Source organism: Curtobacterium sp. 22159, assembly GCF_052045775.1.
GTDB lineage: Bacteria > Actinomycetota > Actinomycetes > Actinomycetales > Microbacteriaceae > Curtobacterium.
On the sequence record NZ_JBQEPN010000005.1, the window covers coordinates 84902 to 136055 of the forward strand.

The window sequence follows — 51154 nt, forward strand, 5'->3', positions numbered from 1 at the left end:
ATTGCTTGTGGTAAACTGGGTGTCTCGGAACGGAGCCTGATACATGCAATTCGAGGTCGGCGAGACCGTCGTCTACCCCCACCACGGGGCGGCAACCATCTCTGAAGTCAAGACGCGCGTCATCAAGGGTGAGGAAAAGGTCTACCTGAAGCTGCGGGTCACCCAGGGGGACCTGACGATCGAGGTGCCGGCGGACAACGTCGACCTGGTCGGTGTCCGCGACGTGATCGGCAAGGAAGGCCTCGACAAGGTGTTCGAGGTCCTGCGTGCCCCGTTCACCGAGGAGCCCACGAACTGGTCGCGCCGGTACAAGGCGAACCTCGAGAAGCTCGCTTCCGGTGACGTCATCAAGGTGTCCGAGGTCGTCCGTGACCTCTGGCGTCGCGACCAGGACCGCGGCCTGTCCGCCGGAGAGAAGCGGATGCTCGCCAAGGCGCGGCAGATCCTCATCTCCGAGCTGGCACTGGCCGAGAAGACCGACGAGGACCAGGCATCGACCGTCCTCGACGAGGTCCTCGCCTCCTGACCGCGTCGAACCACTGAGCGCGACAGCACCGCACGACACGACGACCGCACGGTTCCCCTCCGGGGTGGACCGTGCGGTCGTCGTCGTCGCGGCCGGTTCCGGCACCCGGCTCGGCCTCGGCACGGCGAAGGCGTTCGTGCCCGTCGCGGGGTCGCTCATGCTCGAACGCGCACTCGCGCCGCTCTTCACACTGCCCGCGCCGGTGCTCGTCGTGGTGGTGGCGCCCGCGTCACACCTCGACGCGTGCCGCTCGCTGGTCGCCTCGGTCGCGGGCGCTGCGGTCGCGTACACCGCCGTCGTCCCGGGAGGCGCGGATCGCCACGCCTCGGTCGAGGCCGGCCTGGCCGTGCTGCCGGACTCCGTCACCACGGTGCTGGTCCACGACGCAGCGCGGTGTCTGACCCCCGCGTCGCAGTTCTCGCTCGTCGCGGACACGGTCGAGGCGACGGGGGCCGGTGTCGTCCCCGCGCTGCCGGTCACCGACACGGTGAAGCGGGTGGACGGTGACGTCGTCGTCGAGACCGTCGACCGTGCGGCGCTCGTCGGGGTGCAGACGCCGCAGGGCTTCCCGCTCGCCGCGCTCCGGCAGGCGTACGCCGTGTCCGAGCGGGCCGAGACCGACGACGCGGGGGTGTTCCAGGCAGCGGGCGGCACGGTGCGCTCGGTCCCCGGTGACGCCGACGCGTTCAAGATCACCACCGCGTGGGACCTCCGCCGGGCGGAGTCCATCGTCCGCGCCGACGCCCCCGCGCCGACCGCGGTCCGCGTCGGTCTCGGGGTGGACGTCCACGCGTTCGACCAGGACGCCCCGTGCCGGGTGGGGCTGCTGGACTTCCCGGGCGAACCCGGCCTCTCCGGTCACAGCGACGGCGACGCGGTCGCGCACGCGGTCTGCGACGCCCTGCTCTCGGCAGGAGCGCTCGGCGACATCGGGGGACGGTTCGGCACCTCGGACCCCGCGTACGCCGGTGCCGCGGGCGACGTCTTCATCCGCGGCGCGGTCGCGGCGCTCGCCGCGGTCGGTCTCGTGCCGGTGTCCGTGACCGTCCAGGTCGTCGGCAACCGCCCGCGAATCGGTGCCCGGCGGGACGAGATGCAGGACGCCCTGGCGGCGGCGGTCGGGGCACCGGTCGCCGTGTCGGGCACGACCACCGACGGACTCGGGTTCACCGGACGCGGCGAGGGGCTCACCGCGATCGCGACCGCCCTCGTCACCGGTGCCGGTCCGTCCGGGCCGGCCCGCGCCTCCTGAACCGTCCGGCCGACCCGCGCCTCCCGAAACGGCACGCCCCCGCCGATTAGGGTTGCACCGTGACCGTTCGCCTGTACGACTCCCGCGCCGCAGCCGTCGTCGACCTCGTCCCGCTGGTCGACGGGCAGGTGAGCATCTACGTGTGCGGTCCGACCGTGCAGTCCTCGCCGCACATCGGACACCTGCGGTCGGCGCTGGTGTACGACATCTGGCGCCGCTGGCTGACGTACCGCGGCCTCCGTGTGACGCTGGTGCGGAACGTCACCGACATCGACGACAAGGTGCTCGACCTCGCCGCCGCCACCGACGAACCGTGGTTCGCACGCGCCTACCGCGTGGAGCTCGAGTTCACGGCCGCCTACAACGCCCTCGGGATCCTGCCGCCGACGTACGAACCGCGGGCGACCGCGAGCGTCCCGCAGATGCACGAGATCATCGCCCGACTGATCGACCGCGGCCACGCGTACGTGGCGGCGGACGGCTCGGGCGACGTCTACTTCGACACCGGCAGCTGGGAGTCGTACGGCGCGCTCACCCGTCAGCGGCGCGAGGACATGGTCGAGGCCGCCGACGCGGACCCCCGCGGCAAGCGCGACCCGCGTGACTTCGCGCTCTGGAAGGGGGCGAAGCCGGACGAGCCGCCGACCGCGAACTGGGAGTCGCCCTGGGGTCCGGGGCGTCCGGGCTGGCACATCGAGTGCTCGGCGATGTCACGGCGCTACCTCGGCCCGGCGTTCGACATCCACGGCGGCGGGCTCGACCTCCGCTTCCCGCACCACGAGAACGAACTCGCGCAGTCGACGGCGGCGGGGGACCCGTTCGCCTCGTACTGGCTGCACAACGGCCTCGTGACGGTCGAGGGCCAGAAGATGTCGAAGTCGCTCGGCAACTCGATCTTCGCCGCGGACTTCCTCGCGTCGGCGCGACCGGCGGTGGTCCGCTACTTCCTCGGCGCCGCGCACTACCGATCGTCGATCGACCACCACGAGGGCTCCCTGGCCGAGGCGGAGGCCGCGTACGACCGCATCGCCGGGTTCCTCGAACGCGCCGAACCGCGACTCGAGGGCGTGCACCTCGCCGACGCCCCGTCCGTGCCCGAGGCGTTCGCGGCGGCCATGGACGACGACCTCGCGGTGCCCCAGGCGCTCGCCGTGCTGCACGAGACGGTGCGCGCGGGGAACGCCGCCCTGGACGCCGACGATGCGGAAGCGCTCGGAACCGCGTACCATCAGGTGGCCGCGATGGTGGAGGTGCTCGGCATCGACCCGCGGGCCGCCCACTGGTCCGGCGGTGGCCACGACGCGTCGGCCGCACCGCTCGCAGCCCTCGTCGAACGCCTCGTCCAGGAACGCGCCGACGCCAGGGCGGCGCGCGACTTCGCCACGGCCGACCGCGTGCGGGACGACCTCGCAGCCGCGGGCATCACGATCGAAGACACCGCAGCAGGTACACGCTGGAGCATCGCCTGACAACGGCAGTGCCGGACAGGAGAGAGCAATGAAGAACGTCTCGGGGAGCAAGAAGGGTCGGCCGGGCGCCGTCCGCTCCGGCCGCAAGGGCAACAAGCAGGTCGGCTCGGGCGGCCAGGGCGCGCAGGCGCTCGAGGGCCGCAAGCCGACCCCGAAGGCCGAGGACCGTCCGTACCACCCGGCCGGGAAGCGCAAGGCCGCGAAGGAGCGCCTCGAGGCAGCCCGCGGCCGTCACGGTGCGTCGAGCGCGCCGCAGCAGCGCACCCGCCGGCCGCCGCAGCGGAAGTCCGACGACTCCGAGCTGGTCACCGGACGCAACTCCGTGCTCGAGGCCCTCCGCACGAAGACCCCGTCGACGACGCTGTACGTCGCCGCCCGCATCGAGGTCGACGACCGTGTCAAGGAGATCCTCGCGCTCGCCAACCACCGCGGCGTGCCGATCATGGAGATCATGCGGCCGGAGCTGGACCGCATCACCGGCCACGACAGCGTGCATCAGGGTGTCGCGCTCAAGGTGCCGGCCTACGAGTACGCCGTCGCCGAGGACATCGTCGAGCGTGCCTTCGCGAAGGACGAGGTCCCGTTGGTCGTCGCCCTCGACGGCATCACCGACCCGCGCAACCTCGGTGCGATCATCCGTTCGACCGCTGCGTTCGGCGGCCACGGCGTCATCGTGCCGCAGCGCCGTTCCGTCGGGGTGACCGCCAGCGCCTGGAAGACGTCGGCCGGTGCCGCCGCCCGGACGCCCGTCGCGATGGCACCCAACCTCACGCAGACGCTGAAGTCGCTCAAGTCGATGGGACTCTTCGTCCTCGGGCTCGCCGGTGACGGCGACGTGCAGCTCGACCAGCTGGAGCTCGCCGACCGCCCGATCGTGATCGTCGTCGGGTCGGAGGGCAAGGGCCTGTCGCGTCTGGTCACCGAGACGTGCGACGCCGTCGTGTCGATCCCGATCTCGAGCGCGACCGAGTCCCTCAACGCGGGCATCGCGGCGAGCGTCACCCTGTGGGAGGTCGCCCGGCGCCGTCGCGCAGCGTAGGTCGCTCGCACAGGAGGCGCGAATGGGCACGACGCGCCGTGCGTCGGTCGCCGAGGGGGCGGAAACCGCCGCCGGGCGTCAGACGCCGGCGCGCCAGTCGTCGACGTCGGCGTCCTCGTCCTCCGCGTCCGCTCCGTCCTCGGAGGACACCGTCGGGATCGGCAGCGTCATCGACGACGTCGGCGGGTTGATGAGCAGCCGCTCGTCGCGACGGTGCCGGAGCACGTCGTTGATGTACGCGGTCGTGGCCTCCGGCAGGGAGACGGCCCGCTCCTCTTCCTGGGACATGAACCAGCGGTGCTCGAGCAGCTCGTGGAACACCTCGGCCGGTTCGAGTCGCCCGCGGAGCTCGCGCGGGATCGATCGGATCACCGGCTCGAACACCTTCGAGACCCACTCGTGCGCGACCATCTCCTCGTCGAGCTGGTCGCGGCCGTTGCGCGCCCGGTACGAGTCGAGGTCGTTGAGGAGCCGCCGTGCCTGGTTCTCCCCGGCGTCGAGCCCGGTCAGGCGGAGCAGTCGCCGCTGGTGGTGTCCGGCGTCCACGACCTTCGGCTGGATCCGCACCTGCGAACCACCCTCGGTCGTGTGGATGGAGAGCTCCTCGATGTCGAACCCGAGCGCGTTGAGCCGTTCGACGCGGTCGTTGATGCGCCAGCGCTCCTTGACGTCGAACTGCTCGGTGCCGGTGAGCTCCTTCCACAGCGTGCGGTACTGCGCGACGATCCGGTTCGACACGTCGACCGGGTCCGCGTTCTCGTCGAGCCGACCGCCTGCCTCGAGGTCGAGGAGCTCGCCGGCGATGTTCACGCGGGCGACCTCGAGGTCGTTCTCGCGCTGCCCGTTCGACAGACCGCCGGGGTAGAGCTTCCCGGTCTCGGCGTCGACGAGGTAGGCGGCGAACGCCCCGGCGTCGCGGCGGAACAGCGTGTTCGAGAGCGACACGTCGCCCCAGTAGAACCCGATGATGTGCAGCCGCACGAGCAGGAGGGCCAGGGCGTCGACCAGTCGCGTCGCCGTCTCGGGCCGCAGGGTCTGCGAGTACAGCGCGCGGTACGGCAGCGAGAAGCGCAGGTGCCGGGTGACGAGGACGGGGTGCAGCTGCTCGCCGTCGGCGCTCACCCGGTTCGTGATCACGGCGACGGGGTCGACGCACGGCACGTCCATGCGCTGCAGGGTGCGGAGCATCTCGTACTCGGCGCGCGCCACCTCCTCGCCGGTCTCCTTCACGGCGACGACGTACCCGCCGAGCTGCACGAAGCGCACGAGGTGCCGTGAGATGCCCTTCGGGAGCGCGACGATCGTGCTGTCCGGCCAGTCGGCGAGGGGGAGGTCCCACGGCAGGTCGAGCAGACCGGGGTCGACGGTGGCGGCGGTGATGGACATCGAGTCGGGCACGGTGGGTTCCTTCGGTGCGCGGACGGGCCGGGTGCGTGCGTGGGGCGGACAGACGGGAGGCGCGGTGNCAGCGGGCACCGCGCCTCCAGTATCCGTGCTGTCGCGTTACGCGCTGACGACGGCCTTGTCGTCGAGGCGGTCGCCCGACTCGGTGTCGAAGGCGTGCACGTGGCCCTGCTTCGGCGTGACGACGATCGTGTCACCGATCGACGGGTGCTGACGGCCGTCGACGCGGGCGACGATGTCGACGCGCGAGCCGTTGACGTCGGCGTGACCGTAGAGGTAGCCGTCGGCGCCGAGCTCCTCGACGACGTCGACCGTGACGGGCAGGCCCTCGCCCGACTGGGCGACGATGACGTCCTCGGGGCGGATGCCGACCGTGATCTGCCCGGCGCGCGCGTTGGAGAGCGTGTCGCGGTCGATCGGGTGGTTGAGCGAGCCGAACTTGATGCCGCCCTCGACCACGTCGGCCGGGAGCAGGTTCATCGCCGGCGAACCGATGAAGCCCGCGACGAACACGTTGTTCGGCTTCTCGTACAGGTCGCGCGGCGAGCCGACCTGCTGCAGGATGCCGTCCTTGAGCACGGCGATGCGGTCGCCCATGGTGAGCGCTTCGGTCTGGTCGTGCGTGACGTAGACCGTGGTGACCCCGAGACGACGCTGCAGCGAGGCGATCTGGGTGCGGGTCTGGACGCGGAGCTTGGCGTCGAGGTTCGACAGCGGCTCGTCCATGAGGAACACCTGCGGCTGACGGACGATCGCGCGGCCCATCGCGACACGCTGACGCTGACCACCGGAGAGCGCCTTCGGCTTGCGGCCGAGGTACTGCTCGAGGTCGAGGAGCTTGGCGGCTTCCTGCACGCGGGTGGCGCGCTCTTCCTTGCCGACGCCGGCGATCTTGAGCGCGAAGCCCATGTTCTCGGCGACGGTCATGTGCGGGTACAGCGCGTAGTTCTGGAACACCATCGCGATGTCGCGGTCCTTCGGCGGGACGTCGGTGACGTCGCGGTCGCCGATGCGGATCGCGCCCGAGTTGACCTCTTCGAGGCCGGCGAGCATGCGCAGCGAGGTCGACTTGCCGCAACCCGAGGGGCCGACGAGGACGAGGAACTCGCCGTCGGCGACGTCCAGGTCGAGGGAGTCGACCGCGGGGCGGGTGCCTCCGGGGTAGAGACGGGTTGCCTTGTCATAGGTGACGGACGCCATGAGCGTTCGATCCTTCCTTCACCGGCAGGTACGTGCCGGACGATCCGAGTGAAGCGGTTGCCCGTTGGGGCCCCGGATGGTCGCCGTCGACCATCGGGTTCATACAACACGATCTGCGTCGGGTCCGCCAGTCCTCACACCTGGTTGGGTGGTTCCCGGAGGGGCCTACTACAATCGCCGGGTCCGTCCGCCGTGCGGGGGAGGCCGTGCGGACGACGACCGAGTGAGGACCAACGACGCATGACCAACCGCCCCGAGGGTGACGCCCGCGCCGCGCGGAACGAACGACGCGAAGCAGCACGACAGCGCGCACAGCGTGCCCGTGCCCAGCAGAAGCGACGCCAGCGCGGCGTCCGGCTCGGCCTGCAGATCGGTCTCGGCGTCGTGCTGTTGGCGGTGGCGACGATCGTGACGCTCGTCCTCGTCGACTCCGTGCAGCCCGCCGGCCCGGGCCCGTCGAACATGTCGCAGGGCGGCATCACGATCGGTCAGGGCCTCAAGGCGGAGACGGCTGCCTCCGCGAAGCCCGAGCCGACCGCGACCGACGCGTCCGGTGCCGTGCGCATCACGATGTACGTCGACTACCTCTGCCCGGTGTGCGGCCAGTTCGAGGCGGCGAACGGCGAGTACATCGAGAGCCTCGTCGACTCCGGGGCCGCCACGGTGGACATCCACCCGGTCGCGATCCTGTCGAACCGGTCGCAGGGCACGAAGTACTCGCTCCGTGCGGCGAACGCGGCGGCGTGCGTCGCGGACAACTCCCCGGACCAGTTCTTCGCCGTGAACCAGGCGCTGTTCGCGAAGCAGCCGGACGAGAACACCGCCGGCCTCACCGACGCCCAGCTGATCAAGGTCGTCACGGGTGTGGACGGGCTGCGGAAGCGGTCGACGATCGCGAAGTGCATCGAGGACCAGACCTACGCCAAGTGGGTCGACGAGCGGACCTCGGCGGTGTCCGGCGGGGACATCCCCGGCTCCACCCTCACGACCTTCCCGGGGACCCCGCTCGTGCTCGTCAACGGCCAGCACTACGAGCTGACGTCGCCGATCACGAACGACGACTTCCGCACCTTCGTGGTGACGGCGGCCGGCGCGACCGCGGGCACGCCGACCCCGAGCGCGACCCCGGGGCGCACGTCCACGCCGAGCGCGACCCCGTCGGACTGACCGGGCGGCCCCGTCAGACCGATCGGGCGGGACCGTCCTGCCGGTCCCTCCTACAGGGACGACCCCGGGACGCTGAACGTGTCGCACCCGGTCGCACCCCGCTGGTAGCCGCGCAGGAACCAGTCCTGCCGTTGCCGGCTCGTGCCGTGCGTGAACGAGTCCGGGTCGACGTGTCCGCTCGACCGTTGCTGGATGCTGTCGTCGCCGACCGCGCTCGCCGCGGACAGCGCGTCGTCGATCTCCGCGCGGGTGATCGGCTCGAGGAACGTCTTCCCGTTCGCGTCGCGGGTGTTCGCCGCGTCGCCGACCCACGCCCCCGCGTAGCAGTCGGCCTGCAGCTCGACGCGGACGCTGCCGGACGCGGCGCCGGTGCCCGACCGGTCGGTCCCGGCGAACGTGCCCTGGAGCTGCTGCACGTGGTGCCCCCACTCGTGCGCGACGACGTACATCTGCGCGAGGGGGCCGCCCGAGGACCCGTAGCGGGACCGCAGGTCGTCGTAGAAGGCCGTGTCGAGGTACACGGCACGGTCGGGCGGGCAGTAGAACGGCCCCGTCGACGCCGAGGCGGTCCCGCACGAGGTGTCCGTCGTCCCGTCGAACAGGGAGAAGTCCGGCGAGGTGTACGCGATCCCGAGCTTCCGGGACTCGGCGCTCCAGTAGCCGTCGAGCGACTCGGCCGCCCCCTCCATCCGACACTCCACCTTCAGGTTGGCGTCCCGACCGGTCCGGCACTCCGAGGCCGGGTCGACCGTCTCGCCCTGCTGCTGGATCTGCGTCGTCCCGCCGCCGCCGAGCAGCGCACCGAGGTCGAGGTCGCCGCCGGTCAGCACGGTGAGCAGCAGGACGACGATCGCACCGACGCCGACGACGCCCCCGCCGGCCACCGCGGCCGTCCGACCCCGTCGCTTGACCTTCCCGCCCGTGAGCTGTGAGTCCTCGTTGAACGTCATGCCTCGAACGTACGGGTGGCGGGAGCACCATGGTGCACATGGTCGCCCTCGATGAACAGCACCCCCTCTTCCTCTTCGCGATGGACCAGCGCTCGTCGCTCCTCGAGCACACGTACGACGAGTCGGGCGGTGAGCCGATCGACGAGTCCGAGGCGGAGCGGGTCCGCGCCGGCAAGCGACTCGTCTACCGGGGCGTCCTCACCGCCCTGGCCGCCGGGGCGTCCCGGGAGCGCACCGGCGTCCTCGTCGACGAGCGCTACGGCGCCGACGTCGCCCGGCTCGTCAAGGACGCCGGGCTCCAGCTCGCGATGCCCGTCGAACGGTCGGGACGCGAGTGGTTCGAGCTCGAGTACGGCGACCACTGGATGGCACACGTCGACGCGTTCGATCCGGACTGGGTGAAGGTCCTCGTGCGCGACAACCCGGACTTCGACGCAGCACGCCGTGCGCAGCAGGCGTCCGACCTGGCGGAGGTGGCCTCCGCGCTGCACGACGCCGGGCGGCCCTTCCTCGTCGAACTGCTCGTCCCCGCGACCGACGAACAGCGGGCCCGCGTCGAGGACTACGACCGCGACCTCCGCCCGGCGCTCGTCGTCGAGGTGATCGAGTACCTGCAGGACCACGGCGTCGAGGCGGACGTGTGGAAGCTCGAGGGCCTCGACGAGCGGGCGGACGCCGAGCGGGTCGTCGCCGCGGTCCGTCGTGGCGGCCGGGACACCGTGCGGTGCATCGTCCTCGGCCGTGACGCCCCGCAGGAGCAACTCGACCACTGGCTCCGCACCGCGGCACCGGTCGACGGGTTCGTCGGGTTCGCGATCGGCCGGAGCAACTGGGAGGAACCGCTCGAGGACGTCGTGCGCGAACACCTCGACACCGAGTCGGCCGAGGGACTCATCGCGGCGAACTACCGCCACTTCGTGGACACCTGGCTCGAGGCGCGCGGCGACGTCGAGCACGGGGTGGACGCCGGCGCGGTCTGACCGTCGGGCGGGCTCAGGTGCGGACCAGCGGCTCCATCGCCGCGAGGTCCGCGCCGATCCCGACGTCGACCAGCTCGATCCGGCCGGCGAGCGTCGCGGCCGGTCCGGTCAGCAAGCCGGCCTTCACCCCGCCGAAGGTGACCGTGACGTCCGCGTGCAGCACGTGCTCGTCCGCCACGCCGCCGGTGTCCACGTCGATACCGCTCGGGACGTCGACCGCGACGACGAACGGGGCGCGCTGGTCGCGGGCGAGCTCCCGGATCGCGTCCACGACCTCGCGGGCCGGGGAACGGAGGGCAGCCGGGCCCCGCACGCCGATGCCGAGGATCCCGTCGAGCACCAGGTCCGCCTCGAGCGCGGCCTCCGTGGCGACGGACGCCCACCGGGAGCCGTCGTCGGGCAGCGCAGCCTGCAGGATGTCAGCGGCCCCCGCGGCACCCGCGGCGTCGGCGTCCGATCCGGCGTCCCTCGGGCTGTCCAGGAGGCGCACCCCGGCAGCCAGCGCCGCTGCCATGCCCGCCTCGTGCACACGGGAGCCGACGCGCAGCACCGTGACGCGCCTCCCGTCCGCCGCCAGGCGTGCCCCGGCGAACAGCGCGTCCCCACCGTTGTCGCCGCTGCCCGCCAGCACTAGGACCGACCCCGGTCCGTCCCCCGGCCGCACCGCCGGGTCGTCGAGCAGTCCTCCGACGATCGCCGCCAAGCCGTCCGCCGCACGCTGCATGAGGGGTTCGCCCGCCTCGAGGTGGGGCCGTTCCGCCGCCCGGATCTGATCGCCGCCGTAGCCGTCCATGTCGGCCACCCTGCCCGGATACCCTGGAGGGGACATGTCACTCGTCCCCGAAGCGCCCCGACCCCGTGCCGTGATGTCCCCCGACGGCATGAAGATCGCCACCTACGACTTCGGCGATCCCGAGGCACCGGCCGTCGTCGCCGTGCACGGGTTCGCCTCCGGAGCGCTCCTCAACTGGCACGCCTCCGGGTGGACGAGGGACCTCGTGCGTGCCGGCTACCGCGTCGTCGCGCTCGACCAGCGCGGACACGGGGCGAGCTCGAAGCCGCACGAGCCCGCCGCGTACTCGATGGACCTGCTCGTGGCCGACGTCACGGCGGTGATCGACACGTACCTGCTCGACGACGTCGCGTACCTCGGGTACTCGCTCGGCGCCCGGGTGGGGTGGCACACCGCCGAGCGGCTGCCCGACCGGATCACGCGCGCGGTCTTCGGCGGCATCCCCGACGCCGACCCGATGCGCCGCGTCCGCGTCGACGAGGCGAAGGCGTACCTCGCCGACGGCACCCCGATCGAGGACCGCGTGACGAACGGGTACCTCACGATGGCGGGGAACGTCGAGGGGAACGACCTCGCCGCGCTCGTGGCCATGGTCGAGGGGATGCGGGACAGCATCGAGCCGACGCCCGACAACGCGCCCGCGCAGCCGATCCTCATGGCGGCGGGGAGCGAGGACGGCATCAAGGACAGCGCCGTCCGGCTGGCGGCGGCGGCTCCGGACGCGTCCTTCTTCGAGATCCCCGGCCGGAACCACTTCAACGCGCCGACGTCGCGGGCGTTCCGGGACGCCGCGATCGCCTTCCTGTCCAGCGCGCGCTGAGGGGTACTCGCAGGTCCTCGCTGTCCCGGACCGCCGCGCGTACCGTCCCGGCCATGGACTACAGACTCCTCGGCAACAGCGGGACATCGGTGTCGACGCTGACCCTCGGCACCATGACGTTCGGCAGCGAAGCCGACGAACCCACCTCCCACGCCATCCTCGACGCCTTCGTGGCCGCCGGCGGCACGCTCGTCGACACCGCCGACGTGTACTCCGGCAACGAGTCGGAGCGGATCATCGGCCGCTGGCTCGCCGCCCACCCGACCGAGGCCGCACAGGTCGTCATCGCGACGAAGGGACGGTTCCCGCAGGGCGACGGCCCGAACGACCTCGGGCTCTCCCGCCGACACCTCCGGGTGGCCCTCGACGCCTCGCTCGAACGGCTCGGCGTCGACCACATCGACCTGTACCAGATGCACGCGTGGGACGCCCTCACCCCGATCGAGGAGACCCTGCGCTTCCTCGACGACGCCGTGTCCGCGGGGAAGATCGGCTCGTACGGCTTCTCGAACTACCTCGGCTACCAGATCACGAAGGCCGTGTACGAGGCGAAGGCGCACCACTGGGCGCCGCCGGTCACGCTCCAGCCGCAGTACAACCTGCTCGTCCGCGACATCGAGCACGAGATCGTCCCCGCGTGCCTCGACGCCGGGATCGGTCTGCTGCCCTGGTCGCCCCTCGCCGGCGGGTGGCTGTCCGGCAAGTACCAGCGCGACGAAGCGCCCACCGGTGCCACCCGCCTCGGGGAGAACCCGCAGCGCGGCATGGAGGCCTGGGAGGCCCGGAACAACGACGAGCGGACCTGGGCCGTGCTCGACGCCGTGTCCGGCATCGCCGACGCCCACGGCGCCTCGCGGTCGCAGGTCGCCCTCGCCTGGCTCCTCGCGCGGCCGGCCGTCACGAGTGTCATCCTCGGCGTCCGGACGCTGTCGCAGCTCGAGGACAACCTCGGCGCGGCGGACCTGGTGCTGACCGACGACGAGCTGCAGACCCTGACCGACGTCAGCGCACCGCGCATCGACGACTACCCGTACGGCACCGCCGGTGTCGCACAGCGGGAGCGCCGGATCACCGGCGGTCGCTGAGGGTCCGCTGTCCGGCTTCTGCGGCTTTCCGCGAGGTTCCGCGGGAGCCTGGACAGCGCGTGGGTGAAGTGTCACCATCACTGCACGACCGGCTGGTTACCGAGTCGAGCGCTGGGAACGCCCCTGATCCGTGTTCCGTGCGCCGAAGGCCCCGGGCGATCGCTCGCCCGGGGCCTTCGCATCGGGGCCGGCAGCGGGACTCGAACCCGCAACCCCCGTTCACGGGCTATACGATCACGGGTGAGTTGCCACTTAGCAATATCCCCGGTTGTTGATCAAATGGAACGGTCCTATGAGCGCCGAGCCGCACCAGCACGCGGAACGGTTTCCGAGGCAAATCGGTGAGTATCCGTTCCCTGTCGGCGGTGGCAGTGATCATCGACCCATGTCCGAGCACAAGTGGGCGCCACCCGAGCACCAGGACGTCCCGATCTACGCCGCAGAGTCCCTGCCCCTCGACCAGATCGGCACCCCGGCGCCCGTCGACCCGCCCCAGCCAGTCACCGTGCACCGGCTCCGCTTCGACCAGATCGGCGTCCTCGACACTGTGAAGGCGTTCGCCGTCGCCCGGTCCGACATCGCCGTGTACGTCGAGATCGCCTGGCAGGGGCGGTTGCAGCGCGCGTGGGTACCGCGAGATGCCGTGACGATCCGCAAGCTCGCTCCACGCAAGGACTGACGTCTGACCGGGTGTCCGCATTGTGCGGCCTGAGCCGGTGTGGACCGAACACAGGGCTACCGTCTTCGGGAAGCCGCGCAACCACGGCAACGCGATCAGGGAAACACAATGAAGCACATCGTCTACGGACTCGCATCGATCATCGCCAGCGACGACGTGGCGGAAGCGGTGATCGAGTACGCCGCCGCGCTCGCCCAGTCCCGAGACAGCGACGTCGTCACCGTGCCGACCTACGACTTCAGCGGATCCACCACGCAGGTACAGGTGATGCTTGGCGCCGGAATCCCGGTACTCATCCAGGACGCTCCAGAGGACGAACTCGAGACCCCGAACCCCGGGTTCGTCGCCGAGCTGCACGCCCGCGCCGCCGGCCGACGCGGGGACGCGTAGCTGCGTGGCCGCGACCCGCAGCCGACCAGCTACGCGGTTGTCGGCCCTCGCCGGTACCTTCGCGCCGTGGGACGGAGACGACGCGACCGCTGGACGCTCGGACCCGCCTACTCGCTCCCCGAGGCGGCGCGTGGCGGCGTCGAGGTTGACCTGCACGCACCGGATCCGGTCCTCGCCTGGGTGCAGTTCCCCGACCGCATCCTCGAGGTCGAGGCACGGGCGATCGCGTACACGGAACGCGCCGTACTCGTCGAGTGGGGGTTCGGGCAGGCATCGGATTGCGCTTGGCTGTGGCGCGACGCCGTTCGCTACTCGAAGGACCCAAGTGACCCCATTTGTAGGGTTCCTGCATAGGTTTGCCTAGCCCTTGTCCGTATGATGACGGGACCGGCTGTGGATAACACGCCGCCAACTGTGGGTAAGTTGTGGACACACAGTGGAGAACCAAGGCTAGGAGGTGTCGAGATGACGAACGTACTGACAGTGGCGAGCTACATCGAGGACACGCTCAAGCTTCCTCGGTACGACTCCAAGAAGCTGCAGAAGCTGGTCTACTTCGCTCAGGCATGGTCCATCGCCTGGACAGGGAAGAAGATCTTCACGGATGACTTCGAGGCGTGGCCTGATGGTCCGGTTGTTCGCGAACTGTTCCGGATTCAGAAGCACTACGATCTGCCGGCCTACGACGGGTCTCTGCCGCAACACGAGCGGGAGATCGTCGACTCCGTGCTTGCGTACTACGGGCGCCTCGGGCATCAGGACTTGATCGACCTTACGCACGAGCATCTGCCGTGGGTCGAGGCGCGCGCGGGGCTTCCTCCTACCGCGCCGTCGCGGAACCACCTTCGTGACGAGACGCTTCGCAACTTCTACACGGAGCGTGCAATCAGCGACACGGATGGCCCCACCCGACAGACGTCTCTGTTCGTCTTGACGGACGAGAGCGCAGAGGCGATCGGCGACGTCGTTAGTTCCGAGTGGGAAGAGACCCTGTCTCTTCTCGCAAAGGCTTGACGGTCTTCCTCACGGTCGCTCAGGTCATCCGGTACCACGATCGTGAGAGCGGCGCCGCGCTCAATGATCGGGGCAAGCTCGAAGGTGCCGTAGGTCGGCCGATGTCTGGCTTCGGGGGGCACCTCGTGCACGCAACGCTTTGGACGCAGGCTGGTGCCCTGTTGCACGCGATCGACAGGGCTCAGGCCTTCGAGGACGGGAACAAGCGGACGGCCTGGTTCTCGACGATCGCGTTCCTGCGGGCCAACGGCTTCCGCATCGTGGTCGCCCAGGCCGAGGCCGCCGAGTTTTCGAAGTCCGTCGGGCGAGGAGAGAGGGACGTGCCAAGCATCGCGATGTGGCTCTTCTCTCACTCCGAGCAGCTGCCATAGCGACGTACCCGGAGAACGACAGACGACCCCCACCAAGCTCCCGTGAAGGAACCCGGTGGGGGTCTTCTGGTTGCCGCCCACGAACAGGGGTACCCCGAACGTCCCCCGGCGGCCGTAGAGTGATGCTCACAATGACCGACGAAGCCCGCCTCGAAGCCTCACCCCGCCCGCACCGCAAGATCTCGAAGCAGGCGATCATCCTGGCTGCCCTCGTCGTCGTCGTGGTCATCGCAGCAGTGGTGGCCTCGGTGCTTTGGATCAACCGGACCCCTGCACCCATCTCCGAGAGCGAGTACCTCGGAAGGGTTGGGGACATGCCGATCACCTCCCTCGTGAGCAACTCCGAGATTGACTCCCTCGGCAAGAGCATCTGTGGGCGGATGGATCGAGACCCGAAGGGCGGGTGGCAGGACATCGTCAAGATCATGACGGACGGCGACGACTCGACCGCGTCGTTCTCAAGCAAGAACGCTGTCGGATTCGTCAACGCCTCGATCGCCCGTTTCTGCCCAGAGCACCTCAAGGATGTGAAGTAGATGGGTCTCCGCTGGCACATTCCACTGCCCGGGCCGTTCTCGCTCGGTGGTCGCATCGGGGGCCGCAGCACGGTGTGGAAGCACCCGGGCTGCAACATGCGACACCGCACGAAGCACGCCGCAGACACGTGCCCCAACCGTGCACGTCTGGCCCGGAAGGGCCGGTAGAACGACGAAACGGCCCCGGCTTCTCACTCGCGTGAGGGCCGGGGCCGTTGTCTATGGTGCTGGTGTTCCCGTCGGTTCGGGATCGGGAGTGCAGGTGCCGTCGACGTCCTGGGTGGAACCGTCGGTGAGCGTGAACCGGAACGCGGTGCCGGCGTCGTTGATGACGCACGACACCGATGCGACGCCGGTGCCGTCCTTGCCGTCGGCTCCGTCCGCTCCCGCTGGTCCGGGCGCTCCGGCGGGGCCTGCGGGTCCAGCAGCGCCGGCCGGGCCGGTGACGGACACCCCGTCGGCGCCGTCCTTCCCCGGTGCGCCCGCGGCGCCGGCGCTTCCCGTCGCGCCCGTCTTGCCGGTCGCTCCCGTGCAGTCGCCGCCAGCGTTCTCGGTCTCACCGTCGGTGTAGGTGATCGCCCAGCCGGTCGCCGTGCACAGCGTGAATGCGACCCCGCGGCCGTCGTGACCGTTCGACCCGGCCGGTCCGGCGGCACCCTCGGTGGGCGCTGCGACCGTGGGCAGGCCGTTGGCCTGCAGCTTTCCGTTCGCCTGCGCGATCGCGTCGGACAGGTCCCCGTTCTGCTGCAGCAGCGTCGAGATCCGCTCCCGCTGGACGTGGATCGTGTCGTCCTTGTCTGCCATCGCTGCGGTGTTCGACCCGTAGAACGCGATCGCCACCGCGACGAGGCAGGCGACGGCGACCGCGATGATGATGTTCGACTGTGTGAACCACTTCCTGAACCGGGTCATGCGGCACCCCCTCGCAGCGCCTGCCACACCACCAGCAGTGACGGGATGACGATGCCGGCGACGGCGAGCCACGTCGTGACCCGCGACTTCGCGTTCGCCTCGAGCTCGGCCACCCGAGCGACGAGCGCGTCGTGCTGGTCCTTCGTGACGAACCCGGTCTTGATCTCCTTCAGCTCGTCTTTGACGTCCTTCCGGAAGTCCTTGAGGTTGCGGTTCACCTCGCCGAGCGTCACGTCGGTGTCGGGGCGCTCGTCGAGCGTCATCGTGGCCCCTTCCATGGGGTTGTGGTGGTCAGGACGCTGCGAGGTGCTTCGGGCCGTCGTCCGCCGATTCGGTCGGACCGGTGTCGGGCACGGTGCCCGACTGTTCGATCTCGTCTGTGCCGATCGGCACGGCGGCGGTCGCGGCCGTGGTGCCGTTCACGAGACCGTCGTCCGAGGTGGCGTCCGTCGCAGCGGGAGCAGCCGATGCCGCGATCGGCTCGAGCGTGGTGATCGAAGGCACGGTGTCCGGGGTGTCGGAGCGTGCATCGATCAGATTCGACGTGCGCAGGGCCACGCCGAACTCAGCGGCGAGGGCCTTGACCACGGCGACGGCGATGAGGAGCGCGTTCGCCCAGGTCAGGGTGTGGTCGATCGCGAACGGGAGCACGGCGGTGATGACGACGCCGACGATCTCCGCGCCGGTCTTCCACACGCCCTGCCACCGCGAGTCGACGAGCGGGAGGACCGTCGTGGTGACAGTCGTGACGACGAGGGTGCCGAACTGCAGCAGCTCGACGACGCCGTGCCCTGTGGTGACGAGGACTTGCAGGCCACCGAACAGGACGACAGCGGCCGAGAGGAGCGCGGGCGCCCACTTCTTCGCGAGGGTGGTGTTCATGGGGTTCCTACTTTCCGAGAGCGGTGCGGAGGGAGCCGACGGCGGACCAGGTGTGCCCGTCCGCGCCGCTGCCCTTGTCGGCGTTCTTGACGATCCAGTTCGGGTCGACGGCGGCCGCGGGGATGCCGTGGGCGACGAGGATCTGCGCGAGGGTCGCTTCGTCGGTGTGCTGCGCCTTGTTGCCCGGCGTCGCCTTCACGATGAGGTCGAACTGCCGCTGCGAGGGGCAGTGCCGGACGATGCCGACGCCGATGCCGAGCAGCGCCCCGTTCTTGTCGTTGCGGATCGCGAGCATGGTGTCCTCCTGATGTGCTGATGTGGATGCCGCGGGGAGCGGGGTGGTGGAGCCTGCGGCTGCGGACGTCGCGCCGGACACGAGGACGGCGCCGCCGTACGACGACAGCCAGCCGAGAACCGGGCGCCGACCGGTCTGCACGTACCGGGTCGCCCCGGTGACGCGGGAGATCACACCGACCCCGGACGCGTCCGTCGCGGACATGCCCCAGTCCTGCCAGTCGCCGGAGCCGTACCCGGAGCCATCGAGGACGGTGACGTCGCCGTACGGGTAGTTCTCGTCGCCGGCCCAGCGCGGGCCCGAGGTGGGGCCGAACACGAGCACCGCGCCCGCGAACGGCTTCTCCGTCAACGGGTGTCGGTGCTCGGCCGGGGCGTTGTGCCACGCGGCCACAGCGGACGGGAGAGGGGTGCTGTTCTGGAAGCCCTGCCCGTCCTTCCCCAGCGCGAGCCACGTCCACCGGGTGCACTTCCCGGGCTGGTTGCGGCCTGCGGCGTACCGGACGCCGTTGTCGCCGACTCCCGAGAGGGTGCGGAACCGGGCCGCGGCGTCCGAGACGTCGAGCGTGAGCGTCATGAGGGTCCTCCTGGAACGACGAACGCCGCCCCGATCGGGACGGCGTGATGATGCGGTGCTGGTGCTACTGCTCGGCGATGAACGGTCCGAGACCGCTGAAGTTGATCGCGCCGGAGCCGCCGGACTGGCGGAAGATCACGAGGCCGGTGCTGGCCTGCACCTCGATCTTCGCGGCGGGGCCCGTTGTGGTGCCGCGCTCACACCACCAGGTGCCGGTGTTCGCGGGGCGGAACCCGGCGTTGAGCCGGAACATGCCCTGCGAGTCGGCGGTCGGCGTCCACGTGCCCTGGAAGAACACCAGCCCGTTGCGGCGCCGGTACTGGGCGCTGCCGGCGGTACCAGCGAGCGCGGGCGGGGTGATCCAGCCGGTGTCGTCGAAGGTGAGGACCCAGCCGCCGGACTTGTACGTGTAGGTGAACCCGTCGGTGAGGTCGTACCAGGTGAGCCCCTCCCACGCGTCCTTCGTGCCGATCACCGCGTTCCGCTGGTCGACGGTGCCGACCTTCCGGTTCCCGACCAGCGCCGCGTAGGCGGCGACGGTCGTCAGGTCGGCGGCGTCCTGCGGCACGCCCGCCCCGGCGAACTGGGGCTCGTTCTTGTTGCCGTAGCTGTCTGCGGCCATGAGGCTCCTTGCGTGCAGACGCCCGCGCGGCGGCGAGCGTGTCAGTAGGTGGAGGTGATGCGGAGCGCGCCGGACAGGCCGTCCGCGGCGAGGGAGTTGAAGATGTTCTTCCCGCCGTGGTTCACGCCGACGCCGAACGACCCGCCACCGGAACGGAGCGCGTTGCCCCACGCGGTGGGGAGTGTGTTCCAACCCGGCCGGGGCGCGAAGGCGACGGCGGCTCCGTAGGCCGGCTGCCCGGCCGGCTTCGACTGGTACGTGTGCAGCGCGAAGTTCGGCTGACTGCCGAACAGCGACGCGATCGACAGGTAGATCTCGACCGACGAGATCACCGCGCCGGCGGGGAGGGTGTCGGCAATCTTCGACCCGTAGAACCAGGCGCCGTAGTAGGAGTCCGACGCCCACACCTGCGCCTGCTGCCAGCCGTACCGGTTCCACGAACCAGCGTCGAGCGCCTGGAAGGTGTTCACGTGACGCGAGGTCGACGACGAGGGCGGGTCCGGCGGGGTCGGCAGCGGGGGAGACGTCGACAGCACACCCTCGGCGAGAGGGCCGCCGTGCCAGCGGAGGGCCATGAGCTGCCCGGCCGTGGGCGTCGAACCGAGGTAGGGAGCGACGACGGGGCCGTAGTCCGTGGAGAGGGTGACCAGGCCCGCGGCGACGGACTGAACGGTGCCGCGGTACGGCTTCGTCAACGAGGGACCCATGACGAACGCGGTGCCGTCGTCGAACGTCCACACCGTGACCTGCTCGTTGATCTCCGGCAGGTACCCGGACCCGAAGCGGGCCGGGATGCGGCCGCCGCCGACGTCGACGGTGCAGCCGGTGGCGGTCGCACCGACGAACGTGCCGACGAGCGACTTGAGCGTCGTCTTCTCCCCGATGAGCTTGAGGAGGACGTCCGTCTGCCCGTCGCTCACGCCTGGCCCACCTTCACGATCGTCTGCTGAGTGCCGGAATCTGTGCGGCGGATGCCCGAGACCCGGCCGAGGTACGGGTCGACGCCGAGCTCGTGCACCTCGATGACGTCGCCGAGCTGCCGGAGCGGGTTGAACGTCTCGGTGAGCACGTACTCGACGCCGGTGAGCTGCGACAGCCGCGGCAGCCACGTCTTGACGTACTGCTGCCCCTGCGCCTTCGTGGTGATGTACTGCGACGAGTAGAACTTCGGCCGTCGGCGGAACGGGGAGAGCGACCCGTCGGTTTCGCGGGCACGCAGCGGACCGCTCGTGACCTCGCCGGACGCGAGGATCGCGGACCCGTCGGTCGTGTCGTACGCGCGCACCGCGATCGCGTTGAACACCGTGTCGGTGTTCATCCCGCGGGCGACGTCGATGAGGTTGCCGTCCGGCCCGTCGGCGAGAACGTCGACCGCGTCGGGCCACGCGTTGGGCCGCATGGACACCGTGCCGTCCGGAGTCATGAAGGGCACCGCGTCGAGCGAGTAGTTCGCGAGGTCGTACACGGCCTGCAGCCGGTCCTCTTGGTACGCCACCTGACGGGAGATCGACGCGTCCGGCACGGCTGTGGTGCGGGTGATCGGCAGGCCCGTGAGGCGCTGCACCTCGGTCCAGCACGACGCGAGCGACGGTGGGGCGCCGGGCGTGTAGAACCGGTCCACCTGGACGCCGTAGAACAGGTCCGAGAGGGTGACCTCGATGGTGTCGCCGACCGTGACCGGGGTACCGAGCAGCAGCATCTTCGTCGACGCGATCGTCGGCGTCTCCTCGACGAGGTACTGGCCCATGAGCACGCGTTCGGAGAACGCCGGACCGTCCTCGATGAGGACGTACACCCACACCTGTGTGCCGAAGGGTGACAGCACGTCAGCGACTCCCGCCGGCGCGATCGACTGCGCGAAATCGTCCTGGTAGACGAACGTCAGCGACCCGGTCGACTGCACGAGCTGCGAGTCGTCGTCGGTGAAGTCCGGAGCCGTGCACGGAAGATCCCGGAGAACCCGCTGCCCGTTCGCGATCACGTCCGCGACCCACCGGTACGTGAACGACGACCCAGTGACCACCGTGCGGAGCTGCGGAGAGGAGATGCGCACCGGGCACCTCCTCTCTGATCAGCTCGTTGAGGCAGTCCCCCCGAGCGAGTAGTCGGTGTCGCGGGCGAGGCGCGACGTGTACGCGGCCGATCGAGCGGCTCGGGTCGGGTACGCGGCGTCGATGTCGTTGCGGGACAGCGTCGGGATCACCAGGCCCGGCGCGGGCGGTGCGACCTCGCTGCCGTCGAGCTGGTACTGCACGAGCTTGTTCGCACCCGACGTGAGGCGCTTCGGGGTCGTGCAGCCCCAGAACAGCACCGGCGGGAGGGGCACGTTCGGCGGGGTACGGACGCAGAGCACGGCCGGGTAGGTCGAGTCGTAGGTCCCGAACATCGCGTCCAGCACTGCGGCGTCCGAGGGGCGGATCAGTCGCAGCAGCAGCGAGCTGTCCTTGATGCCGGACCGCTGCCCGTTGATGAGCCGCCCGACCGACGCGCCCTGCGTGTAGACGACGTCGCCGGGTGATTCCCACCCGAGCGTCTCCGTCGACTTGAGCCGGACCCGGACCTGCAGCGACAGGTTCGGGTTGAGCGGCTGATGCACCCACGCGTCCATCGTGTCGACGGTCACGGACGCCGTGTCCGTCATCCCGAGCGACACCCCGTTCGCGTCGAACTGCTCGGCCTGGTAGGAGACGTCGATGCCGAACGGCACCTCCTGATCGAGGACCGCCGCGCCGCCGACTGCGTAGAGCTGGACGCCGCCCCGGACCGGCATCGTGCGTCCACCGGCGGTGCGCCGGACCGTCACGTACTGGGTGATCGCGGCGAGGTCCGTGAACACCACCGACACGCGAGGCCCCAGGGCGTCGTCGTCGAGAACCGTGAGCGTCGGAGGTCCGACGACGAGGTTCACCGACGACGACGCATCCGGGGTCCCGGTCCACGCCCACCCCGCAGTGGCGCCATCGCCGTATGCCGGCGACGTCGCGGCCCGGGCAACCATCACGGCGGTCGCGACGACGAGGTTCCCAGCGGCGACCGACCCGAGCTTCCGGAACACCACCGTCGCACCGGTCGCGCCTGCGGGCGCGGTCACACCGTCGAACGTCATCCGTACCCAGGAGCCAGCAGCCGACGCGGCCGTCGGACCTGACGAGACCGAGACCGTCCCGCCGGAGGCGTTCGTCCAGATGACGTAGGTTGCGAACGTCCCCGCGAGCGAGTCGGTCGCCATGTACCCGGAGAACGAGTACACCTGACCCGCTGTGATGCCGGCGTGGCTGTACTGCACCCCGATGTAGGTGTTCGCCTTCGTGGCGCGCACCACCACCTGGTTCGTGACCGAGGGGACCGGGCCACCGGTCGCGAGAGTCGGCGCCGGAGCTTCCGCGCTGCCCTCGCCGCTGAAGTTCGTCAGCGTCGCGGCCCGCGGGTTCGTTGCGAGGTTCGCTACGGACATCCGATTCTCCTCACTGCTGTCGGCCCGCTTTCGCGGACTGCCTGGACCGCCTGGCGGCGGCGTTCACGACGATCTGCGCCTCGCCGTTCGCGAGCTCTCGCAGCACTCCGAACAGGCTGCCGTCCATGTAGATCGGCCGGTCGCCCGCAGGAGCTTGCTTCGGCTGCATGATCGCGCTCACGACTGCGGCCGGGTTCGCGTTGATCGCCTTCACGATCGGCCGCGCGCCCGGGTACGACATGGCCTGCGCCGACGCCACCTCCTCCCCGATCGAGAGGCGGGTGAGCATCGAATCGGAGAACGAGGACCCCTTCGACCCCCACACGGACCCGCCGGACGTGCCACCCCCAGCGAACGACTGGATCGTCCCGCCGTGCGCCTTGGCGAGCATCACGCCGGCCCCGTTGCCCGGAGAACCGTCCGCGACGTTGACGTGGTTCGTCGTGATCGTGATGGTCTTCGAGGTCGGGATCGATGCGATCGAGCTCTTGATCGCGTTGAGGTTCGCCTGCGCGGTTGCGATGGCGGCCCGGAGCTCGGTCTGCTTGTTCGGCGGTACCGAGGCGATGTCGCCCTTGAGGGCGTTGAGCTTCGCCTGGGCGTCGGAGATCAGAGCGTCCGTCTTCGTGTCATGCGTCTTCGGCACGCTGGCGATGTGCTTCTTGAGCTCCTCGAGCCCGGCGTCGGCCGCGGCCTTGTCGATGTCGAGCTTCGTGGGCTGAACCTTGAGGTTCGACACGTCGTAGAGCTTGTCGATGTACGCCTGCACCGCCGGGGTGAGGTTCCCCTGCGCCCGCAGGGCCGCCTCGAGCGCCGTCTTCGACTGCTGGTACGCCGCGACACCGGCCTGCGTGGAGCCGGTGGCTTTCGCCTGTGCCTCCGCCATCTGCTGCGCGGCCTGCACCTGGCTCTGGATCGCCTGCTGGTTCGCGACCGCCGCCGCCGAGCTGCCGTCGATGGCGTTCTTGTTGTCCTTGAACGACTGCACCGCCTGGTTCGTCGCCGAGGCCACGCCCGTCTGCGCCTGTGCGACCGACAGCGCCCCGCCGTTCATCAGGGTGAGTGCGTTCGTCAGGAGCCCGGCAGCGTCGTTCTCGAGCTGCATGGCCTGGGTAGCCTCGCGGATCGAGTCGGCCTGCTTCTTGGCAGCCTCCGTCGCCTTCTGGTACGCGCCCGTCGTCATGCCGAACGCTCCCGCGTTCGACTTGATCGCGTCCGTCGCAGCGGTCGACGCGGAGTTCGCAGCTTCCTGCTGCTGCTTCTGCCTCGCGACGGCCTTCGTCTGCCCGTCGATCTCCGACTGCAGCTTCTTGAGCGCGTCGACGTGCTCCCCGGCGATCTTCGACGCAGCGGACTCCCCGGTGCTGCCCAGACGGGCAGCGCGGGCCTGCTCCTCGTACTTCTTGATCTGCGTGTCGAGCACGCTCGAGACCTTGTCCTGCGCCTCAGCGTTGCCGGACACGCTCTTCGTGAGGTCCGACAGGGTGAGCCCGTACTGCTTCGCGGTCGCGATGACCTTCGCCTGCTGGAGCTGCTGCGCGATCTGCTTCGTCGTGTACTGGCCGATCGCGTCGCCGTCCTGCTGCAGGGCGGAGGAGTAGTCCGCCGTCGCAGCGGTGTTCTCCTTCGTCGCGTTCATCGCGACGAGGGTGACCGCAGCGAGGCCGGCGAGCAGCCCGATGACGAGGCCGACCGGGTTCGCGGCCATCGCGGTGTTCATCGCGACGGCACCCTCGGCGACGGCCGCCTCACCGGCTGCTGCCGCGGGAGCGGTGGCCGCGACGGCGGCCTGCGCGGCTGCCTGCCCGGCGGTCGCGGCCGCGGTGCGGGTCGAGGCACCCATGAGCGCGTCCATCGATGCGGACATCGCGGTGACGCCCGCCTGCACACCGCTGGCGACTGCCTTCGCGCCGTCCCAGACCTTGAACCCGAGCCACGCCGCTCCGGCACCAGCGGCGAGGGCGGGGAGGACGGGACCGGCCATCGCGGCAACCTGCGCGATCTGGCCGATGCCGCCCGCGACCTCGACGACGACGAGGCCGACGGGTCGCAGTGCCCCGAGGAGGGCGACAGCGCCGGAAGCGAGGTTCCCGACACCGTCGACGACGATCGGGAGGTCGTGGGACGCCTCGCTCGCGAACGTGGCGAGCCCGTTGCCGGACGCCCACGACTGGAAGCCGGTCGCGACCCGCACGATCAGCCGCTCACCCTGCTCCATGAGCGGGTTCGCGACCTGGAAGCCTTTCACGACCCCGGTGAGGAGCGCGTTACCGGCTTCGCCGAGCGAGTCAGCGAAGCCCACGACCTGGCCGCGGAGAGCAGGCATGTCGCCGGTGATCGTGCGCTCGGCGCGCTGGAAGTCGTCGAGCATGGCGCCAGCGGACGTCGCCCCGAGGCTGTCGAGGTCGCCCTTGAGCGACTGCAGTCCGGACCGGTACACCTGACCGGCGTCGGTGCCCTGCTTCATGGCGTTCACCACGCCGTAGACGGCGAGGGCGCCGGCGGCACCCATCCCGACCAGGGCGCCGCCAACAGCGACCGTCGCGCCAGCCAGGGGCTGCATGGTTGCGATCAGCGCGACGATGCCGGAGACGAGCAGACCGGTGCGGCTCGAGGCGGCCTCGTACGACTTCCCGCTGCTCTCCGCCGCGGCGCCGGACCGACTCGTCGCAGCGGCGAGCTCGCTCTCCCCACCAGCAGCCGCGGCAGCAGTCGCGGCCTCCCTGGCGTGCGCGTCGTTGAGCTGCTTCGTCAGCGCGACCGCACGCTCGACGGCCGCGGACTCCCGGTTCTGCGCCTCGGCGAGGGCGATCCGCCGAGCCATCAGCTCGGACGCTGCCTTCGTGCCCTTCTCCTCGGCTTCGTTGAGCCGCTGCTGCGCGAGGTCCGCCTTCATTGAGGCGAGAGCGGCCTTCTCCTGCGCGTCGTTGAGCTGCTGCTGCGCGTCGGCCGCGGTGCGGGTCGCGGCCGACGAACCGCCACCGGCCCGCTCGACGACCTTCACGTCGATCGTCGCGGACTCCGCGTCGAGGGCCCGCACCGCTGCGGAGAGCATGGCGATGCGTTCCTCGGCCCGGTCGGTGTCCGCGGAGACGCGCACGTCCGCGTTCATGCCCTTGAGCTCGCGGACGTCCTGCTTCGCCTTCGCGATCGTCCGGTCCCACGCGGTGTCGTCGAGGCTGAGGAAGCCCTTGATGCCGCCGACCTCGGTGTCACTCATCGTCCGGCTCCTCGCTGTCGTCGGTGGTGTGGAAGTGCGCGCCGATGAGGGTCGCGGGGACGCTGGTGATGCCCGTGCCGGTGATGAGGTGCTCGTCGATGCTGAGCAGGCCCGACACGAGCGCGACGAACTCGCGCCACGTGTGGGTCCTCAGAACGGTCGTCAGTCGGAGGTTGAGGTGCCGCTGGAAGTCGAACGCGAGGAGGTCGAACCGGGCGATGACTTCGCCCCAGCCCGCTGTCGTCCGCCGGCCTGCGACTTCCGGGGGGACCTCGTACCACTCGTACGTGCCCGTGAACTCGTCGAACTCGCCGCGCCCGTACTGGGCGATGGCGTCGAGTCCTTCTCGGGGGCCGCTGTCGGCTCCGGCTTCGATGCTTTTGGGTCGATCGAGTTCCACATCCGCTCGGCGGCTTCACGGCCAGCCATGGTGTCGCCCATCGCGGTGGTGGCGGCGTGCTCGATGACGCCCGGGTGGATGCCGTCGGCGCGCATCTCGTCGAGCGCGGAGCCGAGGAACATGCGCTGGTACTGCTCGTCGCTGATCGCCTCGTCCTCGGTGATCGTGACGTCCGTCGCACCCGCAGCGATCTGCTCCACCTTCTCGGTGAAGCGGCGCCATCGGACGACGTCTCCGGCGGTCGCGGGCGGGATCGTGTACGCCTTCCCGCGGATGGGAAGGACGAGCGGGTCGGCGAGTTCGTAGTAGTCGCGGAAGGTCATGAGCTGGGGACTCCTGGTTCAGGACGGGTGGGGACTGGAAGGGGTAGGCCGGGGCCGCCGCGTCCCCAGATACGGCGGCCCCGGGGTCTCACGCGCCGCGGGTGTACGCGAACGCGTTGCTCGTGCCGACGCCCGTCGTGACGGTGACGGGAGCCGACCCGGCGGAACCGGCCGGGAGGACGGCGATGACGAGCTGGTCGTTGACGATCTCGAACGAGGCGGCGCTCGTCGCGCCGAACTTCACGCCGGACGCGCCGGTGAAGCCGGCGCCGTTGATCGCGACGGCCTCGCCCGCGGCCTGTCCGCCCGGGGTGGCCGACACGATGACGGGTGCAGCGGTCGCCTGGTACGGGTTCTCGATGTCCATCTGCAGCGGGATGTCCGTGCCCGTGAACGTGGCCGTGGCCTGCTCGAGATTCTTCACCCCCGTGTTCGAGCGCTTCCACGTCGGGATCGCGATGCCCTGGTTCGCCTCGGGGCCGCCGGTCTTGTCGAACCAGCGGAACCCGAGGCGGGCCTCGTCGTCGAACTTGCCGATGCGGGAGCGGACGAGCTCCTGCGCTGCGTCGTATACGCCGCTGTTCTTCCGGCGGAAGAAGCCGACGTCGGCCGACCAGTCCTGCATGGTGACCTCGGACGACGCCCACCCGTCGGTGTCGTAGTCGGACGAGTCCTCGAGGTTCGGGTTGACGTTCGGGTTGAAGTCGTTCACGCCCTTGAAGCGCAGCCACCCGCTGGAGAGGGTGAGGTCTGCGGTGACTTCGCAGGCGAACTTACGTGCGAGCGCGGTGCTCATGGGTGCCTCCTGAGGCGGTGTGCGGGCATGCGGAAGTGCCCCCACTGGGGAGGGCTGCGTCTGGGGACGAACCGGCTCAGAGCCGGTGGCTGGTGGGCGGCCACTCGACGTCGACGTCGAACTGGTCCGCGCGCTCCTTCCGGAGCTTGTCGTCCTGCCCCATCGGCACGCTGTTGCGGCGGAGGCACTGGACGATGAGAGCGGCGCCGGCGGGCACCTGCTCGAGGCCGTGGAGGGCAGCGAACACGGCGTAGCCGATGTCGTCGACGGAGCCAGGCTGGTTCGCGGCGCCCTTCATCGCGACCTGCAGGATGCCGGAGCCCTGCGTGATCTCGGGGTGCTGGTCCGTGTCGACCCAGTTCAGGATGATCTGCGGGTTGTCAACGGTCCGCTCGGTGCCGCGGAAGATGACGACGTCGTCGGGGCCGTAGGTCGCCGCGTCGGGCGACCACACGCCGGCCCCGGCCGCGTCGAGGATCTCGGCGACCGCGGTGAGCAGCTGGGTGACGGGGGACTCGGAGATCACAGGCGCTCCTCGAACACTCGGGCGCAGGCGCGCAGGGCGGGGTCGCGGGCTTCGACGATGCCCGTGGTGAGGAAGAACGACTGCCCGTGCGTGTGCGTCAGCGGGGCGCCGACGCGGCCGTGGCGGAAGTACACGCCGAACTCCTGGTACCGGGCGTACGGGCCCGGGAACGTGATCCACGCCGTGTGCCCGATCGCGGTGATGCTGGGGGAGCCGACCAGGTGCCCGGACTCGACGGGGACCTTCGGGGCGGTGACCTGACGGACGACCTCCATGCCGGCGGCGACCGCGGGCGTGATGGCGGCGTTCTTCCGCGCCTGCAGGCCGTCCCAGTCGAACGTGTCCTCCCACTCGATCGACACGGACGGGCCTCCGCTCAGGCGAGGGTGAGCTGCACGTGGTCGGGAAGGTCGAGGCTGCCAGAGTCGTAGACGGTGGCGGCGAGGATACGGGCGGTCGCGCCGCGCATGCTGACCTTCGACTCGGCGACGAGGGCCGCGGCGTGCTCGAGCGGCGCGTACACGGGCGCGTTGACGACGAGCTGCTCACCGGTCGCGGTGCGGACCACCTTCACGCCGCCGTCGATGAAGCACGGCACGTCGACGGGGTCCGCGTACGACGTGCCGTTGCCGCCCTCGCCGAGGTACGTCTGCACGGTGAGGGTGTGGACCCAGAAGTCGTCGAGGTCGGTTGCGCTCATCCGTACGTCCAGGGCTCGGTGTTGATGAGGTTGACGGAGCGGAGCCGGGCGACCGCTGCGGGCACGAGGCCGCTGGTGGCTGCCGCGCGGGCGGCTGCAGCCTCGGCGGCGTCGCCGTACGACACCCGCGCGGAACCGATGCCCTTCGCCGTGGAGACGCCGGACGTGACGACGCCGCCCGTCGTCGGGTCGATGCGGAGACGCACCCAGGCGAGCGCCTGCATGCAGGTCGCGTCGGCCAGGGCGGTCGCGATGACCGGGTCCGTCGCGAGGCCCGTGGTGGGGTCGGCGTCGTAGTAGGCGCCGGAGGTGGCGTCGAGCACGAGCGGGGTCGCGCCGATCAGGTACCCGTCTGGGTCTGTCGGCGCGACCGTCTTCCGCTTCTCGCAGAACGCCGCGAACTGCTCAGGGGTGGCGAGCATGTCCGGTATCACCGCGTCGCCGTAGTAGTCGGACATGCTCGCCTCCTGGGTTACTGGTTCTGCTTCTCGGCGATCCGTGCGCGAATCTCGTCGACCGTGCCCTCGTCGGACACGCCCGCCTCGGCCGCGTCGGCCTTCGTCTGGTCGAGCTCCGCCTGCGCCTTCGCGGCCTCTTCGGCCTCGGTGGCTTCGCGGGCGGCGCGCTGCTCGTCGGTCTCCTGCGCTTCGTGCTTCACGCCGAACTTCTCGATGAGGTCGTCCTTCGTGGCGCGCTCGGCCTCGTCGACGGGCATGCCGTTCTTCACGGCCCACCCGACCCACGCCGGCTTGAGTGCGCTGAGCGCGGGACGGTTCTCGGGGAGGTCGGGAGCGTCGAGCGGGCGCTCGTGCTCCTCGTACAGGCTGCCGTCCGGCTTCACTCGGCGCAGCTGCCCTCGCTCGAGGCGCTTGGCGATGTCCGGGTGGAGGGGCAGGTCGAGCGCGACGACCTGCCCTCCCTGGCCCCGGACGTGGATGCGGCCGGTCACGCGGCCTTCGGGACGACGATCGCCGTGACGGCGACGTCGGCCGAGGTGTCGATCGCGAGCGAGCCGTCTGCCTGGATGAAGCGGCCGGACTCGAGCGGTCCGACCCAGGCGGTGGCGTTGGCGCCGACGGCGATCTGCTCGTCGCCGAGGCCCGCCGCGATCGCGGGCGGCATCGCGCCGGCCTTGATCGTGACGGTCGCTGCGCCGGTCGCGGCGACCCGGAGCAGCAGGTGCTCGGTGTCCGCGTTCGGGATGGTGCCGCCGTTCGCCGCGGTGACGGTCGTCGCTGCGGGGTCGGTGACGCTGCCGTTCGCGACGGCGCGGGTGACAGGGATGGTGGTGCGTGCCATGTGGCGGTCCTCCTTCGGGGATCAGTGCGGTCAGGAGACCGCGACGTAGGCAGCGGCGAGGGCGTCGGGCTGCACGACCTTGCCGCCGAAGACCAGCAGGCCCTTTAGCGCGTCCGAGAACGAGTCCTGCGGGCGGTACGCCTCGACCTTGTTGATCTGCTCGGCGAGCGAGATCGCGCGGTTGGTGCCGGCGGACAGGGCCGCGACGCCGGTCGTCGGGATCGGCGCGTTGTTCGACTCGTACAGGTCGAAGCCCGCGGCCCGGCCGATGTGGCCGTTCCGGAGCGCGTCGCCGTTGTCGCCGGACTCGTTCACCTTGATGAACCGGTCGTCCTGCAGCAGTGCGCCGGTGAACTCCGGCGGTGCGATGAGGTACCGGCCCTGGGTGGGGACGTTCGCCTTCGCGAGCGCCGTGCGCAGCGGCACGAGCACCTTGTTGTAGGCGTCCTTCGGGTTCGTCTCCGGGTTGATCACGATCGGGTCGGAGGACGAGCCGAGCACGTTCTTGAGCGCGGCGTCGATGTACATCTGCGCGATGTACTGGTCGATCACGTCGGCGAGGGCGTACGCGGACTCGTCGGCGGCCTGCGGCATGACGTTGCCGGCGGCCTGGCGGGCGTCGACGTCGTCGACCTCGAAGGCGAAGAACTTCGCCTGGTCGACGACGAGGGTGCGCTGCGCGTCGGTCAGCTGCTCGGGGTCGATCTTGGTGACGCCGGGGACGTAGTCCTTGACGGACGGGCGGCCGATCGAGGTGATGCGGACGGTGTCGCCCGCGTTCGCGATCTCACCCTCGTAGTCGTGGTTGACGACCTGCGGGCCGCCGTACACGAGCTGGTTGCGGAGCGCGACGAGGAGCTTGGCGCTCCAGATCTGCGGCTTGAAACGGTTGATGGACATGTGCGGTCCGGGTCCTCTCGGATCAGAGCAGGTGCTTCAGCTGGCCCTTGTCGTAGGCGTCGCTGATCTGCTGCGGGGTCATCTGCGCGAGCTGCGCTTCGGTGATCGGCTGACCCTCGGGGCTCCCGGCCTCGGGGCTGACCGTGCTCGCGCCAGCCGCCCGGGCTGCCTTGAGCGAGGGGTCTGCGTCGACCGCGGCCTTGACGGCTGCGGCGAACGCGTCGCCATCGGTCGGGTCCAGCCCGGCGATGGAGTTCGTGAAGTCGAGACGGTTGAGCAGCGCGTTGGCCTGCTTCGTGTCGGCGGCGGCGCGGAACACGGCGAGCTGCCGGTCCTTCTGCGCGGTGGCCTGCTGCGCCTCGGTGAGCTTCTGGGTGAGCGCGGCGGGGTCGGTCGACTCGTCCGCCTTGAGGCCGATGGCCTGCGCGATCTTGTCAGCGAGTTCCTGCTGCGCGGTCTGCTGGCCGGTGCGGTACTTCGCGGCGTCGGCGCGGGCGTCGGAGATGACCTTCTGCGCCCACTGCGGCAGTGAGGCGACGTCCTGGGCATCCGCACCGGTGCCGGTGCCGCTCTGGGCGCCCTCCGCGCCCTCACCGCCGGTGCCAGCGCCTTCGCCGCCCTCGCCGGAGCCGCCGGAGCCGCCGGAGCCGCCAGCGTTGCCGCCCTCGCCCTCCTCGTAGCGGATGCCCATGAGGTCGTGGCGGGTGCGGCCGATGACGGCCATGCCGTCGCGGTCAGCGACGACGGGGAGAGCGGTCTGGGGTGCAGTGCAGGTCACGGGAGCCTCCTGGGTTCCTCGATGGTGGAGCCGGACGCCGGGCCCGGCTCGATTTGGGGGTGGCGCAGTGGTCGCGAGTGCGAGAGAGTCGACGGTCGTGCACGGAGTACCGTCAGTCGAAGACCTTGACCCTTGGCTCGCGCTCATCACCGCTGTTGTGGGAGCCGGAGCGGCTCTCGCCGGGGCGATCACCGGGCGGGTAGCGCGTAGGGCTGCCCAAGGCAAGGTCGACGATTCGCCGCTGGCCGACCGCATTCAGCGTCTGAGCTCCACGGCTGTGCTCGCCAAGGTGCTTGCTGATGAGATCACTGCGGAGATCGCGGTCATCGAGCAGCGTGCAGGCAGGCTGGCAGAGGAGGCCGAACAGGCCGAGATCCTCGCGGGGCTGAACGAGAAGCATCGACAGGCGATGGCCCAGGCCCTGCGCACCGAGCTGCATGACAGCCAGAGGCAGGGGCGATGGGCGGCCTTCTGGTCGAGCGCCCTGTGGTTCGTCGCGGGCGTCGCGGCGTCGATCTTGGTCACGCTCTTCGTGCACCCCTTCTAGGAGCTGAAGAGCGGGACCTGCGCGTACGCGTCACGCAGGTGAGGTTGCTCGCGTCGTGAGTTGCGGGCGAGGTCGTCGCTGCTGTTCACATGGTCACGGAGCCGCTTCTGCGCCCGCCGGACCTTCGCCTTCGCGTCGGCCGCCATGTCGCCGTCGAGCGCGTTCTCGACCTGCCGCTTCGCCTTTCGGACCGCGAGTTCGAGGCGGCGCTGCTTCTGCACCGCCCGGTAGCGGGCGTCGTGCGCGGGCGTCCACGTCTGCCGAGGCGGCAGCACCGTGATGCCTGGCATCACGCCGATGAGGTGATGGCGGCACTGCGGGTGGAACAGCCCCCTGCTGGTCGCCTCGGCGATCGTCGCGTCGACCGGCATCTCCGGGGCCACGATCGGTCCGTCCGTGAGCACGGCACCCTGCCACGGCAGGCACAGCGGGCACGGTGACCCCGTGTCCGGCACGGTGAAGTACCGGAACCCGATGGCCTGCATGCGCTCGAGGTGCGAGGCGTTGAACGCGCGAGCGGCCGCCGTGCGGACCGCCATCTCCGTGTACGCCGACAGGGACCAGTCGCGGCCGGACTTGTCGGTGAACCCGGTGATGCCGTTCGACGTGAAGTCGCGCCACGCGATCGCCTGCGCCTGCGCCGGGGTCAGCTCGACGTCGAGCACCTGTACGCGGGCCGCCTGCGGGGCGAGCACCTTGTAGATGTCGTTGTCGAGCCGGGTGATGCGCTGGCGGACATCCTGCAGCTCGGACACGAGGTCCGCGCGGATCGCCGCCTCCGCACGCACCGAGTGGGGCACGGAGAAGTCGAAGTCGCGCGGGCGGCCAGCGGGCACCAGCCCGCTCCCCGGCCGGCGAGGCGGGTCGCCGCCGGGCGTCCCCCTGGACGCGCCCGGAGGTAGCGCCCGCAGAGCCTTCACCCGTGACTCGATCGCCCGGACCGCGGCGCCGTCGTCGTGCTGGTGGATCTCGTTCAGCACGTCCCGGTTAGCGCGAGCAGCGCCGTCGAGCAGCTCCCCGTCGATGACCTCGTCGATCAGCGGCGGGACCGACAGCTCGAGCTGCGTCGCGACCGTGCGGAGCACAGCGCGGATCTGAGGCAGCGCGGACAGGATCGACCCGGCGCGACGCAGGATCGCGGTGATGGTGTCGAGCAGGTACGACTCGGCACCGATGTGCACGGCGACGAGCGCAGCGACCGCCTCACTGGTCGGTCGCTGCTGCTCCTGCTGCTGCTGCGCCATCGTCCGGCTCCTCGTCGTCGTTCACGCTGAACAGCGGGTTGGCTGGGTCCTGCATCGGCGTGATGGCGAACTCCTTGCGGATCTTCGCTGCCTCCTTCGCGATGTCCGGCTCCTGCCAGTCCGGGTGCATCAGCGCGACGCGCTCCTCGATCGACGCGGACTGCGACTGGTACAGCGCGAGCGTCGTCTGCGCGAGCGTGAGCTGCGACTCCTGCACCCCGTTCGAGAACTCGAGGTCGAGCCCGGCCGTGTTGCCGGGGCCGCCGAACATGGCGGCGTCGACGAACAGCAGCTTCTCGATGAACCGGCGCAGCGCCGGCTTCCACTCCCGGATCTTCCGGTCGCGGGTCATGAGGGTCCGCTGCTCGCGGGACTCGATCTCCGTCGCCGTCTTCGACCCGGACCCGGACGACCGCGACGTACCGGTGTCGATGCCGAACGTCTGCGGCGAGTACCCGGCCATCTGCACGATTTGCTCGATGAGGTCGTGCGCCTGGGCCAGGTAGCCGGTCGGGTCGAACGTGGGTTGCAGCACCTGCACGAGGTCGGAGAGCTTCGTCTGGTCCTTGCCGCCGAGCGCGTCGACGGAGACGTAGTCCTCCTGGGAGGTGTTCAGGATGGACCCCTGGCCGGGGCCGCCGGACTTCACCAGCGACCGTGCGTGCATGATGCGGGCACGAGCGACACGGCGGGCGCGAGCCATGTCGGAGTACGTCTCCGACAGGTCGTCGATCAGCGCCTCGACGCCGTCGATGTCCGCCCGGCCGAAGTTCCGGCCGATGGGGTCCTTCCGCCACTGACGGTTGGGCGTCTGGTTCGGCACGTACACGACGGCGAGACCGGGCGAGCGGGTGTCGATCGTGCCCTCGACGTTGAGGTCGACGTGCACGGCGAGGGGCGCGGTCGCCTCGTTCGCGAGCAGGCTGATCTTGATGCCGAGCGTGTCCGCGGTGCCCTCGTACAGGCCGTGGAGGATGACACCGTTCTCGTTCTGCAGCTCGTGCCGTTCGACGTGCCGGTACACCTTCGAGCCCTGCTGGCCGACGACGGACCAGAACGTGACCGCGATGAGCCGGCCGAACCGGAACTCCGGCACGCCCTCGTCGGCGCCGCGCACCAACGGGAACGGGTGGTCGAGGAGCTTCGGGTCCCATCCGAGCACGAGGTACACGCCGCCGTGCGCGGCGCACAGCTCGGCACCCTCGGCGATCGTCGTGTGGAAGTCCTCGTCGAGCACCTCGGTGAGCCGCTCCTGCGTCGCCTTGTCGGTGACGGTCGCGGTGAACGGGTCCGAGAACAGCAGGTCCGCGGACGCCTGCGCGAGATCCGCGGCGATCGGGATGACGACCTTGTTCGACCGCTCGTTGCCGCGTGCGGGCTCGCCGACGAACCAGCGTCGGAACGTGCGGTTGATAGCCGCCTGGAATCGGCCCGTGTCCGACTGGTAGAACGCCTGCGACGACGGGTCCGGCGCGGTCGTGCCGCCGCCGTACGCGGCCTGCAGCAGCTCCGGCTTGCCCTGCCACCATGCGTCCCACTGGGTGAGGACCGGGCGGATCGCGTTCAGGGAGGCGGGAGGCCATGTCGCCTTCGGGTCGCTGGACGGCAGCGGCATGGCGCCTCCTCAGGGTCAGAACGATGGGGTGAGCGTGCGGAGCTCGTCGCGCCACTGGTGCTCGAGCGTGGTGACGACGTACCGGCCGGCGTCGAGGGAGTCGTCGGCGACCTTGATCGGCTCGTCGTGGCCGGCCTGGACCTTCTTCGGGTCCCACGAGTAGCCGGGGACCTCGGTGATGAAGCCCTGGCAGCGGTCGGACACTCGGAGGTTGTCGTCGCCGAGGAGGGACGCCATCGTGCTGATGCCGTACTTCACGTCCTTGTCCGCGGCGTGCGTGTAGAGGGCTGGTTCGCCGGGGCGGTCGCGGGACAGTTCCTCGCGGAACGAGGCGCCGGCCTGGTCGGCGATCATCCACTCGGGCTTCAGGCCGTACACCTCGGGCATGTGCGGCTTCGGGAGCCACTGCTTCACGAGGCGGGCCTGCTCGGAGTCCGTGAACCGCTGCTGCGACTGGGCGGCGTCGATGCGGAGCTCGTCCATGAGGTACAGGCGGCGGTCGTAGCCGAGGCCGAGCGCGATCGCAGACGTCGCGTGGTTCGTGCCGTAGTCGATGCCGACGCCGAGGAACCGGCGGATCGGCGGCATGGCGTCGAACCGGATGACGTGCCGGTCGGGGTTCCACATGTCGTAGACGGCGCCCTCGGCGGCGACCCACTCGCCGAGGATGAAGCGGCGGAACCACAGGCCGGTGAACTCGCGGTGCTTCGCGGCGATGAATTCGGGAGTGAGCGACGGGTTGTCGGTCATCCGGAACTGGAAGTACCGCCAGTCGGGCAGCTCGGCGAGGCGGTCGAGGAACTTCCGCTTGAGCCAGTGCGCGGGGTTGTCGGGGTTCGTGGTGCCGAACAGGCGTGCACCGCGGACCGACATGCGGCCGAGCAGCTGCGTGAAGAACTCCTCGGGGATGACGGTGACCTCGTCGACGTACGCGCCGGCGACGGTCATGCCTCGGATCGTCTTCTCGGCCTTCACGTCGGACGCGCCGATGACGTGCACGCGGCGGCCGAGGATGTACCCGGTCGGTGCGCCCGGCGTGTACACGACCTGGTCGGCGAGCTCGCCGAAGAGGGTGCGGTCCTGCAGGACGCCGAAGATGTTGCGGGCGATGGACTCGCGCGTGCGGCCGATCATGACGATCTCGCCGGTGGGTGGGGCGTCGGCGATGAAGATCATCCACGCGAACAGGGACACGAGCGTCTTGCCGGCACGGATGCTGCCGTCCCAGATGTTGACCGACGCGGTGCAGTCGCGGATGCTTCGGAGCTGCTTCCCGGAGAACGGTGCGCGGGCGAAGGAAGCCAGCGCCACGACAGCCTCCTCGGTCGATACCCTCAGGCCATGAGCTTCTGGGGGTCAGTCGGCGTCATCGCCCTGCAATTGCTTCCGATCGTCATCTCCGTGCTGAGCGCGTTGATCGCCTACCGGGCGTACCGAGTGACCCGGCATTACCGAGATCCGATTTGGGTGATCACCTTCGACCGGCAGCTTCCGCCCGGATCGCAGTACCCAGTTCTGAACGATGGTTCGTGGTCGCCGACGCTGCAACTCCGGCTCGAGAACCACGGCCCCGACACTGCTCGGAACGTATCCGTCGAGGCGAAGTTCGACCCGACGGACATCAAGCGGTTCGCCGCAGACTGGACCTACGTCGAAGCGAATGGGAGCCGGACATGGCAGGTGCACGGCTTCATGTTCGGTGGCGACTGGGACCTGACATCGCAGGGCTGGGACGACTGGGTGAAGGTGAAGGGTCGGTCGCACTTGCGCGTCACATGGAAGGGGCCTCAGTGGCGTCGTCAGCGGGCCGACGTGCCGTTGCCGCTCGTGGCAGACCTGCCGCGCGACGAGCAGGGCTGGCTGCAACCGAAGTGAGCGTGCACCCGGCCCGGGCGTGACCCGAACACACCCGGACCGAGGCGCCTACTCGTCCCCGTCGGGGACGGCCTGCAGCGCGGCACCGAGGGAACGGAGCAGCGACTTCGCGTCGTCGGCCTTCTGGTCACCGTCCTGCAGCTCGAGCTTCGCGGCAGCGGTCAGCGCCGTGCTGATCGTCGCGACGAGCGCCCGGTCATGCTCCGGCGGGACGAAGTCGAGCGTCGTCGGATGCTCAGCGCCGCCCTCACCGCGCACCAGCGTGCGGAACGTGCCAGCCTCGAGCCGGTCGAGGTTCGCCTCCGCACGTGCGTACAGCCGAGCGACGATGTCGGCACGGCGCTCCTTGAGCGTCCGCACCCGAGCGGCGACCGCGACGGCCGTCTGAGCACGCGAGAAGTCCAGACCCAGCGCCTTCGCGATCCGGGTGATCGTCGACGTGCCGAGACCTAGCTCCGACGCGATCGCGTTCCGACCCATGCCGGCCGCATGCAGCTCGGCGACTCGTGCGCGCACAGCGGGGTCCTGGACTGGGCCAGGGGCCTGGGCCTCGTCGGTCATGGTTCTCGTCTCCGTGCGCCGCCTGGGCGCTCATCGAAGGTGGGTCAGCTTGCGGGTGTTGCGGTGTCCGTGCTCGTGGCTGTCAGGTCCGGGACGGTCGGGTCCTCGGTGGGCTTCGCGTACTCGGTGAGGAGTGCCTTCAGGTCGGCAGTGGCGACGTTCGCGGTCGCGGTGACGCGGATGGTGGTCTCGTCGCCGGTGAGGTTCACGAAGGGGACGTCGACGGTGGAGGGGTCGACGGTTGCGGGGTCCCAGCCGGCGAGGGCGACGAGGGCGTCGTTGAAGTCGGAACCGAAGTTGAGGCCGGCCATGGGGTGCTCCTGACGTTGCTGCGGGTGCGGTGGGTGCTGAGGTCGTCGGTTCCGTCGGTGGCCGTGTGTAGCATGCGAGGACCCTTCACTTACCGAGAGGAGCACGTCCGTGCCCAACTACAACGACCTCATCTCGAAGCGGAACCAGACCGCCGACCAGCTGCTCGACCACCTCAGCGCGAAGATCACCTCTGGTGCGAACGCCAAGGTCATCAGCGAGCTCGCGCTTGCGTTCCGCTACCTGGACGGCGGCCCTCAGCCGGGAAGCTCGGCAGGCGAGTAGGCGATGATCGGCCCGGGCGCAGATGCTTTGCGCTCGGGCCCTCGTGTTTCTCGGGGCGGGTCCTGAATCCGTCGGCCGATCTCGTCGAGTCCGTGGCGTCAGTGCCGCTTCCCTCAGCATCTCGGCCTGGTCGTGTTCCGGGGTGGGCGCTGGTGCGTCCTCGGCCGGGAAATCGGCGGCCGTCGTGGGGCGCCCATCGCGTGCAGTGACGACACGCGTTGACGCCCACCCCGTGAAGGGGTCCCCGAAAGCACTCGACGCAGCGGGACGTGGTGTGTCTGCGGGTGTCGGGGAAGGCTGGACCAATACGTTTGGTCGATGAGCAAACTTCAGGTCAACGCGAAGTTGAACGCGCACCTTGATCGCCACCCTCGGCAGCACTGGTGGTTCAACTTCGCAGCGCTACTGGTGACCGCGACACTGTTCGCGTGGTCGGCGGCGTTGTTCGCGCGGCACCTCGATGTTCGGACGATGAATATCATCGGTGCCGCCGTCGTGGCGGTGGGGCTTGCTGCCCAGTCCGCGGACGCGGTGACGACGTCCCAGCAGGAGCACTCCGGCGTGCGGCCGATCCGCCGTCGCCATCGAGCGCTGCAGACGAACGCGCTGGGGTTCGCTCTCGCATCGGCAGGTGCGAGCTTCGTGTTCATCGGCCAGGTGCTGGCGACCTAGTCCGAGTTACACGAAAGGCCCGGACCGTGTGGTCTGGGCCTAGTCGTGATGCATGCGAAGCATATCACCCCGGGGGTGCAGTTCGGGTGTACCCCGTTCGGGTGTCACAGGTAGTCGCGGGCCCTGCCGTGACGGCGGCCGTGCTTCCGCTGCCAGTCGAGGAGGTCACAGACGCGAACGTGCCGCTCCCCGCCGAGAAGCTCGGTCGGCATCCCGTCAGCCTGCCAGGCGAGCAGGGTGCGACGGGAGCGGCCGACGAGCTTCTCGGCGGCGCGGAGCGTGACGAGCCGCGTCGGGTCCAGCCCGGTCACGTGTCGGTGGTCGGCGTTGGGTGCGAGAGCAGGGCGCGCATCCGGCGGGCGGCATCCGCGGGGTCGTGCCCGTCGTACTCCGGCGGCGTCGCCACGGCAGGCACCGCGAACAGTTCCCAGTGCTCGGCCGCGTAGTGGTTCGACACCTGCCCGGTCGGCAGTGTGGCGACGACGATGAACCAGCCGCCCCCGAAGCATTCCTCGCCGTCCGAATGCCGCCAGGACTTCACGACGGGGTATGTCCCGTGAGCCGCCCACTCGTTCGCGGCGAGGGCGTTGTAGAGCAGGCGGTAGTCGTACAGCTCGTCGAGGGTGTGGTGCTCGTCGCCTGCGACCGACGTCTCGCCGCCTTCGGTGAAGGGCTGTCGGAGGTGAGCGAGCAGCTCGCGCACATCGGTGTTGCCCCACGGTGACGTCGTCTCGCCGTTGGCGTACCGGGCCTCGTCGATGCGGGTGACGATCTCGTGCAGGACACCCGCCGCCGTCGGCATCGTCGTGCGTCCGTCGAGGGCGTCGAGCCATGCCGAGGCCACCGCGAGAACGTCGATCAGCTCGCCGCGGAGCGATCCGGTCGCGTCGTAGGTCTGCTCGTGCGCCACTCTGCCGAGGCGGGCTTGCAGGAGCGCGTTCCACGCGAGGAGCGTCGCTTCGGACGTCTCGCCGCCTTCCTCGGCGAGGATCGACAGCCACCGCGGGTCGTCTGCTGTGATGCCCTCGATGCTGTTGTCGCCGTGCTTCGCGTGCGCCTTGGCGCGCGCCTGCTCGATCTCGGTCCAGTCGGTCATGCTCCCCACCTCGCGTCCTCGATGTAGTCGCGGTGCTGGCCGTCGTGACCCTTCAGGAGGTCGCAGCGGACGGCCTCGCCGTGGACTCGTGCGGTTGCGCCGCAGCGCTGCGTGTCGTTCATGCTGATGCTCCTTCGAGGGATTCGATGCGGGGGACGGATGTGCCGACAGCGATCTGCCGGACGATGCGAGCGAGCTTCCGGCCCGCCGCACGCTGGTCGGGAGACTCGCCCCCACGGACGTGCACGGTGCCGGCGCCGTCCGTGGACACGAGCACGTGCGAGCAGGACTCGCACCAGACGGTCACGTCGCGGATCTCTGCGTCGGGCCGCCAGTCCGCGGTGACGGCGTACTCGCCGCACTGCTCGCACTTCCGGTTCCAGTGCGGCCGCTCCGGGCGGGCTTCGAGCGGGAACCGGGAGTAGACCGCCTCGATGACGTGCGCGACGTCGTGCAGGAACTCGGGGCCGCCCGGGTGCGCGGCGATCCGGTCGAGGTGCAGCAGCAGCCAGTCGGTGAGGTCGCGGGTGAGCTCGGCGGCGCCGGGCGGGGTGGTGGTGGACCGGAAGCCGAGGAGGACACCGTCGGTGGTCCACTGCCAGGAGCGGAGCGCGACCTTGAGGGTCGTGATCGACAGTTCCCGTGCCCATCGGCGGACGTGGCCGACGAGGTCGACGTAGATCGCGTCGGCGTCGTCGAGGGCTCCGACGTGGAGTGGGGCGGGCGGGGTGCGGGACGGTGCGCCGGGCTGGCCGTCGCGGACCGCACCGCCGGGCTGTCGGCGGACGCGGACGTACTCGACGAGCTCGGGGGCTTCGGTGAGGCGGCGGCGTGCCCGCTCGACGAGGAGCGCGAGGGTGAGCTCTTCGTCGTGGGTGTCGGGCGGGGTGATGGTCACTGGTCTCTCCTGGTCTGGTCGTGCTCCTCGCGGAGCTGTCGTGCGCGGGCGGCCCGCTGCTCGGCCGCGATGGCGTAGGTGGGGGACTTCGGGTCGCCGTAGTCGTACGGGCCGAGGTCGTTGCCCTGGGTGATGGTCATGACCCCTCCTGGTTCCACGACTTCGAGAGGGTGACCGGCTCCTCGTCATCGAGCTTGATTTCGACGTAGGTCGACACCTCGCCGACGACGGTGCGGGAGCCGTTGTCCCACTCGATGACGACCGACCCCTTGATCGGGATCGACCCGAGATTGCGGGCGGCCATCAGAACGGCGTCTCGTCGTCGAAGGTCTGCTGCGAGGTCCACGCGTCCTGACCCTGCGCACCGCCCTGCTGCCCCGGCTGCTGCGCGGGCCACCCCTGGTCCTGCTGCGGGCCGGCCTGCTGCTGGCCCTGCCACTGACCACCGCCCTGCGGCTGCCCGCCTGCTCCGCCTCGGGCGGCACGGGTGACCTGCGCGGTCGCGTAGCGGAGGGACGGGCCGATCTCCTCGACCTCAAGCTCGATCGACGTGCGCTGCTGCCCTTCGCGGTCCTGGTACGACCGCTGACGGAGACGACCCTGCGCGATGACGCGCGATCCCTTCGTCAGGCTGCCGGCGATGTGCTCGGCGAACTCGCGCCAGGCCGACGCACGGAGGAACAGCGCGTCGCCGTCCACCCACTCGTTCGTCTGCCGGTTCAGGGTCCGCGGGGTCGACGCGATCGTGAAGTTCACGACCGCGAGGCCGTTCTGCGTGTACCGCAGCTCGGGGTCGGCGGTGAGGTTGCCGACGACGGTAATGACGGTCTCGCCGGCCATCAGCGTGCCTCCTCGCCCGCGTCGGCCGCCTCGACGACGATCGGGTGCGCGGTGATGAGCTCCTCGGGGATCACGACGGTCGCCTCGGGCCGGAGCGGGACGAACGCGCCAGCCGGGATCTCGATGGTGATCTTCACCTCGACGGTGCCGGGTCGCGGCGACTTCGACCGCTTCTGTGTGATGGCGACGGCCTTCGCGCAGCGGACGCTGGCGGGGTTGTCGCGGTCGCTGCCGTAGGCGAGCGGCGACCACTCGGGTTCGATCTGGAGGAAGGCGGTGGCCTTCACGGTCTTGCTGCTCATACTGCGTGTCCTCTCGGTGATGCGGCTCGTGCCGCCCTGTTGATCGCGGCGCGCTCTCGGCGCCGCTGGTTCTCGATGCGCTGGGCCCGCCGCTCCGCGGAGTGGCGCTGGTTCCACTCGGCCGCCTCAGCCAGGGCCCGCGCCCAGTCGTCGCCGTCGAGCGGGTGCTCCCGTTCGCGCTTCCGGGCCTCGTGCACGACCCGCATCGCTCGGTCACGGCGACCGCCCGGCACCTCAGTGAGGAGGTCCACGATGTCCAGCGACGCGACGAACACGTCCCAGTCGGGGGAGATCACGACGCCACCCCGTTGTCGAGCCACTGCTGCCACTCGGCCCAGTCCGCCCGGATCGATGCGAGCACGTAACCCGTCGGCGACCGCTTCGCACCACCCCGGGCGAGGATCGTCTGCGCGATCTGCGTGACCTGCAGCGACGTCGGGATGCGACCCGTCGCCTTCGCGATCTCCGACCGCACCCGAGGGAAGTCCTCGAGCTCGAGGTACCCGAACGATCGGATGGCCTGCGCGTTGAGCTCGTCGTCCGTCCAGTCCTCGCCCGCGTCTACCAACTGGACGGACGACGAAGAGTCTTGGTCACTTCTGTCATCTGTGATCTGAGGATCTGGACTTCTGGGGGGCACCCGGCTACCGCTTTGCGGCGGCGTTTGCTTGCCAGCTTGGTTAGCACTTGCTTTCGCCTTGCCACCCTTCGACCCAGCCGCCGCACGCTTCTTCGAAAGCGACTCGATCTCCGCGACCGTGCGGTTGTGCCGCTCGAAGTGGTGAAGCCAGAACGCGCCGTCCCGCTCCATCACCGACGGTCGCGTCGGGTGGTTCGACAGCAGCTCGTTCCGGGCCTTCGGCGTCCCGAACGTGCGGAACAGCGCCGCGTCGATGCGCCCGTCCGTGCCCGCCTTCGCCGAGTACAGCAGCAACTGCACCAGCGTCCGGAACGCCTTGTCCGACAGCGGCCGGATCTTCGGGTTGTCGTCGAAGTCGAGCGCGAGCTGCAGGAACAGACGGTCGTCCTTCCCGGGATCTCTACTCACCTCGCAACTCCTTCCATTCGTCTGCGCGCCTCCGCGGCGCTGATCTCGGTCCACCCGCCGTCGTCGTCATAGAGCACCCACGACGCCCGCAGCGTCCCGACCTCGGTGCGGAGCCACCGGCGTGCCGGCCACTCCCGTGGGTCCTGCCCGGCGGGGACCCGCCACCCGTCCTCGAGCGCGGCCCGCAGGTTCTCCGTCCGCCACCCGTGGCAGCCGGTCGTTCCCGTGCCGCACAGGAGCTGCAGGTTCGACGGGACGGTGAGGCCGCCTTGCGACCGGTTCAGCCGGTGGTCCCGGTTCGAGCCCTGTGCCCGCAGACACCGCTGGCACAGCTCCCCGTCCCGCTCGGTGACGGTGACGTACGCCCACGCCTCCTCAGCCGGGGTCGGGCGCTGCACCTTTGGGCCGATCACGGGGTACCCCGAAGTTGGCCGAAAACCGACGGTAAAATTTCTGTATGACCGTCATTGCTTCTGAGGCCGCCACCCGAACCGACATCAGCGCCGTTGCTCGCGCCCACTTCGCCGAGATCGCTCGACGAGAGGCTGAAGCGTCCGCGACCACGATCCGGCGTCGGGCGGTCGAGGAGTACACGGAGGGCAAGCGCCGCCTGCTGTGGGACGACACCGTTGCCCAGCGCCTTGAGCTGCTGGGCGCGCGTTACCGGCGCCGCTGTGACGTGACCGACCGGTAGGCCCATCATCCACTCGACGAACTCGGGTGCGAGGCGGTGTGCGCCACCGCGACCGTCGGGGTTCGTCGGGGCCGGGGCTAGTCGTCCGGTGACTCGCTCCCAGCGGTCGACGGCGGCACGATACGGCCCCCAGTCGCGATGAGGTCGTGATCGACCAGCACTTGCAGCGACGTCACCACCGAGCGGCCCGGCTTCTTCCGCAGGTGATTCTCCGGAGTGTTCCCCGAATCGTGTGCCGCCGGCGTGGGAAGCAGCGCCACCGTCTCCGATCGGAGGTCCCGAGCGTGCCCGTTCCCCGTCGTCGGCTGCGTGGTCGGGGTTGGCAGCAAGTGCTCCACCTCGTCCGCCAACGTCGGTCCGTGCCCACCCGCCCGGCGCTTGTCCGGGTGCTGCGACCCGCCGTTCTCCCCGAGGTTCGACAGCGGCGTCTTCAGCAGCGCGATCGTCGTACGAAGATCCTGCGCTCCCTGCCCGTGCGCCCCGATCCCTCGGGCCTCCGAGGTCAGCGGTGTCGGTAGCAAGTTGACCGCGACCACCTCGGGCAGATTCCCGAAGCCATCCGCCACGTGCTTCCGCTGAGACGGCGAACCTGTCGTAGCGAGCCTCGCGTCCGCTGCCCGCGGGGTAGGCAACGATGAAGACGCGGTACCGGCCGTGGGGAGCGCCGGCGTCGGCAGCTCGAAGGCCACACCACTCCGCGTCATACCCGAGCTCGGCCAGGTCGCCGAGAACGGCTCCGAGTGCTCGGAGAGCAGGTCCATCCGGTCGGTCTCCCAGACCCCACGGGTCGGATTCCATGTGCCGATCAGCCGTCGCACTGAGCAGTCCCCTCACGTTCTCGATGACGACGAGCTCCGGTCGGAGCTTGTCGATGGCTCGTGCGAACTCGGTCCACAGGCCCGAGCGAGTGCCGTCCTTGAGTCCTCGGCGGAGACCGGCGAGGGACACGTCCTGGCAGGGAAATCCGCCGACGACGATGAGGCCCGGCCGGTACCCGTGCTCGAGGTAGCCAACCTCGGGGTGCTCGGCGATGAACGTCGCCCACTCGACGGCGGTGACGTCGCCGAGGTTCGGGACGGTCGGCCAGTGGTGCGCGAGGATACGCGACGGGGCGTCGTCGAACTCGACGTGCGCGATGACGTTGCCGCCGATCACGGACTGCACGCCGAGCTCGAGGCCGCCGTACCCGGAGAACAGCGAGACGATCCGCGGGTGGCGACGGAACAGTCGCCGGGCGCGACGTCGACGCATCTGCTGCGGTCGACGGGTGAGCGTCTTCACGGGGTCTTCTCCTCTCTGGTGGGTCGGCCGGGGCCGAAGTTCGCGGAGAGGTCGCGCTCCTTGCGGACGCGCTCAACCGACGACCGGGCGACGCCGAACTCGTTGGCGATGTGCTGGTCTTGCTTCCCAGCGATCACGGCGGCAGCGATCGCCATTCGGGTGCGGGTGGTGATGGGGCGGCCGCTCATCGCGCACCGGTCGCTACGCTCGGCGTGTGGACCTTGAGATACTCCTGGCCGCGCAAACGCCGGTCTCCGTCGCGCACAGCTGGGTGTACGACTTCGGCAAGGACTACGTGCTTCCGGGACTCGTCGCCGCTGCCGGCACTTTCGTCGGAATTGCGTCGTGGCGCGCAGCGAGTCGGGCGAATGCTCTGACCAGCGCGATCCAAGCCGAGGAGCGGGATAACCGAGAGAGGCGAGCGCGTGAAGCGTTCGCGCGGCGCGTCGAGCCATGGGTGGACTCGTTCTCGCGGACCTATGACGCAAGAGGTTGGCGTCGCGCCCCTCGTCGTCATCAGAAGTCCGCTGGCGCCGTTCGCCAGTTCGGTATCCTCAGCCTTAGCGCCAGTGCGCTGTCGCTCCGGCCGAACCCGATGCAGGACCTGTTCGACCTGCTGCAGATCGCCGCTAGGCGGGGCGGCAAGGAGTGGCGATGGATCCTTGCGACCGGCACTGCTCACGCGATGCTCAACTCCTGGGTTAGCGACACAGCCGACTGGCCGGAGCGCGTTCGAGTAATGCGGGACGCGCTGGAGACTGCGCTCGACGAACTCGAGGACGGGAAGTATCGCGAAGCGGACGAGGGCTGAAGTCATAGCGTCACCGCCTCGACGAGCAGCTCGAGCGATTGACGGACGCCGGGCCGGTACGTGATGACGGGCATGAGCTTCGCCATGAACTCGGGCACGTCGTCGGGGACGATCTCGGCGTCGACGAGTCCGTCGCACGCGGCCTTGAGCGTCGGGACGACGTTGTCGGCGTCGCGCCGGTGGCGGGTGTTCACGAACCAGGTGAGCGTGACCGTGCAGCGGTTGAGCGAGGGGATGCGCGCCGCGCGGGCGAGCATCGTCGTGGTGCCGCGCAGCGCCTTCACGTGGCGGTGGCGGGCCATGTGGTGCATGCGCTGGTTCGCGGTCAGCGGCGGCGTCTCGTACGGGAGCACGAGGGTCCACCGGCCGGACTCGACGGCATCGAGGCCGGGGAGCGGTGGCGGGAGCACTTCGGACATGAGGATCTCCGGGATCAGCGGCCGTGGCCGTAGGACTGGTAGGCCGCGGTGACGGCCTTGTTGAGGTTGAGGAGGCCGTAGAGCTTCGCGGTGAGGGCCTTCTGCAGCTCCTCGCCGGCGTGCAGCGCTTCCTTCTTGAGGTCGAACTCGAGGCGCAGCGGCAGGGACGCGAGGTCCGCCTCGGCGCGCTTCTCGGTGACGGTGGCGCCCTTCGCGGAGAGCATCGCCTTGGCGCGGCCCTCGATGAGCGCCCGCTCGGCTTCGTACCGGTCGTGCCACATGGTGCGGAGCACGGGGACGGACGCTTCGAGGCGGTCGGTGAGGACGCGGATCATCAGCTCGAGCTCGGCGGGGCCGACGGGATCGTACGTAACGAGCTCCCCGGACGCCTGGTTCACGATGTCGGTGCCGCTCACTGCGCACCCCCGGACGTCATCGCCGTGCCGACCGCGCTGATCTGGTCGAGCACCTTCACGTCGGCGCCGGCCTCGCGGGCTTCCTTCCACACCGCGCGGACGCCGTCGACGGTGTCCTGCGCCTGAGCCTCGACGACCCACTCGCGGGCGGACTCCTGCTCCTGGTTCGCGCGGAGGTCTTCCTTGGACCAGAGGTCCAGTGCGGCGCCGAACCGCATGCCGGCGTTGCGGAGCGCGTCGCCGATCGCTTCCTTGACGGCGTTCGGGCCGTTCTTGCCCTGCGCGTCGCCGTATCCGAGACGGGTGACGCCGGCCACGGTGAGGCGGATCCAGAGGCCGCCGTTCTGGTCGAGGGCAGGAAGCCCGCGGTCGTCGAACGCGACGGGCTCCCACGACCACGCCGGGTCGGCGTCGAGGAGCCGTGCCGTGAGAGCGGCGTGGCCCACGTAGGCCAGGTGGTTCGACCGGACGTGGTAGCCGCCGCAGAAGATCCCGTCGGCGGACGCCCTGGTGCCCTGCTTGCAGCCGTACCGCTCCTTCTCATCGCGGCTGACGGGCTTCGGCAGGTAGCCGATCTGCTCGGCGGGGAACGGGTCGCGGAGGACGTCAAGCGGGTCGCGGTCGACCGTTCTCTCGGTAGCGCTCGTCATGCGCGGGTCCCCTCTCGGTAGCTGGTGAAGCCCGACCCGCCGTCACGCTCGTGCTGATCGATGCACTCCTGGACGTAGGCGTCGAGCTCGGAGTGGTCGAGGTGTCGGCTCGGACCCATGCCGAAGCCGAACCCGAAGAAGTCCTCGATCCCGCCGCGCTCGTTCGCGGGGAACGCGCAGGTGTCGCCGTCCCGACCGAAGCTGAGAACGACGAACTCGAACGGCTCGGGATGCTCCTCGGACGTGGTCGGCTGGCTGAGCTTGTAGAGGGCGCGCCCCGCGGGGAAGTCCCCGCGGACACGCTCTGCCGTGATCGTGCTCATGCTGCGTCGCTCCTTGTCGTGATCGTGAGCCGCCCCTTCACCGGGACGGCGATCTGGAACTGCTCGAACGTGTCCGGCGCGGCCTTCTTGAACGCGGCCGAGTCGAACCGGCGCGACGTCGAGTCCGCGGAACGGGTCAGGTTCGCGACCGACCCCTCGAACCGCTTCGGCTCGCCGTGCAGCTGCTCCTCGATCCGGGCCTTCGCCTCGTCGCGGCGACGAGCGGCTACCGCGGCGATCTCGTCGAGCTCCACGAACTCGGTGAGGAGCGCGTCCAGCGCGGCGGCCTCCTCGTCGGGTTCCTGCTCGCCGGCGAGGAACTCGTGCGCGGTCCGCTCGAGCACGGCCACACGCTCCGCGTCGTACTCGACGAGGAAGTGCTTCGGCCACGGGTACGTCGGGACGCCGTTCTCGTGCGGCTCGAAGATCAGGTGGCCCCGGCGGCGTCCCGTGACGCGCATCTGCCAGAGCATCTGGTCGATGTAGCGGCCGGGAACGTCGGAGAGGACCTCCCAGTCGTGCACGGTGGTCTTCACCTCACCGATCTCGTCAGCGTTGATCGCGTCCGGGGTGGCGAGGAAACGGGGTTCGTCGTCGGCGGCGTAGAGGTCGCCGCAGGGGAGCAGTCCGAACGCTGACTGCGCGTACGCGAGGACAACGGGCTCCCGGTCGTTGCCGTGCTGCATCGCGGCGTTGTGGAAGTCCCGTGCGGTGCCGGCCTTTTCGGCGCGGATGGCAGCCCAGGTGCCGGCGCCGCCGCGGACGAGGCGGGCGATGTCGGTGGCGGTGACTCCACCCCGACGGGCTGCGAGCCATGCCGGGCGGTCCGTGGAGGACGCGAGGATCGTGCTCACCAGCGGTCCCTCCACTCCTGCATGCGGGGGCCTGTGCTCTCGGCTGCGACCCACTGGGCGGCGGCGGTGAGGACGAGCGCGGCAGCGACGGCGCCGAGGGCGATGAGGGCGCTCATGCGAACAGCTCCGCGACCTCGGGAGCGACGACGCGGGCGGGCTGCACCACGCGAGGGAGCTGGACGAAGATCGACGCGTACCCGAGGGCGCCGCTGTCGAGGTGGACGAAGCCGCTGCTGATGGACGACCGGTCCCAGTCGTCGGGGGTGGTGTCGAGCGCGGCGATGAGGGTCTTCACGTCGGCGGCGGACTTCGGGTGGAAGTGCAGGACCGGCCGGTGGTTGATGGAGTTGTCGGAGAGGTCGGCGTCGACCTCGGGGTGCGCGGCGAGGAAGTCGGCGAGCTGCTGGATGCGGTCCGCTCTGGTGCGGGTGGTCGTGGTGGTCACGGTGTGTCTCCTGGGTTTGGTTGATGACGCGCTCCCGGGGCGGGGCGCGGAGAAGAGGTGCGACGGTCAGTCGCAGTCGGTGGGGTCCCACTCGGCGGCGCGGGCGAGCGCCTTCGCTTCCGCCTCGTCGTCGAGCTCGAACTGCACGCGATCAGCGGTGGTGATGCCGGGGCCCGTCATCGGTCGTGCTTCGGAGCGTTGAGAACGGCGAGCACCCGGATCAGGGCGGCCATGAACAGGGCGACGAACACGAACACGAGGGCCGCCCAGAGAACGGACCCGTGCGGCGCTGCGGATGCGAACACAGCCGCGACGAGAGACAGGTACCCGAGTGCGCCGGCGGTCCTCATGACGCCACCGCCAGCAGGTCACGGCCGAGGCGGACGCGGAGGCGCTCGAGGCCCTTCACGGTGACCCGGACCTGCGGCGGAGCCGGGACCCGCTCGTGCGTGGTGTGGCTCTCGCGAGTCATCGGCACCTGCTCCATGTAGCCGAGCTCGATCACGGTCTGCTTGCAGCGCCACCGGCCGTCGCCCTGCGCGCGGTAGATCCACCGCATGTCGGCGAGCTGCTGGAACAGGCGCGTGGCACCGATCTCGATGCCGGCCTTCGCGAGCATCTTCGCGGCGTCGGCGACGAGGAACGTGCCCTCCGCAGACGCGAGGTCGTCCCACGCTTCGGCGCGTGGCGTGAGCGCGGCGATCTGCTGGTCCTTCGCGGCGAGCATGCCCTGTGCGGCGACGAGTGCCCGTGCGACGAGCAGCGCGTCGTCCTCCGGTGCCGGCGCGACGTACTGACCAGTGCGGCGGATGCTCGGGAGCACCTCGTGCGTCACCCACCGCTTGAACTCGCGCGCCTCGGGCTTGCGTGATCCGAGCACGAGCGAGTAGAGGCCAGCCTCGTTGACGGTGACGAGCTGCTGTCCGCCTCCGGGGGTGTGGACTGAATCCACCCCCTTGTCGTCCTCGTCGACGCGACGGAGCGCGGTGCGGTCGAGGTCGAGGAGCGCGATGACGTCCGCGGCGACGAACCAGGGTTCGCCGTCGACCAGGATCATCCGGACATCGCGGCCGGAGAACCGGAAGATGTCCAGCGCCTTCGCGCTCATGCCGCGACCGCCGCGGTCGTGGCGATGGGGCCGAGGATCTCGCCGAGGGGGACCTCCAACGCCTGGGCAATGCTCACGAGCTCATCGATCGTGAACGCAGACTGTGCGTTGAGGCGACGCGACATGGTCGCGATCGGGATGCCAGTGGATTCGGTCAGCCAGGACCGTGTCAGACGCTTGCGGGCCAAGATCGCCAGCACCTCGTCTGCCACCGTCCGGGATGCCGGTGAAGTGGTTGCCATATGGAAAGCGTGCCACGCAGATTTCCATATAGCAACCCAGATGACATGACTTGCGCCCAACTTTCCAAAACTGATAGTTTTCGACTCATGCCAGCAAGCGCACGTCCTGAGCCGAGCAACCTTACGAAGGAGGTTGCCGCGATCATCAAGGGCCTCATGGTCCGCCGGGGCCACGAGCAGCAAGACCTCGCCGCCGCGGTCGGTGTCTCGCCTGCCCAGATGTCGCGCATGCTCGCCGGAGGCAAGCACTGGGACATCGACCAGCTCTCCCGTGCTGCCGCCTTCCTCGAGGGTGACTGGCGCGAGATCCTTGCCGACGCCGAGCGCACGGTGGCAGCGCGATCGAATGTCGCACCCGTCGCCGAGGATGACGAAGACTTCGACGTCGACCTCGACACCGAGCACCTCAAGAGGAGCGACCACGCCCTCGCCGCTCGCCGTGGCAAGAAGAAGTCGGACCAGCCGCACGCGGAGTAGCCGCCCGCACCACACCCCGGGGGAGTGATTGAGAGACCTGATGCAATGCGCCGCCGCCCTGGGTGTGCGCGTCGTCCTGACGCATCTGCCCGACGACATGATCGGCGCGTACAGCCCGCTCGAGGACCGCGTCTACCTCGACCTCGGCCTCACGCCAAGCGAGCGCCGCTCGGTCCTCGCGCACGAACTCGGACACGTGCACTACGGACACACCTGCGACCTCGGCCCCGACAGCTACATCGAACGCCAGGCGGACGCCTACGCCGCGACCCTGCTCGTCCACCCCGAGGACTACGCGCACCTCGAGCAGATCAGCACCGACACCCACTACATCGCCGAGGAGCTCGACGTGACACCCAACGTGATCGAGGACTTCCGCCGCTACGTGCTCAAGAAGTTCGGCCAGCGCACGTACGCCGGCCACCGGCTCGTGACCACCTGATGGCGCGCCCACCGCTCGTCCTCGGCACCTGGGGAACAATCAGCACCACCGGGAAGGGGACGAAGTGGTCGGCCTCCGCCCGCTTCCGCGACTTCGACGGCGTCACCCGGCAGGTGCGCCGCACCGGCACCAGCCGGCAGAAGGCGAAGGACGCGCTTGTCGAACACCTCCGCGACCGAGTCCGCCTGCACGGTGCCGACCTCAGCGCGGAAGCACGAGTGTCGATCCTCGCCGACCGCTGGTACGACACCCTGCTCGGCAAGAGGGCCACCGGCACCCTCGACGTCTACCGGCGCACGATCAAGAACCATGTCCGGCCCGCGCTCGGCGAGCTGCGCATCC

73 protein-coding genes (1 of these 73 only partly in view) are annotated in these 51154 nt (G+C 70.0%); 22 read left to right on the forward strand and 51 right to left on the reverse strand.

The window, feature by feature from the left end; genetic code table 11:
- The first annotated feature begins 43 nt into the window (after nt 1–43).
- From ACTJKO_RS07480 to rlmB, 4 genes are all read left to right on the forward strand, one after another.
- Nucleotides 44–526: a CarD family transcriptional regulator gene (locus ACTJKO_RS07480; RefSeq protein WP_066518156.1), complete on the forward strand. Its 483-nt coding sequence runs from the start codon at nt 44–46 to the stop codon at nt 524–526.
- Between the two features lie 64 nt (nt 527–590).
- Nucleotides 591–1778: a 2-C-methyl-D-erythritol 4-phosphate cytidylyltransferase gene (gene ispD / locus ACTJKO_RS07485; protein ID WP_440687258.1), complete on the forward strand. Its 1188-nt coding sequence runs from the start codon at nt 591–593 to the stop codon at nt 1776–1778.
- Nucleotides 1779–1837: 59 nt separating this feature from the next.
- Nucleotides 1838–3247 carry a cysteine--tRNA ligase gene (gene cysS, locus ACTJKO_RS07490; RefSeq protein WP_440687260.1) on the forward strand — a complete coding sequence of 470 codons (1410 nt, stop codon included), beginning with the start codon at nt 1838–1840 and terminating at the stop codon, nt 3245–3247.
- Between the two features lie 28 nt (nt 3248–3275).
- A complete protein-coding gene (gene rlmB / locus ACTJKO_RS07495; RefSeq protein WP_440687262.1) occupies nt 3276–4286 on the forward strand; it encodes a 23S rRNA (guanosine(2251)-2'-O)-methyltransferase RlmB in 1011 nt (336 codons plus the stop codon).
- A gap of 78 nt (nt 4287–4364) precedes the next feature.
- Here rlmB and ACTJKO_RS07500 read toward each other — a convergent pair whose 3' ends face one another.
- Nucleotides 4365–5684, reverse strand: a complete 1320-nt coding sequence (locus ACTJKO_RS07500) for a DUF4032 domain-containing protein (RefSeq protein WP_440687264.1) — start codon at nt 5682–5684, stop codon at nt 4365–4367.
- A gap of 105 nt (nt 5685–5789) precedes the next feature.
- Nucleotides 5790–6890, reverse strand: coding sequence for an ABC transporter ATP-binding protein (locus tag ACTJKO_RS07505; protein ID WP_440687266.1), 1101 nt, complete (start codon nt 6888–6890; stop codon nt 5790–5792).
- A gap of 240 nt (nt 6891–7130) precedes the next feature.
- Here ACTJKO_RS07505 and ACTJKO_RS07510 point away from each other — a divergent pair, with 240 nt between their 5' ends.
- Nucleotides 7131–8057 (forward strand): DsbA family protein, encoded by a 927-nt coding sequence (locus tag ACTJKO_RS07510; RefSeq protein WP_440687268.1) that lies wholly within the window; start codon nt 7131–7133, stop codon nt 8055–8057.
- Nucleotides 8058–8107: 50 nt separating this feature from the next.
- Here ACTJKO_RS07510 and ypfJ read toward each other — a convergent pair whose 3' ends face one another.
- Nucleotides 8108–9007, reverse strand: coding sequence for a KPN_02809 family neutral zinc metallopeptidase (gene ypfJ / locus ACTJKO_RS07515; protein ID WP_440687270.1), 900 nt, complete (start codon nt 9005–9007; stop codon nt 8108–8110).
- A 38-nt stretch (nt 9008–9045) separates the two neighbouring features.
- Between ypfJ and ACTJKO_RS07520 the strand changes: the two genes are divergently transcribed.
- Nucleotides 9046–9987 (forward strand): 2-deoxy-5-keto-D-gluconate 6-phosphate aldolase domain-containing protein, encoded by a 942-nt coding sequence (locus ACTJKO_RS07520; protein ID WP_440687272.1) that lies wholly within the window; start codon nt 9046–9048, stop codon nt 9985–9987.
- 13 nt (nt 9988–10000) lie between these two features.
- Here ACTJKO_RS07520 and ACTJKO_RS07525 read toward each other — a convergent pair whose 3' ends face one another.
- On the reverse strand, nt 10001–10780 hold the full coding sequence (locus tag ACTJKO_RS07525) for an NAD(P)H-hydrate epimerase (protein ID WP_440687622.1): 780 nt from the start codon (nt 10778–10780) through the stop codon (nt 10001–10003).
- Nucleotides 10781–10814: 34 nt separating this feature from the next.
- On the opposite strand from ACTJKO_RS07525, the gene ACTJKO_RS07530 reads away from it, so the two are divergent.
- The 8 genes from ACTJKO_RS07530 (at nt 10815) to ACTJKO_RS07565 (ending at nt 15675) form a co-directional block, all read left to right on the forward strand.
- Complete coding sequence (locus ACTJKO_RS07530) at nt 10815–11600, forward strand: alpha/beta fold hydrolase (RefSeq protein ID WP_440687274.1); 786 nt, start codon at nt 10815–10817, stop codon at nt 11598–11600.
- Between the two features lie 53 nt (nt 11601–11653).
- Nucleotides 11654–12685, forward strand: a complete 1032-nt coding sequence (locus tag ACTJKO_RS07535; protein WP_440687276.1) for an aldo/keto reductase — start codon at nt 11654–11656, stop codon at nt 12683–12685.
- A gap of 385 nt (nt 12686–13070) precedes the next feature.
- A complete protein-coding gene (locus ACTJKO_RS07540; protein WP_440687278.1) occupies nt 13071–13364 on the forward strand; it encodes a hypothetical protein in 294 nt (97 codons plus the stop codon).
- Between the two features lie 108 nt (nt 13365–13472).
- Complete coding sequence (locus tag ACTJKO_RS07545; protein ID WP_440687280.1) at nt 13473–13754, forward strand: hypothetical protein; 282 nt, start codon at nt 13473–13475, stop codon at nt 13752–13754.
- 66 nt (nt 13755–13820) lie between these two features.
- On the forward strand, nt 13821–14108 hold the full coding sequence (locus tag ACTJKO_RS07550) for a hypothetical protein (protein ID WP_440687282.1): 288 nt from the start codon (nt 13821–13823) through the stop codon (nt 14106–14108).
- A gap of 111 nt (nt 14109–14219) precedes the next feature.
- Nucleotides 14220–14768 (forward strand): Panacea domain-containing protein, encoded by a 549-nt coding sequence (locus ACTJKO_RS07555; protein WP_440687284.1) that lies wholly within the window; start codon nt 14220–14222, stop codon nt 14766–14768.
- Nucleotides 14765–15139, forward strand: coding sequence for a type II toxin-antitoxin system death-on-curing family toxin (locus ACTJKO_RS07560; RefSeq protein WP_440687286.1), 375 nt, complete (start codon nt 14765–14767; stop codon nt 15137–15139). The genes ACTJKO_RS07555 and ACTJKO_RS07560 overlap by 4 nt, the downstream gene beginning before the upstream one ends.
- Before the next feature lie 131 nt (nt 15140–15270).
- Nucleotides 15271–15675, forward strand: coding sequence for a DUF732 domain-containing protein (locus tag ACTJKO_RS07565; protein WP_440687288.1), 405 nt, complete (start codon nt 15271–15273; stop codon nt 15673–15675).
- A gap of 219 nt (nt 15676–15894) precedes the next feature.
- Here the strand turns inward: ACTJKO_RS07565 and ACTJKO_RS07570 are convergent, their stop codons facing one another.
- The 20 genes from ACTJKO_RS07570 to ACTJKO_RS07665 all read right to left on the reverse strand — a co-directional run bounded on the left by ACTJKO_RS07570 (nt 15895) and on the right by ACTJKO_RS07665 (nt 31358).
- On the reverse strand, nt 15895–16587 hold the full coding sequence (locus ACTJKO_RS07570; protein ID WP_440687290.1) for a hypothetical protein: 693 nt from the start codon (nt 16585–16587) through the stop codon (nt 15895–15897).
- Nucleotides 16584–16850 carry a hypothetical protein gene (locus tag ACTJKO_RS07575; RefSeq protein ID WP_440687292.1) on the reverse strand — a complete coding sequence of 89 codons (267 nt, stop codon included), beginning with the start codon at nt 16848–16850 and terminating at the stop codon, nt 16584–16586. Before ACTJKO_RS07575 ends, ACTJKO_RS07570 begins: the two co-directional genes overlap by 4 nt.
- Nucleotides 16851–16878: 28 nt before the next feature.
- Entirely contained in the window at nt 16879–17469 is a 591-nt protein-coding gene (locus ACTJKO_RS07580; RefSeq protein ID WP_440687294.1) for a hypothetical protein, read from the reverse strand.
- A gap of 7 nt (nt 17470–17476) precedes the next feature.
- Complete coding sequence (locus ACTJKO_RS07585) at nt 17477–18340, reverse strand: hypothetical protein (RefSeq protein WP_440687296.1); 864 nt, start codon at nt 18338–18340, stop codon at nt 17477–17479.
- A 64-nt stretch (nt 18341–18404) separates the two neighbouring features.
- Entirely contained in the window at nt 18405–18962 is a 558-nt protein-coding gene (locus tag ACTJKO_RS07590; protein WP_440687298.1) for a hypothetical protein, read from the reverse strand.
- A 41-nt stretch (nt 18963–19003) separates the two neighbouring features.
- Nucleotides 19004–19882: a hypothetical protein gene (locus ACTJKO_RS07595; RefSeq protein ID WP_440687300.1), complete on the reverse strand. Its 879-nt coding sequence runs from the start codon at nt 19880–19882 to the stop codon at nt 19004–19006.
- The gene (locus tag ACTJKO_RS07600; protein ID WP_440687302.1) at nt 19879–21015 is read right to left on the reverse strand and encodes a hypothetical protein; all 1137 of its coding nucleotides are present in this window, start codon (nt 21013–21015) and stop codon (nt 19879–19881) included. Before ACTJKO_RS07600 ends, ACTJKO_RS07595 begins: the two co-directional genes overlap by 4 nt.
- Before the next feature lie 18 nt (nt 21016–21033).
- Nucleotides 21034–22416: a hypothetical protein gene (locus ACTJKO_RS07605; RefSeq protein WP_440687304.1), complete on the reverse strand. Its 1383-nt coding sequence runs from the start codon at nt 22414–22416 to the stop codon at nt 21034–21036.
- Nucleotides 22417–22426: 10 nt separating this feature from the next.
- The gene (locus ACTJKO_RS07610) at nt 22427–25636 is read right to left on the reverse strand and encodes a hypothetical protein (RefSeq protein WP_440687306.1); all 3210 of its coding nucleotides are present in this window, start codon (nt 25634–25636) and stop codon (nt 22427–22429) included.
- Entirely contained in the window at nt 25629–25754 is a 126-nt protein-coding gene (locus tag ACTJKO_RS07615) for a hypothetical protein (RefSeq protein WP_440687308.1), read from the reverse strand. Before ACTJKO_RS07615 ends, ACTJKO_RS07610 begins: the two co-directional genes overlap by 8 nt.
- Nucleotides 25755–25798: 44 nt before the next feature.
- Nucleotides 25799–26359 (reverse strand): DUF7426 family protein, encoded by a 561-nt coding sequence (locus ACTJKO_RS07620; protein WP_440687310.1) that lies wholly within the window; start codon nt 26357–26359, stop codon nt 25799–25801.
- Nucleotides 26360–26447: 88 nt separating this feature from the next.
- Complete coding sequence (locus ACTJKO_RS07625; protein ID WP_440687312.1) at nt 26448–27155, reverse strand: phage tail tube protein; 708 nt, start codon at nt 27153–27155, stop codon at nt 26448–26450.
- A 76-nt stretch (nt 27156–27231) separates the two neighbouring features.
- A complete protein-coding gene (locus tag ACTJKO_RS07630) occupies nt 27232–27681 on the reverse strand; it encodes a hypothetical protein (protein ID WP_440687314.1) in 450 nt (149 codons plus the stop codon).
- Nucleotides 27678–28043, reverse strand: a complete 366-nt coding sequence (locus ACTJKO_RS07635; RefSeq protein ID WP_440687316.1) for a hypothetical protein — start codon at nt 28041–28043, stop codon at nt 27678–27680. The genes ACTJKO_RS07630 and ACTJKO_RS07635 overlap by 4 nt, the downstream gene beginning before the upstream one ends.
- Before the next feature lie 14 nt (nt 28044–28057).
- Complete coding sequence (locus tag ACTJKO_RS07640; protein WP_440687318.1) at nt 28058–28381, reverse strand: hypothetical protein; 324 nt, start codon at nt 28379–28381, stop codon at nt 28058–28060.
- Complete coding sequence (locus ACTJKO_RS07645; RefSeq protein ID WP_440687320.1) at nt 28378–28839, reverse strand: hypothetical protein; 462 nt, start codon at nt 28837–28839, stop codon at nt 28378–28380. Before ACTJKO_RS07645 ends, ACTJKO_RS07640 begins: the two co-directional genes overlap by 4 nt.
- Before the next feature lie 14 nt (nt 28840–28853).
- The gene (locus ACTJKO_RS07650; RefSeq protein ID WP_440687322.1) at nt 28854–29330 is read right to left on the reverse strand and encodes a hypothetical protein; all 477 of its coding nucleotides are present in this window, start codon (nt 29328–29330) and stop codon (nt 28854–28856) included.
- Nucleotides 29327–29680, reverse strand: a complete 354-nt coding sequence (locus ACTJKO_RS07655) for a hypothetical protein (protein WP_440687324.1) — start codon at nt 29678–29680, stop codon at nt 29327–29329. The genes ACTJKO_RS07650 and ACTJKO_RS07655 overlap by 4 nt, the downstream gene beginning before the upstream one ends.
- A gap of 30 nt (nt 29681–29710) precedes the next feature.
- The gene (locus ACTJKO_RS07660; protein ID WP_440687326.1) at nt 29711–30580 is read right to left on the reverse strand and encodes a P22 phage major capsid protein family protein; all 870 of its coding nucleotides are present in this window, start codon (nt 30578–30580) and stop codon (nt 29711–29713) included.
- Between the two features lie 22 nt (nt 30581–30602).
- A complete protein-coding gene (locus ACTJKO_RS07665; RefSeq protein WP_440687328.1) occupies nt 30603–31358 on the reverse strand; it encodes a hypothetical protein in 756 nt (251 codons plus the stop codon).
- A gap of 97 nt (nt 31359–31455) precedes the next feature.
- On the opposite strand from ACTJKO_RS07665, the gene ACTJKO_RS07670 reads away from it, so the two are divergent.
- Nucleotides 31456–31905 carry a hypothetical protein gene (locus ACTJKO_RS07670; protein WP_440687330.1) on the forward strand — a complete coding sequence of 150 codons (450 nt, stop codon included), beginning with the start codon at nt 31456–31458 and terminating at the stop codon, nt 31903–31905.
- On the opposite strand, the gene ACTJKO_RS07675 is transcribed toward ACTJKO_RS07670, so the two are convergent.
- Genes ACTJKO_RS07675 through ACTJKO_RS07685 form a run of 3 tightly spaced genes read right to left on the reverse strand, consistent with a single transcriptional unit; the run spans nt 31902 to nt 36075 of the window.
- On the reverse strand, nt 31902–33149 hold the full coding sequence (locus ACTJKO_RS07675) for a phage minor capsid protein (protein WP_440687332.1): 1248 nt from the start codon (nt 33147–33149) through the stop codon (nt 31902–31904). The genes ACTJKO_RS07670 and ACTJKO_RS07675 overlap by 4 nt on opposite strands.
- Nucleotides 33109–34764 (reverse strand): phage portal protein, encoded by a 1656-nt coding sequence (locus ACTJKO_RS07680; RefSeq protein WP_440687334.1) that lies wholly within the window; start codon nt 34762–34764, stop codon nt 33109–33111. The genes ACTJKO_RS07675 and ACTJKO_RS07680 overlap by 41 nt, the downstream gene beginning before the upstream one ends.
- Before the next feature lie 15 nt (nt 34765–34779).
- Nucleotides 34780–36075 (reverse strand): PBSX family phage terminase large subunit, encoded by a 1296-nt coding sequence (locus ACTJKO_RS07685; RefSeq protein WP_440687336.1) that lies wholly within the window; start codon nt 36073–36075, stop codon nt 34780–34782.
- Between the two features lie 30 nt (nt 36076–36105).
- Between ACTJKO_RS07685 and ACTJKO_RS07690 the strand changes: the two genes are divergently transcribed.
- Nucleotides 36106–36639 carry a hypothetical protein gene (locus tag ACTJKO_RS07690; RefSeq protein ID WP_440687338.1) on the forward strand — a complete coding sequence of 178 codons (534 nt, stop codon included), beginning with the start codon at nt 36106–36108 and terminating at the stop codon, nt 36637–36639.
- 48 nt (nt 36640–36687) lie between these two features.
- On the opposite strand, the gene ACTJKO_RS07695 is transcribed toward ACTJKO_RS07690, so the two are convergent.
- Together ACTJKO_RS07695 and ACTJKO_RS07700 are read right to left on the reverse strand one after the other, a co-directional pair.
- A complete protein-coding gene (locus ACTJKO_RS07695) occupies nt 36688–37155 on the reverse strand; it encodes a hypothetical protein (protein ID WP_440687340.1) in 468 nt (155 codons plus the stop codon).
- Nucleotides 37156–37244: 89 nt separating this feature from the next.
- Nucleotides 37245–37511, reverse strand: coding sequence for a hypothetical protein (locus ACTJKO_RS07700; RefSeq protein ID WP_440687342.1), 267 nt, complete (start codon nt 37509–37511; stop codon nt 37245–37247).
- A gap of 109 nt (nt 37512–37620) precedes the next feature.
- Here ACTJKO_RS07700 and ACTJKO_RS07705 point away from each other — a divergent pair, with 109 nt between their 5' ends.
- Complete coding sequence (locus ACTJKO_RS07705; protein ID WP_440687343.1) at nt 37621–37794, forward strand: hypothetical protein; 174 nt, start codon at nt 37621–37623, stop codon at nt 37792–37794.
- A gap of 318 nt (nt 37795–38112) precedes the next feature.
- On the forward strand, nt 38113–38466 hold the full coding sequence (locus ACTJKO_RS07710) for a hypothetical protein (RefSeq protein ID WP_440687345.1): 354 nt from the start codon (nt 38113–38115) through the stop codon (nt 38464–38466).
- Nucleotides 38467–38570: 104 nt separating this feature from the next.
- On the opposite strand, the gene ACTJKO_RS07715 is transcribed toward ACTJKO_RS07710, so the two are convergent.
- From ACTJKO_RS07715 to ACTJKO_RS07775, 13 genes are read right to left on the reverse strand one after another with little or no spacing between them, the layout of a single operon-like run.
- Nucleotides 38571–38777 (reverse strand): hypothetical protein, encoded by a 207-nt coding sequence (locus ACTJKO_RS07715; protein WP_440687347.1) that lies wholly within the window; start codon nt 38775–38777, stop codon nt 38571–38573.
- Nucleotides 38774–39562 (reverse strand): WDGH domain-containing protein, encoded by a 789-nt coding sequence (locus tag ACTJKO_RS07720; RefSeq protein ID WP_440687348.1) that lies wholly within the window; start codon nt 39560–39562, stop codon nt 38774–38776. Before ACTJKO_RS07720 ends, ACTJKO_RS07715 begins: the two co-directional genes overlap by 4 nt.
- Entirely contained in the window at nt 39559–39684 is a 126-nt protein-coding gene (locus ACTJKO_RS07725; protein WP_440687350.1) for a hypothetical protein, read from the reverse strand. Before ACTJKO_RS07725 ends, ACTJKO_RS07720 begins: the two co-directional genes overlap by 4 nt.
- Nucleotides 39681–40460, reverse strand: a complete 780-nt coding sequence (locus tag ACTJKO_RS07730) for a hypothetical protein (RefSeq protein ID WP_440687352.1) — start codon at nt 40458–40460, stop codon at nt 39681–39683. The genes ACTJKO_RS07725 and ACTJKO_RS07730 overlap by 4 nt, the downstream gene beginning before the upstream one ends.
- Nucleotides 40457–40600, reverse strand: coding sequence for a hypothetical protein (locus ACTJKO_RS07735; RefSeq protein WP_440687354.1), 144 nt, complete (start codon nt 40598–40600; stop codon nt 40457–40459). The genes ACTJKO_RS07730 and ACTJKO_RS07735 overlap by 4 nt, the downstream gene beginning before the upstream one ends.
- Nucleotides 40597–40764, reverse strand: coding sequence for a hypothetical protein (locus tag ACTJKO_RS07740; RefSeq protein ID WP_440687356.1), 168 nt, complete (start codon nt 40762–40764; stop codon nt 40597–40599). Before ACTJKO_RS07740 ends, ACTJKO_RS07735 begins: the two co-directional genes overlap by 4 nt.
- Complete coding sequence (locus tag ACTJKO_RS07745) at nt 40764–41300, reverse strand: single-stranded DNA-binding protein (RefSeq protein ID WP_440687358.1); 537 nt, start codon at nt 41298–41300, stop codon at nt 40764–40766. The genes ACTJKO_RS07740 and ACTJKO_RS07745 overlap by 1 nt, the downstream gene beginning before the upstream one ends.
- On the reverse strand, nt 41300–41602 hold the full coding sequence (locus ACTJKO_RS07750; RefSeq protein ID WP_440687360.1) for a hypothetical protein: 303 nt from the start codon (nt 41600–41602) through the stop codon (nt 41300–41302). Before ACTJKO_RS07750 ends, ACTJKO_RS07745 begins: the two co-directional genes overlap by 1 nt.
- Nucleotides 41599–41898: a hypothetical protein gene (locus tag ACTJKO_RS07755; protein WP_440687362.1), complete on the reverse strand. Its 300-nt coding sequence runs from the start codon at nt 41896–41898 to the stop codon at nt 41599–41601. The genes ACTJKO_RS07750 and ACTJKO_RS07755 overlap by 4 nt, the downstream gene beginning before the upstream one ends.
- Complete coding sequence (locus tag ACTJKO_RS07760) at nt 41895–42650, reverse strand: hypothetical protein (protein ID WP_440687364.1); 756 nt, start codon at nt 42648–42650, stop codon at nt 41895–41897. Before ACTJKO_RS07760 ends, ACTJKO_RS07755 begins: the two co-directional genes overlap by 4 nt.
- Nucleotides 42647–43063 (reverse strand): HNH endonuclease, encoded by a 417-nt coding sequence (locus tag ACTJKO_RS07765; RefSeq protein ID WP_440687366.1) that lies wholly within the window; start codon nt 43061–43063, stop codon nt 42647–42649. Before ACTJKO_RS07765 ends, ACTJKO_RS07760 begins: the two co-directional genes overlap by 4 nt.
- Nucleotides 43060–44625, reverse strand: coding sequence for a DNA cytosine methyltransferase (locus ACTJKO_RS07770; protein ID WP_440687368.1), 1566 nt, complete (start codon nt 44623–44625; stop codon nt 43060–43062). The genes ACTJKO_RS07765 and ACTJKO_RS07770 overlap by 4 nt, the downstream gene beginning before the upstream one ends.
- The gene (locus ACTJKO_RS07775; RefSeq protein ID WP_440687369.1) at nt 44622–44813 is read right to left on the reverse strand and encodes a hypothetical protein; all 192 of its coding nucleotides are present in this window, start codon (nt 44811–44813) and stop codon (nt 44622–44624) included. Before ACTJKO_RS07775 ends, ACTJKO_RS07770 begins: the two co-directional genes overlap by 4 nt.
- A gap of 26 nt (nt 44814–44839) precedes the next feature.
- Here ACTJKO_RS07775 and ACTJKO_RS07780 point away from each other — a divergent pair, with 26 nt between their 5' ends.
- Nucleotides 44840–45436, forward strand: coding sequence for a hypothetical protein (locus ACTJKO_RS07780; RefSeq protein ID WP_440687371.1), 597 nt, complete (start codon nt 44840–44842; stop codon nt 45434–45436).
- Nucleotides 45437–45438: 2 nt separating this feature from the next.
- Here ACTJKO_RS07780 and ACTJKO_RS07785 read toward each other — a convergent pair whose 3' ends face one another.
- From ACTJKO_RS07785 to ACTJKO_RS07825, 9 genes are all read right to left on the reverse strand, one after another.
- Nucleotides 45439–45855: a hypothetical protein gene (locus ACTJKO_RS07785; protein ID WP_440687373.1), complete on the reverse strand. Its 417-nt coding sequence runs from the start codon at nt 45853–45855 to the stop codon at nt 45439–45441.
- 14 nt (nt 45856–45869) lie between these two features.
- Complete coding sequence (locus tag ACTJKO_RS07790) at nt 45870–46271, reverse strand: hypothetical protein (protein WP_440687375.1); 402 nt, start codon at nt 46269–46271, stop codon at nt 45870–45872.
- Nucleotides 46268–46921, reverse strand: coding sequence for a hypothetical protein (locus ACTJKO_RS07795; RefSeq protein ID WP_440687377.1), 654 nt, complete (start codon nt 46919–46921; stop codon nt 46268–46270). The genes ACTJKO_RS07790 and ACTJKO_RS07795 overlap by 4 nt, the downstream gene beginning before the upstream one ends.
- The gene (locus tag ACTJKO_RS07800) at nt 46918–47244 is read right to left on the reverse strand and encodes a hypothetical protein (protein ID WP_440687379.1); all 327 of its coding nucleotides are present in this window, start codon (nt 47242–47244) and stop codon (nt 46918–46920) included. Before ACTJKO_RS07800 ends, ACTJKO_RS07795 begins: the two co-directional genes overlap by 4 nt.
- Entirely contained in the window at nt 47241–48098 is an 858-nt protein-coding gene (locus tag ACTJKO_RS07805) for a YqaJ viral recombinase family protein (RefSeq protein ID WP_440687381.1), read from the reverse strand. The genes ACTJKO_RS07800 and ACTJKO_RS07805 overlap by 4 nt, the downstream gene beginning before the upstream one ends.
- A 112-nt stretch (nt 48099–48210) precedes the next feature.
- Nucleotides 48211–48543: a hypothetical protein gene (locus ACTJKO_RS07810; RefSeq protein ID WP_440687383.1), complete on the reverse strand. Its 333-nt coding sequence runs from the start codon at nt 48541–48543 to the stop codon at nt 48211–48213.
- Nucleotides 48544–48719: 176 nt separating this feature from the next.
- Complete coding sequence (locus ACTJKO_RS07815; RefSeq protein WP_440687385.1) at nt 48720–48848, reverse strand: hypothetical protein; 129 nt, start codon at nt 48846–48848, stop codon at nt 48720–48722.
- 41 nt (nt 48849–48889) lie between these two features.
- Nucleotides 48890–49651 carry a phage antirepressor KilAC domain-containing protein gene (locus tag ACTJKO_RS07820; protein WP_440687387.1) on the reverse strand — a complete coding sequence of 254 codons (762 nt, stop codon included), beginning with the start codon at nt 49649–49651 and terminating at the stop codon, nt 48890–48892.
- On the reverse strand, nt 49648–49863 hold the full coding sequence (locus ACTJKO_RS07825; protein ID WP_440687389.1) for a helix-turn-helix domain-containing protein: 216 nt from the start codon (nt 49861–49863) through the stop codon (nt 49648–49650). Before ACTJKO_RS07825 ends, ACTJKO_RS07820 begins: the two co-directional genes overlap by 4 nt.
- 117 nt (nt 49864–49980) lie before the next feature.
- On the opposite strand from ACTJKO_RS07825, the gene ACTJKO_RS07830 reads away from it, so the two are divergent.
- The 3 genes in view from ACTJKO_RS07830 to ACTJKO_RS07840 are tightly spaced (at most 40 nt apart) and all read left to right on the forward strand, a layout consistent with a single transcriptional unit that may run on beyond the window.
- Nucleotides 49981–50370, forward strand: coding sequence for a helix-turn-helix domain-containing protein (locus ACTJKO_RS07830; protein WP_440687391.1), 390 nt, complete (start codon nt 49981–49983; stop codon nt 50368–50370).
- A 40-nt stretch (nt 50371–50410) separates the two neighbouring features.
- On the forward strand, nt 50411–50812 hold the full coding sequence (locus tag ACTJKO_RS07835) for an ImmA/IrrE family metallo-endopeptidase (protein ID WP_440687393.1): 402 nt from the start codon (nt 50411–50413) through the stop codon (nt 50810–50812).
- Nucleotides 50812–51154, forward strand: the 5' portion of a protein-coding gene (locus ACTJKO_RS07840; protein ID WP_440687395.1) for a tyrosine-type recombinase/integrase. The gene runs 809 nt beyond the window's last position; only the first 343 of its 1152 coding nucleotides appear in the window; its start codon is at nt 50812–50814; its stop codon lies beyond the right edge, outside the window. The genes ACTJKO_RS07835 and ACTJKO_RS07840 overlap by 1 nt, the downstream gene beginning before the upstream one ends.

What these genes read in the sequence shown, in the direction of transcription:
- ACTJKO_RS07590 (WP_440687298.1), bottom strand. Translation starts at nt 18,962, where the DNA reads ATGGCCGCAGACAGCTACGGCAACAAGAACGAGCCCCAGTTCGCCGGG.
- ACTJKO_RS07510 (WP_440687268.1), top strand. Translation starts at nt 7,131, where the DNA reads ATGACCAACCGCCCCGAGGGTGACGCCCGCGCCGCGCGGAACGAACGA.
- ypfJ (WP_440687270.1), bottom strand. Translation starts at nt 9,007, where the DNA reads ATGACGTTCAACGAGGACTCACAGCTCACGGGCGGGAAGGTCAAGCGA.
- ACTJKO_RS07680 (WP_440687334.1), bottom strand. Translation starts at nt 34,764, where the DNA reads ATGCCGCTGCCGTCCAGCGACCCGAAGGCGACATGGCCTCCCGCCTCC.
- ACTJKO_RS07545 (WP_440687280.1), top strand. Translation starts at nt 13,473, where the DNA reads ATGAAGCACATCGTCTACGGACTCGCATCGATCATCGCCAGCGACGAC.
- ACTJKO_RS07795 (WP_440687377.1), bottom strand. Translation starts at nt 46,921, where the DNA reads ATGACGAGCGCTACCGAGAGAACGGTCGACCGCGACCCGCTTGACGTC.
- ACTJKO_RS07785 (WP_440687373.1), bottom strand. Translation starts at nt 45,855, where the DNA reads ATGTCCGAAGTGCTCCCGCCACCGCTCCCCGGCCTCGATGCCGTCGAG.
- ACTJKO_RS07740 (WP_440687356.1), bottom strand. Translation starts at nt 40,764, where the DNA reads ATGGCCGCCCGCAATCTCGGGTCGATCCCGATCAAGGGGTCGGTCGTC.
- ACTJKO_RS07750 (WP_440687360.1), bottom strand. Translation starts at nt 41,602, where the DNA reads ATGAGCAGCAAGACCGTGAAGGCCACCGCCTTCCTCCAGATCGAACCC.
- ACTJKO_RS07575 (WP_440687292.1), bottom strand. Translation starts at nt 16,850, where the DNA reads ATGACGCTCGACGAGCGCCCCGACACCGACGTGACGCTCGGCGAGGTG.
- ACTJKO_RS07540 (WP_440687278.1), top strand. Translation starts at nt 13,071, where the DNA reads ATGTCCGAGCACAAGTGGGCGCCACCCGAGCACCAGGACGTCCCGATC.
- ACTJKO_RS07530 (WP_440687274.1), top strand. Translation starts at nt 10,815, where the DNA reads ATGTCACTCGTCCCCGAAGCGCCCCGACCCCGTGCCGTGATGTCCCCC.
- ACTJKO_RS07605 (WP_440687304.1), bottom strand. Translation starts at nt 22,416, where the DNA reads ATGTCCGTAGCGAACCTCGCAACGAACCCGCGGGCCGCGACGCTGACG.
- ACTJKO_RS07480 (WP_066518156.1), top strand. Translation starts at nt 44, where the DNA reads ATGCAATTCGAGGTCGGCGAGACCGTCGTCTACCCCCACCACGGGGCG.
- ACTJKO_RS07675 (WP_440687332.1), bottom strand. Translation starts at nt 33,149, where the DNA reads ATGGCGCAGCAGCAGCAGGAGCAGCAGCGACCGACCAGTGAGGCGGTC.
- ACTJKO_RS07700 (WP_440687342.1), bottom strand. Translation starts at nt 37,511, where the DNA reads ATGGCCGGCCTCAACTTCGGTTCCGACTTCAACGACGCCCTCGTCGCC.
- ACTJKO_RS07580 (WP_440687294.1), bottom strand. Translation starts at nt 17,469, where the DNA reads ATGAACACCACCCTCGCGAAGAAGTGGGCGCCCGCGCTCCTCTCGGCC.
- ACTJKO_RS07800 (WP_440687379.1), bottom strand. Translation starts at nt 47,244, where the DNA reads ATGAGCACGATCACGGCAGAGCGTGTCCGCGGGGACTTCCCCGCGGGG.
- ACTJKO_RS07660 (WP_440687326.1), bottom strand. Translation starts at nt 30,580, where the DNA reads ATGTCCATCAACCGTTTCAAGCCGCAGATCTGGAGCGCCAAGCTCCTC.
- ACTJKO_RS07775 (WP_440687369.1), bottom strand. Translation starts at nt 44,813, where the DNA reads ATGAGCGGCCGCCCCATCACCACCCGCACCCGAATGGCGATCGCTGCC.
- ACTJKO_RS07690 (WP_440687338.1), top strand. Translation starts at nt 36,106, where the DNA reads ATGAGCTTCTGGGGGTCAGTCGGCGTCATCGCCCTGCAATTGCTTCCG.
- ACTJKO_RS07585 (WP_440687296.1), bottom strand. Translation starts at nt 18,340, where the DNA reads ATGACGCTCACGCTCGACGTCTCGGACGCCGCGGCCCGGTTCCGCACC.
- ACTJKO_RS07535 (WP_440687276.1), top strand. Translation starts at nt 11,654, where the DNA reads ATGGACTACAGACTCCTCGGCAACAGCGGGACATCGGTGTCGACGCTG.
- ACTJKO_RS07565 (WP_440687288.1), top strand. Translation starts at nt 15,271, where the DNA reads ATGACCGACGAAGCCCGCCTCGAAGCCTCACCCCGCCCGCACCGCAAG.
- ACTJKO_RS07830 (WP_440687391.1), top strand. Translation starts at nt 49,981, where the DNA reads ATGCCAGCAAGCGCACGTCCTGAGCCGAGCAACCTTACGAAGGAGGTT.
- ACTJKO_RS07720 (WP_440687348.1), bottom strand. Translation starts at nt 39,562, where the DNA reads ATGACCGACTGGACCGAGATCGAGCAGGCGCGCGCCAAGGCGCACGCG.
- ACTJKO_RS07735 (WP_440687354.1), bottom strand. Translation starts at nt 40,600, where the DNA reads ATGACCATCACCCAGGGCAACGACCTCGGCCCGTACGACTACGGCGAC.
- ACTJKO_RS07610 (WP_440687306.1), bottom strand. Translation starts at nt 25,636, where the DNA reads ATGAGTGACACCGAGGTCGGCGGCATCAAGGGCTTCCTCAGCCTCGAC.
- ACTJKO_RS07570 (WP_440687290.1), bottom strand. Translation starts at nt 16,587, where the DNA reads ATGACCCGGTTCAGGAAGTGGTTCACACAGTCGAACATCATCATCGCG.
- rlmB (WP_440687262.1), top strand. Translation starts at nt 3,276, where the DNA reads ATGAAGAACGTCTCGGGGAGCAAGAAGGGTCGGCCGGGCGCCGTCCGC.
- ACTJKO_RS07620 (WP_440687310.1), bottom strand. Translation starts at nt 26,359, where the DNA reads ATGACCTTCCGCGACTACTACGAACTCGCCGACCCGCTCGTCCTTCCC.
- ACTJKO_RS07835 (WP_440687393.1), top strand. Translation starts at nt 50,411, where the DNA reads ATGCAATGCGCCGCCGCCCTGGGTGTGCGCGTCGTCCTGACGCATCTG.
- ACTJKO_RS07555 (WP_440687284.1), top strand. Translation starts at nt 14,220, where the DNA reads ATGACGAACGTACTGACAGTGGCGAGCTACATCGAGGACACGCTCAAG.
- ACTJKO_RS07725 (WP_440687350.1), bottom strand. Translation starts at nt 39,684, where the DNA reads ATGAACGACACGCAGCGCTGCGGCGCAACCGCACGAGTCCACGGCGAG.
- ACTJKO_RS07655 (WP_440687324.1), bottom strand. Translation starts at nt 29,680, where the DNA reads ATGGCACGCACCACCATCCCTGTCACCCGCGCCGTCGCGAACGGCAGC.
- ACTJKO_RS07625 (WP_440687312.1), bottom strand. Translation starts at nt 27,155, where the DNA reads ATGAGCACCGCGCTCGCACGTAAGTTCGCCTGCGAAGTCACCGCAGAC.
- ACTJKO_RS07525 (WP_440687622.1), bottom strand. Translation starts at nt 10,780, where the DNA reads ATGGACGGCTACGGCGGCGATCAGATCCGGGCGGCGGAACGGCCCCAC.
- ACTJKO_RS07640 (WP_440687318.1), bottom strand. Translation starts at nt 28,381, where the DNA reads ATGAGCGCAACCGACCTCGACGACTTCTGGGTCCACACCCTCACCGTG.
- ACTJKO_RS07745 (WP_440687358.1), bottom strand. Translation starts at nt 41,300, where the DNA reads ATGGCCGGCGAGACCGTCATTACCGTCGTCGGCAACCTCACCGCCGAC.
- ACTJKO_RS07710 (WP_440687345.1), top strand. Translation starts at nt 38,113, where the DNA reads ATGAGCAAACTTCAGGTCAACGCGAAGTTGAACGCGCACCTTGATCGC.
- ACTJKO_RS07820 (WP_440687387.1), bottom strand. Translation starts at nt 49,651, where the DNA reads ATGAGCGCGAAGGCGCTGGACATCTTCCGGTTCTCCGGCCGCGATGTC.
- ACTJKO_RS07520 (WP_440687272.1), top strand. Translation starts at nt 9,046, where the DNA reads ATGGTCGCCCTCGATGAACAGCACCCCCTCTTCCTCTTCGCGATGGAC.
- ACTJKO_RS07645 (WP_440687320.1), bottom strand. Translation starts at nt 28,839, where the DNA reads ATGTCCGACTACTACGGCGACGCGGTGATACCGGACATGCTCGCCACC.
- ACTJKO_RS07505 (WP_440687266.1), bottom strand. Translation starts at nt 6,890, where the DNA reads ATGGCGTCCGTCACCTATGACAAGGCAACCCGTCTCTACCCCGGAGGC.